Origin of the sequence: Bradyrhizobium sp., assembly GCF_036735945.1 — a bacterium.
Taxonomy (GTDB): Bacteria; Pseudomonadota; Alphaproteobacteria; order Rhizobiales; family Xanthobacteraceae; genus Bradyrhizobium.
On sequence record NZ_DAINNI010000032.1, the window covers coordinates 1 to 47,034 of the forward strand.

Annotated in this window: 48 protein-coding genes, 1 tRNA gene and 1 pseudogene; 34 read left to right on the forward strand and 16 right to left on the reverse strand. The window is 63.3% G+C overall.

What is annotated here, in order from left to right; genetic code table 11:
• Positions 1-996 (forward strand): acyl-CoA dehydrogenase family protein (locus V7E26_RS13550; protein WP_324416658.1); only part of this gene is annotated, 996 nt, incomplete at its 5' end.
• Between the two features lie 49 nt (positions 997-1,045).
• On the forward strand, positions 1,046-1,828 hold the full coding sequence (locus tag V7E26_RS13555) for a CPBP family intramembrane glutamic endopeptidase (RefSeq protein WP_324416660.1): 783 nt from the start codon (positions 1,046-1,048) through the stop codon (positions 1,826-1,828).
• 23 nt (positions 1,829-1,851) lie between these two features.
• Here V7E26_RS13555 and V7E26_RS13560 read toward each other — a convergent pair whose 3' ends face one another.
• Together V7E26_RS13560 and ruvX are read right to left on the reverse strand one after the other, a co-directional pair.
• Complete coding sequence (locus V7E26_RS13560) at positions 1,852-2,775, reverse strand: AEC family transporter (RefSeq protein ID WP_324416662.1); 924 nt, start codon at positions 2,773-2,775, stop codon at positions 1,852-1,854.
• A gap of 4 nt (positions 2,776-2,779) precedes the next feature.
• The gene (ruvX, locus tag V7E26_RS13565) at positions 2,780-3,262 is read right to left on the reverse strand and encodes a Holliday junction resolvase RuvX (protein WP_324416664.1); all 483 of its coding nucleotides are present in this window, start codon (positions 3,260-3,262) and stop codon (positions 2,780-2,782) included.
• A gap of 292 nt (positions 3,263-3,554) precedes the next feature.
• On the opposite strand from ruvX, the gene V7E26_RS13570 reads away from it, so the two are divergent.
• The 6 genes from V7E26_RS13570 to V7E26_RS13595 all read left to right on the forward strand — a co-directional run bounded on the left by V7E26_RS13570 (position 3,555) and on the right by V7E26_RS13595 (position 9,122).
• Entirely contained in the window at positions 3,555-4,418 is an 864-nt protein-coding gene (locus V7E26_RS13570; RefSeq protein WP_324416666.1) for an N-acyl homoserine lactonase family protein, read from the forward strand.
• Between the two features lie 121 nt (positions 4,419-4,539).
• On the forward strand, positions 4,540-5,295 hold the full coding sequence (locus V7E26_RS13575) for an ABC transporter ATP-binding protein (protein ID WP_324416668.1): 756 nt from the start codon (positions 4,540-4,542) through the stop codon (positions 5,293-5,295).
• Positions 5,292-5,993: an ABC transporter permease gene (locus tag V7E26_RS13580; protein ID WP_324416669.1), complete on the forward strand. Its 702-nt coding sequence runs from the start codon at positions 5,292-5,294 to the stop codon at positions 5,991-5,993. Before V7E26_RS13575 ends, V7E26_RS13580 begins: the two co-directional genes overlap by 4 nt.
• Positions 5,990-7,552, forward strand: coding sequence for a GldG family protein (locus V7E26_RS13585; protein WP_324416671.1), 1,563 nt, complete (start codon positions 5,990-5,992; stop codon positions 7,550-7,552). Before V7E26_RS13580 ends, V7E26_RS13585 begins: the two co-directional genes overlap by 4 nt.
• Positions 7,549-8,070 carry a hypothetical protein gene (locus tag V7E26_RS13590; RefSeq protein ID WP_324416673.1) on the forward strand — a complete coding sequence of 174 codons (522 nt, stop codon included), beginning with the start codon at positions 7,549-7,551 and terminating at the stop codon, positions 8,068-8,070. The genes V7E26_RS13585 and V7E26_RS13590 overlap by 4 nt, the downstream gene beginning before the upstream one ends.
• On the forward strand, positions 8,067-9,122 hold the full coding sequence (locus V7E26_RS13595) for a HupE/UreJ family protein (RefSeq protein ID WP_324416674.1): 1,056 nt from the start codon (positions 8,067-8,069) through the stop codon (positions 9,120-9,122). The genes V7E26_RS13590 and V7E26_RS13595 overlap by 4 nt, the downstream gene beginning before the upstream one ends.
• A gap of 202 nt (positions 9,123-9,324) precedes the next feature.
• On the opposite strand, the gene V7E26_RS13600 is transcribed toward V7E26_RS13595, so the two are convergent.
• The gene (locus V7E26_RS13600) at positions 9,325-10,206 is read right to left on the reverse strand and encodes a LysR family transcriptional regulator (protein WP_324416676.1); all 882 of its coding nucleotides are present in this window, start codon (positions 10,204-10,206) and stop codon (positions 9,325-9,327) included.
• 103 nt (positions 10,207-10,309) lie between these two features.
• Here V7E26_RS13600 and V7E26_RS13605 point away from each other — a divergent pair, with 103 nt between their 5' ends.
• Together V7E26_RS13605 and V7E26_RS13610 are read left to right on the forward strand one after the other, a co-directional pair.
• The gene (locus V7E26_RS13605; RefSeq protein WP_324416678.1) at positions 10,310-11,284 is read left to right on the forward strand and encodes an NAD(P)H-dependent flavin oxidoreductase; all 975 of its coding nucleotides are present in this window, start codon (positions 10,310-10,312) and stop codon (positions 11,282-11,284) included.
• A 36-nt stretch (positions 11,285-11,320) separates the two neighbouring features.
• Entirely contained in the window at positions 11,321-12,397 is a 1,077-nt protein-coding gene (locus V7E26_RS13610; RefSeq protein ID WP_324416680.1) for an NAD(P)H-dependent flavin oxidoreductase, read from the forward strand.
• 50 nt (positions 12,398-12,447) lie between these two features.
• Here V7E26_RS13610 and V7E26_RS13615 read toward each other — a convergent pair whose 3' ends face one another.
• The 7 genes from V7E26_RS13615 to V7E26_RS13645 all read right to left on the reverse strand — a co-directional run bounded on the left by V7E26_RS13615 (position 12,448) and on the right by V7E26_RS13645 (position 17,733).
• Positions 12,448-12,696 (reverse strand): DUF805 domain-containing protein, encoded by a 249-nt coding sequence (locus tag V7E26_RS13615; protein ID WP_324416682.1) that lies wholly within the window; start codon positions 12,694-12,696, stop codon positions 12,448-12,450.
• A gap of 76 nt (positions 12,697-12,772) precedes the next feature.
• Positions 12,773-13,138 (reverse strand): hypothetical protein, encoded by a 366-nt coding sequence (locus V7E26_RS13620; protein ID WP_324416684.1) that lies wholly within the window; start codon positions 13,136-13,138, stop codon positions 12,773-12,775.
• Positions 13,135-13,605: a hypothetical protein gene (locus V7E26_RS13625; protein WP_324416686.1), complete on the reverse strand. Its 471-nt coding sequence runs from the start codon at positions 13,603-13,605 to the stop codon at positions 13,135-13,137. The genes V7E26_RS13620 and V7E26_RS13625 overlap by 4 nt, the downstream gene beginning before the upstream one ends.
• A 20-nt stretch (positions 13,606-13,625) precedes the next feature.
• Positions 13,626-14,939 (reverse strand): metallophosphoesterase family protein, encoded by a 1,314-nt coding sequence (locus V7E26_RS13630; protein WP_324416688.1) that lies wholly within the window; start codon positions 14,937-14,939, stop codon positions 13,626-13,628.
• 105 nt (positions 14,940-15,044) lie between these two features.
• Positions 15,045-16,736 carry an arylsulfatase gene (locus V7E26_RS13635; RefSeq protein ID WP_324416690.1) on the reverse strand — a complete coding sequence of 564 codons (1,692 nt, stop codon included), beginning with the start codon at positions 16,734-16,736 and terminating at the stop codon, positions 15,045-15,047.
• A gap of 383 nt (positions 16,737-17,119) precedes the next feature.
• Positions 17,120-17,359, reverse strand: coding sequence for a hypothetical protein (locus V7E26_RS13640; RefSeq protein ID WP_324416692.1), 240 nt, complete (start codon positions 17,357-17,359; stop codon positions 17,120-17,122).
• Between the two features lie 209 nt (positions 17,360-17,568).
• Positions 17,569-17,733 carry a hypothetical protein gene (locus V7E26_RS13645; protein ID WP_324416694.1) on the reverse strand — a complete coding sequence of 55 codons (165 nt, stop codon included), beginning with the start codon at positions 17,731-17,733 and terminating at the stop codon, positions 17,569-17,571.
• A gap of 386 nt (positions 17,734-18,119) precedes the next feature.
• On the opposite strand from V7E26_RS13645, the gene gatC reads away from it, so the two are divergent.
• The 7 genes from gatC (at position 18,120) to V7E26_RS13680 (ending at position 24,437) form a co-directional block, all read left to right on the forward strand.
• Complete coding sequence (gene gatC / locus V7E26_RS13650; RefSeq protein ID WP_324416696.1) at positions 18,120-18,407, forward strand: Asp-tRNA(Asn)/Glu-tRNA(Gln) amidotransferase subunit GatC; 288 nt, start codon at positions 18,120-18,122, stop codon at positions 18,405-18,407.
• 29 nt (positions 18,408-18,436) lie between these two features.
• Positions 18,437-18,649: a hypothetical protein gene (locus V7E26_RS13655; protein ID WP_324416698.1), complete on the forward strand. Its 213-nt coding sequence runs from the start codon at positions 18,437-18,439 to the stop codon at positions 18,647-18,649.
• A complete protein-coding gene (gatA, locus tag V7E26_RS13660) occupies positions 18,646-20,121 on the forward strand; it encodes an Asp-tRNA(Asn)/Glu-tRNA(Gln) amidotransferase subunit GatA (RefSeq protein WP_324416700.1) in 1,476 nt (491 codons plus the stop codon). Before V7E26_RS13655 ends, gatA begins: the two co-directional genes overlap by 4 nt.
• A gap of 2 nt (positions 20,122-20,123) precedes the next feature.
• Complete coding sequence (locus V7E26_RS13665; protein WP_324416702.1) at positions 20,124-20,417, forward strand: hypothetical protein; 294 nt, start codon at positions 20,124-20,126, stop codon at positions 20,415-20,417.
• Entirely contained in the window at positions 20,414-21,898 is a 1,485-nt protein-coding gene (gene gatB, locus V7E26_RS13670; RefSeq protein WP_324416704.1) for an Asp-tRNA(Asn)/Glu-tRNA(Gln) amidotransferase subunit GatB, read from the forward strand. Before V7E26_RS13665 ends, gatB begins: the two co-directional genes overlap by 4 nt.
• A 1,322-nt stretch (positions 21,899-23,220) precedes the next feature.
• Positions 23,221-23,835 carry an HD domain-containing protein gene (locus tag V7E26_RS13675; protein ID WP_324416706.1) on the forward strand — a complete coding sequence of 205 codons (615 nt, stop codon included), beginning with the start codon at positions 23,221-23,223 and terminating at the stop codon, positions 23,833-23,835.
• Between the two features lie 335 nt (positions 23,836-24,170).
• Entirely contained in the window at positions 24,171-24,437 is a 267-nt protein-coding gene (locus V7E26_RS13680; protein ID WP_324416708.1) for a hypothetical protein, read from the forward strand.
• A 245-nt stretch (positions 24,438-24,682) separates the two neighbouring features.
• Here the strand turns inward: V7E26_RS13680 and V7E26_RS13685 are convergent.
• Positions 24,683-24,776: transfer RNA gene (locus V7E26_RS13685), tRNA-Ser, on the reverse strand.
• Positions 24,777-25,664: 888 nt separating this feature from the next.
• Here V7E26_RS13685 and V7E26_RS13690 point away from each other — a divergent pair.
• Positions 25,665-27,206, forward strand: coding sequence for a porin (locus tag V7E26_RS13690; RefSeq protein WP_324416710.1), 1,542 nt, complete (start codon positions 25,665-25,667; stop codon positions 27,204-27,206).
• A gap of 370 nt (positions 27,207-27,576) precedes the next feature.
• Here the strand turns inward: V7E26_RS13690 and V7E26_RS13695 are convergent, their stop codons facing one another.
• A complete protein-coding gene (locus V7E26_RS13695) occupies positions 27,577-27,888 on the reverse strand; it encodes a hypothetical protein (protein ID WP_324416712.1) in 312 nt (103 codons plus the stop codon).
• Between the two features lie 208 nt (positions 27,889-28,096).
• Complete coding sequence (locus tag V7E26_RS13700; protein ID WP_324416714.1) at positions 28,097-29,629, reverse strand: porin; 1,533 nt, start codon at positions 29,627-29,629, stop codon at positions 28,097-28,099.
• A gap of 325 nt (positions 29,630-29,954) precedes the next feature.
• Between V7E26_RS13700 and V7E26_RS13705 the strand changes: the two are divergent.
• A pseudogene (locus V7E26_RS13705) lies at positions 29,955-30,014 on the forward strand (hypothetical protein); the annotation flags it as partial.
• Positions 30,015-30,221: 207 nt separating this feature from the next.
• Positions 30,222-30,416 carry a DUF3551 domain-containing protein gene (locus V7E26_RS13710; RefSeq protein ID WP_324416767.1) on the forward strand — a complete coding sequence of 65 codons (195 nt, stop codon included), beginning with the start codon at positions 30,222-30,224 and terminating at the stop codon, positions 30,414-30,416.
• Positions 30,417-30,450: 34 nt separating this feature from the next.
• Here V7E26_RS13710 and V7E26_RS13715 read toward each other — a convergent pair whose 3' ends face one another.
• A complete protein-coding gene (locus V7E26_RS13715) occupies positions 30,451-32,676 on the reverse strand; it encodes a lytic transglycosylase domain-containing protein (RefSeq protein ID WP_324416770.1) in 2,226 nt (741 codons plus the stop codon).
• Positions 32,677-32,982: 306 nt separating this feature from the next.
• On the opposite strand from V7E26_RS13715, the gene dapA reads away from it, so the two are divergent.
• The 4 genes from dapA to V7E26_RS13735 all read left to right on the forward strand — a co-directional run bounded on the left by dapA (position 32,983) and on the right by V7E26_RS13735 (position 35,466).
• The gene (gene dapA, locus V7E26_RS13720; RefSeq protein ID WP_324416716.1) at positions 32,983-33,873 is read left to right on the forward strand and encodes a 4-hydroxy-tetrahydrodipicolinate synthase; all 891 of its coding nucleotides are present in this window, start codon (positions 32,983-32,985) and stop codon (positions 33,871-33,873) included.
• A gap of 42 nt (positions 33,874-33,915) precedes the next feature.
• Positions 33,916-34,332: a large conductance mechanosensitive channel protein MscL gene (mscL, locus tag V7E26_RS13725; RefSeq protein WP_324416718.1), complete on the forward strand. Its 417-nt coding sequence runs from the start codon at positions 33,916-33,918 to the stop codon at positions 34,330-34,332.
• Between the two features lies 1 nt (position 34,333).
• A complete protein-coding gene (gene smpB / locus V7E26_RS13730; protein WP_324416720.1) occupies positions 34,334-34,807 on the forward strand; it encodes an SsrA-binding protein SmpB in 474 nt (157 codons plus the stop codon).
• Between the two features lie 83 nt (positions 34,808-34,890).
• Positions 34,891-35,466, forward strand: a complete 576-nt coding sequence (locus V7E26_RS13735; protein ID WP_324416723.1) for a peroxiredoxin — start codon at positions 34,891-34,893, stop codon at positions 35,464-35,466.
• A gap of 40 nt (positions 35,467-35,506) precedes the next feature.
• On the opposite strand, the gene V7E26_RS13740 is transcribed toward V7E26_RS13735, so the two are convergent.
• Entirely contained in the window at positions 35,507-36,157 is a 651-nt protein-coding gene (locus V7E26_RS13740; RefSeq protein ID WP_324416725.1) for a uracil-DNA glycosylase, read from the reverse strand.
• 139 nt (positions 36,158-36,296) lie between these two features.
• A complete protein-coding gene (locus V7E26_RS13745; RefSeq protein WP_324416727.1) occupies positions 36,297-36,929 on the reverse strand; it encodes a LabA-like NYN domain-containing protein in 633 nt (210 codons plus the stop codon).
• A gap of 363 nt (positions 36,930-37,292) precedes the next feature.
• Between V7E26_RS13745 and rpoZ the strand changes: the two genes are divergently transcribed.
• The 10 genes from rpoZ to V7E26_RS13795 all read left to right on the forward strand — a co-directional run.
• Positions 37,293-37,685, forward strand: coding sequence for a DNA-directed RNA polymerase subunit omega (gene rpoZ, locus V7E26_RS13750; RefSeq protein ID WP_024512695.1), 393 nt, complete (start codon positions 37,293-37,295; stop codon positions 37,683-37,685).
• Between the two features lie 283 nt (positions 37,686-37,968).
• Positions 37,969-40,260, forward strand: a complete 2,292-nt coding sequence (locus V7E26_RS13755; protein ID WP_324416749.1) for a RelA/SpoT family protein — start codon at positions 37,969-37,971, stop codon at positions 40,258-40,260.
• Positions 40,261-40,419: 159 nt separating this feature from the next.
• Positions 40,420-41,184, forward strand: coding sequence for a pyridoxine 5'-phosphate synthase (locus V7E26_RS13760; RefSeq protein ID WP_324416751.1), 765 nt, complete (start codon positions 40,420-40,422; stop codon positions 41,182-41,184).
• Positions 41,181-41,600 carry a holo-ACP synthase gene (acpS, locus tag V7E26_RS13765; protein ID WP_324416753.1) on the forward strand — a complete coding sequence of 140 codons (420 nt, stop codon included), beginning with the start codon at positions 41,181-41,183 and terminating at the stop codon, positions 41,598-41,600. Before V7E26_RS13760 ends, acpS begins: the two co-directional genes overlap by 4 nt.
• A gap of 279 nt (positions 41,601-41,879) precedes the next feature.
• On the forward strand, positions 41,880-42,638 hold the full coding sequence (gene lepB / locus V7E26_RS13770) for a signal peptidase I (protein ID WP_324416755.1): 759 nt from the start codon (positions 41,880-41,882) through the stop codon (positions 42,636-42,638).
• Positions 42,635-43,453 (forward strand): ribonuclease III, encoded by an 819-nt coding sequence (gene rnc / locus V7E26_RS13775; protein ID WP_324416757.1) that lies wholly within the window; start codon positions 42,635-42,637, stop codon positions 43,451-43,453. The genes lepB and rnc overlap by 4 nt, the downstream gene beginning before the upstream one ends.
• Positions 43,446-44,372, forward strand: a complete 927-nt coding sequence (era, locus tag V7E26_RS13780) for a GTPase Era (RefSeq protein WP_324416759.1) — start codon at positions 43,446-43,448, stop codon at positions 44,370-44,372. The genes rnc and era overlap by 8 nt, the downstream gene beginning before the upstream one ends.
• A gap of 34 nt (positions 44,373-44,406) precedes the next feature.
• A complete protein-coding gene (locus V7E26_RS13785) occupies positions 44,407-44,787 on the forward strand; it encodes a hypothetical protein (RefSeq protein WP_324416761.1) in 381 nt (126 codons plus the stop codon).
• 190 nt (positions 44,788-44,977) lie between these two features.
• On the forward strand, positions 44,978-45,730 hold the full coding sequence (gene recO / locus V7E26_RS13790; protein ID WP_324416763.1) for a DNA repair protein RecO: 753 nt from the start codon (positions 44,978-44,980) through the stop codon (positions 45,728-45,730).
• Between the two features lie 180 nt (positions 45,731-45,910).
• Positions 45,911-47,034: DNA gyrase subunit A (locus tag V7E26_RS13795; RefSeq protein WP_324416765.1), on the forward strand; the 1,124-nt coding region annotated here is incomplete at its 3' end.

A 47,034-nucleotide genomic window follows, 5' to 3' on the forward strand; every position in this document is an offset into this window, starting at 1 on the left:
CACAAATGGTTCATGTCGGCGCCGATGTGCGATGCCTTCCTGGTGCTGGCGCAGGCCGAGGAAGGGCTGAGCTGCTTCTTGATGCCGCGCTTCACGCCCGACGGTGCAGTCAACGCGATACATTTTCAGCGCCTGAAGGAGAAGCTCGGCAACCGCTCCAATGCGTCGTCCGAGGTCGAATTTCATGGCGCCTATGCCGAGCGCATCGGGGAGGAAGGCAAGGGCATCCGCACCATCATCCAGATGGTCCAGCTTACGCGGCAGGACTGCGCGATCGCGTCCGCCGGTCTGATGCGTTCGGGTCTTGCGCATGCGCTGCATCACGCGCGGCATCGCAGCGTATTCCAGAAGCATCTCGCCGATCAGCCGCTGATGCAGGCGGTATTGTCTGACATGGCGCTGCACGTCGAGGCGGCGGTTGCGCTGGTGATGCGGCTGTGCCGCTCATTCGATCGTGCGCCTGACGACGCCAGGGAAGCCGCCTACATGCGGCTGTTGACGCCTGCCATCAAATACTGGGTCTGCAAGAGTGCGCCCGCGTTCCTCTATGAAGCGATGGAGTGCCTCGGCGGCAACGGCTACGTGGAGGAAGGCATTCTGGCGCGGCATTATCGGGAATCGCCCGTCAACGCGATCTGGGAGGGCTCGGGCAACGTGATGTGCCTCGACGTGCTCCGTGCGCTGTCGCGCGAGCCGGAAGCGGCCGCCGGCATCGTGCACGAATTGACCGGCGAAACACTCGGCCTGCCGGGTGCGGTCGAGGCCACGACTTTCATCGGCAAGACGTTCCGCCGGCCGGATAACGAGCGCGTCGCGCGCCTGGCGGTCGAGAAGCTGTCGCTGCTGGCCGCATGCGCCGCGCTCAACCCGGTGTCGCCGCGCCATGCGGAGCTGTTTGCGGCGACGCGCCTTGCCGGCAATCACGCCGGCATGTATGGCGCGGTCGACCTGGCTCCTGAAGATACCAGCGGCCTGCTGGAGCGTGCGCTGCCTTGACCGCAACATCAGCCGACAAGGCCGGGCATGACAAACCGAGAAAGTGATGATGGACTCCGTTACTCCCGCAAGTGCCGTTGCAGCCCCGCCTGATATTCCCGATCAGCGGCCGCCGCGTGTCTGGAAATTCTGGGGCACCACGCTGTGGGGCCTGTTCATCTTCGTGGCGATGTTCCTCGGGCAACTCGCCGTCATCATCTACTTCGTGCTTCGGCAGGGCGGCTCATTCGACGTCGCCCAGGCGATTCGGGTCGTCGGCGGCGGCCTGACCATTTCGCTGTCGGTGATCCTGGGATTGCCCGCCGTCCTGCTGGCGACATGGATTGCGATCCGTCCGACGCGTCTGTCCCTGACCGATTACCTGGCGCTGCGCTGGACCTCGTGGCGCAATTTCTTCACCGGCCTTGCGGCGCTCGCCATCCTGGTCGGCTGCTGGGATCTGCTGTCCCGGGCGGTCGGGCGCGAGGTGACGTCGGGCTTCATGGGTGATGTCCTCAAGTCCGCGCAGGCCGACGGCGCGGTATGGCTGCTCGTGATCGCGTTCTGCGTCGCGGCGCCGATGTGGGAAGAGATCTTCGCGCGCGGCTTTCTCTATCGGGGCTGGTCGGAGTCAAAGCTCGGCGTTGGCGGCGCCATCGTGCTGTCGTCGCTGGCGTGGACCGCGCTGCATCTGCAATACGACTGGTTCTTCTTCGGCGAGGTGTTCACGATCGGCCTCCTGCTCGGCTACCTCCGCTACCGCACCAATTCGCTCTGGCTGACCATAGTCCTGCACGGCATCAACAACCTGGCCGCGACGATCCAAACCTTTTGGCTATCGGGGCACGGATAGAGTTCGCCCGACGCAACGACGGCTCAGGACGCCAGCGCGATTGCAATCGGCATTGTCACCGCGGCCAGAATGGTCTGTAGCGTGATGATCTGGGCGAGTAGCGGCGCATCGCCGCCCATTTGCCGCGCCAGCACATAGGCACTCGATGCCGTCGGCACCGCCGAACAGATCGTCACGACGGCGAGGCTGGAGCCGGTTATCCCAAACTGCAGCGCCAGCGTGACGGCGATCGCCGGCATCAGCACCAGCTTGAGCACCACCGCGACGCCAGCGGCAAGGCTCGGCTTGAACAGGCCTTTGAGCTGCAGGCCGGCGCCGGTCACCAAAAGGCCGATGGCGAGGGAGGAACGGCCGAGCGCGTCCGCCACCTCGTGCCAGAGCCTCGGCAGCGGAATGTGGGTGACGTTGATCGCGAGCCCGATCAGGCAGGCCCAGATCAGGGGATTGCTCACGACAGTCACGGCAATTGAACCTGCCGAGCGCTTTTCCGGCGAGGCGTATTGGGCAAGCACGGTAACGCAGAGTACGTTGACCGTCGGGACGATGGCTATCATCGCGACGGATGCCAGCGCCAGCCCGAGAGTGCCGAACAGGCTGCCGGAGACGGCGAGCGCAACATAGGTCTGCCAGCGTGTTGCGCCCTGGAAGATCGAGGTAAAGGCAGGACCGTCAACGCCGGCGCGCGCGAGCAGGGGACGCAGCGCAAGACAGACCAGGGACACCGCGAGCGCCGACAGCAGCAGCGCGCCTCCGACGCCGCCTACCGGCACCGTGCTCAAATCGGCCTTGACCAGCGTCTGGATCAGAAACACCGGGAGCAGCACATAATAGGTCAGCCGTTCCAGCCCATGCCACTGCGTATCGAGTCGTAGCAGCGTCCGCTTCAGGATGAAGCCGAGCACGATCAGCAGGAATACCGGCAGCAGCGCCGCGATGACGACCGCCATTCGCTTAAGCCCCTTCGCGCAGTTTCTTGAGCCGGTCGAGCGCACCCTGCAGGATGAAGATCGCCGCGTGCTCGTCGATCATCTCGGCGCGGCGGGCGCGGGAGACGTCCATGCCGATCAGTTCGCGCTCGACGGCCGCGGTCGAGAGCCGCTCGTCCCAAAGGCCGATCGCGAGGTCGGTGAGCTTGGCGAGGTTGCGGGCAAAGGCGCGGGTCGATTGCGCCCGCGGGCCCTCGCTGCCGTCCATGTTGATGGGAAGTCCCAGCACGAAGCCGACCACATGGCGCTCGCCCGAGATCGCCAGCAGCCGCGCGGCGTCGGCCTTGAAGGCCTTGCGCTGGATGGTCTCGACGCCGGTCGCGAGCCGTCGGTCGGGATCGGATACGGCGACGCCGATGGTCTTGGTGCCGAGATCGAGGCCGATCAGGGCGCCGCGCTCGGGCCAGTGCGCGACGGCGTCGACCAGGGGGAGGATCGGGGCGGGCATGACCCCGCTTAACACGCGTTAAGCCTGTCAGGCAAAGCACTTACTTCACCTCTCTCGATCGAAATCGGATTTATCCGACTTCGACCAAGGCTCTTTTTGCCTCCTCGAAGGCCAACAAAAGGCCGGCAAAAAAGTGGCGTTGACCGAGAGTGGCCTATTCTCAAATGGCATTCCCAACTTGCATTTGGTGGGGTCCAATCTATTCTCGGGCGGCTGACCTTGACCGCGTCGGGGCGACGCTTTGTGGCTGCATAGAAAGCCCGTAAAAAATGAAGGCGAAGGAGGACACGCTATGACGATGAAGCATGTTGTCTTGAGTCTAGCTATCGCGCTCGGCCTTGCGGCAGTTGCCGCGCCGGCGCCCGCACAGGATGGCCCAAAACTTTACGTCTTCACATCCGGCTCGTTGGGTGGCTTCCCGAAGGCGGCTCTGCAGATGGGTGGCCAAGGTAATATTGATTGGGCGCCGGTGAGTTTCTACGTGCTCAAGCATCCCAAGGGCAACGTCATTTTCGATACCGGAAACAACGACAAGACGATAACCGATCCCGAGGGATGGTGGGGACCGCTCGCCAAGGGCTTCGGCCTCAAGATGACGAAGGATGACGCAATTCCGGCGCAGCTTGCCAAGATTGGTCTCAAGACCGACGACATCAAATACGTGGTGGCCGGTCACTTGCATCTCGATCACGGCGGCAATGTCGGCCAGTTTCCGAATGCCACGCTTGTCGTCCAGGACGACGAACTGAAGGCTGCCTGGTGGCCGGATGTCGGCTTCTCCGTCTATTACATTCCGGGCGACTTCGCCGACACCAAGAAGATGAACGTCATCCGTCTCAACGGCGATTTGGACCTGTTCGACGACGGCTCGCTGCGCGTCATGCGTGCGCCCGGCCATACCCCTGGCAGCCAGTTCGCGATCGTGAAGCTGCCCAAGACCGGCTCGGTGATCCTCACCAGCGACGTCGTCTATCTCAAGGAAAATCTCGACAAGAACCTGATCCCGCCGATCCCGGGCACACAAAGTCCGGGCGACGCCTATCGCAGCTATCAGCGCATTCGGCTGATGCGTGACGCCAATAACGCGCAGATTTTCTATGGACACGATCCGGAGATCTTCAAGGCGACGAAGAAGGCGCCCGAATTCTACGATTGAGAGCTGAACCGGCGCGGGCTCTCCCAGGCGAAACGCCCGCACCAGACTTCCAGGCGAGCCCGCCGAGGCGACGCGGCAGCAAACTTGTCCGCTGGGCGGGCGCACTCTTTCGGGACGCTGCATGACCATCTCGTCAATCGACGTGCTGCCGCGGGCTGATGCGCCAACCCGAACGAGGGATATTCCCGCCATCTCGGCTGTCGGCGTGAGCAAGCGCTACGGCAGGGTCACGGCGCTCGACCGCCTGACGCTCGACGTCCGCCGCGGCGAGGTGTTCGGCCTGCTCGGGCCGAACGGTTCCGGCAAGACCACTTTCATGCGGTTGCTTGCCGGCTATCTGCTGCCTTCGTCAGGACAGCTCACGGTGGCAGGGCTGGACGCTGTGCGCGATTCGCTCGCGGTGCGAAGGCGTATTGGCTATGTGCCGGAATCGGCCCCGCTCTATCGGCAGATGCAAGTCGGCGAATTCCTTGCATTCATGGCGCGGCTTCGCGGGCTGCCGGAACGGGCGGTCGCCTCAGCCGTGGAGCGGGTCGTCGGCCGGCTCGCGTTGGGCGACGTCGTGCACAAGCCGGCGCGGGCCCTGTCGCGCGGCTATCGCCAGCGGACTGCACTCGCTCAAGCGCTGATCCACGATCCCGACATCCTCATCCTCGACGAGCCGACCAACGGACTTGATCCCCGCCAGATTATCGAAATGAGAGAGTTGATCCGTTCGCTTGCCGGGCGCCATACGGTGCTTATCAGTTCGCATATCCTTAGCGAGGTGGAGAAGACCTCCGACCGGGTAGCGGTGCTGCTCAACGGCCGGTTGCTCGGCGTGCGGGCGATAGCCGACACGCCGGATCTCGAGAGCTGGTTTTTGTCGCTGACATGAGAACGCTGCACATCCTATTCGCCAAGGAGCTGAATGCGACGCTGACGTCGCCGATAGGCTACACGGTCGCTGCCGTGTTCCTGCTCGTGCTCGGCTATACGTTCAGCCTGACACTGTTCGTCACCAAGGTTGCGAACCTGCAATATATTTTTCACCAAATGTACGTGCTGTCGATCCTGCTGGTGCCCGTTCTGACCATGCGCACCTTCGCCGAGGAGCGCCGATCGGAAACGCTGGAGTTGCTGCTCACGGCGCCCGTCCGCGAGCTCTCGGTCGTGCTGGCAAAGTATGCCGCCACGCTGGCGCTGGTGCTCGGAATTTTTACGCTGACGCTTATCTACGCCATCATCCTCAACCTCTACGGCGAGCCGGATTGGGGACCCATCTATGCTGGCTATCTGGCGCTGGCGCTGCACGCTTCGCTGCTGGTCGCGGTCGGCCTGTTGATGTCGAGCATCACCGAAAGCCAGGTCGTCGCCGCGGCGTTGTCGATCGGCGCGTTCCTGATGCTCTGGTTCGCCGATTCAGTATCCTATCTGTTGCCGCCGCCTTTCGACAGCTTTGCGATCAACCTCTCCTTGATCGGTCATTTCAAGCCGATGGTCAGCGGCTCGGTGTTCCTGTCCGACATTGGCTATTTCGTCACCGCGAGCATGCTTGCGCTGTTCCTTACCGCCTGGGGGCTCGCGCAGCGATGAGCGACCAGCAAGGTTCGAACGACCTGCCGGCCGAGGAGACGAGCCTTCTTCACCACCTCCTTGAGCCGCTGCAATCGCTCGACTGGATCAATCTGGGCTGGTTTGCCGGAGTGGTGTTCGCGCTGGCTGTGCTGTTCGCAGCCGGGCTGAAGGTGCCTGCGCGGCTTGCTTTCGCCAGCCGCATCGCCTCTGCCACGCTTGTCGTCGCCGCCGCCGTGGCGGTCACGATCCTCGCCAATGTGGCGTTGTTTCGACACGACGCCCATCTCGACCTTACCCGCGAAAAAGCCTTCACGCCGTCGGCGGAAGCGCGCGAGGTCGTGCGCAGGCTCAGCGAACCCATCGAGGTGGTCTATTTCTATCAGAAGCAGAACCAGGGGGCGCGCGCACTAGGCGCGATGTTGCGGCAGCTCGAGCGGCAGAACGGAAATTTTCGCGTGCAGCTGATCGACGCCGACCAGAACCCGGCGCTGGCCAGCAGCCAGGGCGTGCGAACCTACAATTCGGCCCTGCTGCGGCTTGGCGAACGCCGCGTCGAAGTCATCACGACCGACGATCGGGAGATCGCGCTTGGCGTGTTGCGGCTGCTGCGCACACGCGAGGTCGTGATCTGCTTCGCGTCGGGTCACGGTGAATACGACGTCGACAATTTCGAGTTCCACACCCATTTCGAAGGCGCCCACAACCATAGCCATGATGCCTCCGGCACCAGTCTGGTTCTGATGGAACAGCACGGTCTCGGCCGCCTCAGGCGCGCCATCGAAAAGCTGGGCCTCGTCGCTCGCAAAATCTCTTTCGCCACGGGGCAGCCGATCGCGGACGATTGCGCGGTAATTGTCGAAGCCAATCCGCGGACGCGTTACAGCCCCGGCGAAACCGATTTGCTGCGCCGCTATCTGGAGCGCGGCGGGTCAGCGATGTTCCTGATCGAGCCGGACTACGCCCTCGATGAGAGCATCGCGGCGTTGCTTGCCAGTGCCGGCATCGCGGTGCGCGATGGCGTGATCGTCGATCCGACCGCGCATTATTTCACCGACGAGCAGATGCTCGCCGTATCCCGCTACGGCTCCCACCCTGCCACGCGGGGCCTGGTACTGTCGTTCTATCCCGGCGCGCGGCCGCTGGAGGTCTTGCCGGCACCGGGCGTGAGAGTGACGCCACTGGCCGCCAGCAGCGCCGACAGCTATGTCATCGCAAATCGTCTGGGGGACCAGACGAAGGCCAAGTCCGGCCCGCGTGCATCGCAAATCATCGCGCTCGCGGCCGAGGGACGGTTGAATGGGACGGCGGCAGCGACCTTCCGCTTGATTGTCGCGGGCGACGCCGATTTCGCTTCGAATTCCTTCTTTCCCTATCTGGCCAACTCCGACGCCGTGCTGGCCGGAATCTCGTGGCTGACGCGTGAGGAACGGGCGCCCGCGATGAAACCGCCGGTCGAGGTGCTGCCCACGGTCTCGCTCACGGGCGAACAGATGCGCGGCATCTTCCTGGTCACGGTTTTGTTGATCCCCGGGCTGATATCGTTTGCCGGCAGCGCGATGTGGTGGTGGCGGCGATGAGCAGGCTGGCGTGGGCGGCAGCCGCACTGGGCGCGACAGCTTTCCTCGCGGTACTGGCATTTACCGGCGGTCGCGGCGGTCCTGGGCTTGAGCCGTTCAGGCCGAAGGGATTGATGACGATCCCAGTCGAGGGCGTGCGCGAGGTCGATATGGTCGCGCCGCTCGGCCATTGGCACTTTGTGCGCACCCAGGACGGGTGGCGCGCGACGGCGGGGACAGCCACCGCAGGTTTAGACGCGCGCCTCGACAGCGCGCTTCGGCTCCTGCGCAATTCCGGGCCGGACCGCGTCTTGACCAAGGCGGAAGTGACGCGGGCCGGCGCGGCGCAGTTCGGTCTCGCGCCCCCCCGGCTGCGCGTCATCGTCAGCGGGCCGGACGCTTCGGTGTTCGCTATATCGTTCGGCGGCACCAATCCGATGGGCCTGTCGCACTATGCGCAGCTCGACGGGAGTTCGGAGATCGCGCTGCTGCCGACCTTCGTGGCCGAAGAATGGGAGCGCACCGGAGGAACGCCGTGACGACGAGGCTCGTCCGATGGGCAATGCTCTGGCTGGCGTTTATTGGCGTCGGCGAGGTTCTTGCTCATGTGACCACGACGGGACTATTGCGCATCGAATTCGCCGCTGGCCGGGTGCTCTACGCGCTCTCCGTCGCCTTGCCGGAGCTGCCGGCGGCGTCGGCGGCTACGCTCGCCGCCGCAACTGGCGGCGACCGTGCAGCGGCCGAAACGGTGGCCGAAGCGGCGCGCGGGAGCGTTACCATCGACATCGACGGCAGTCGCTGCCCCGCCGGACGAGTCCGCATCGGAGGTGCCGGCGCCAACGAGGCGCGCGCGACGGTCGAGATCGACTTCACCTGCGACGCCTCGCATGGTCGCCTCGTCATCACCGAAGACTGGCGCGCCTTTCTGGGCGAGCACTATCAGACCCTCGGCAATCTTCGCACGCCGAGCGGCGAGCGCCAGGTGATCTTCGGAGAGGAATCAAGGTCCGTCACTGTGGATATCGACCGCACCGTGGCGACGGGCTTGTTCGACTTCGTCAAGCTCGGCATCGAGCACATTCTCACCGGCTATGACCATTTGCTGTTCCTGGTCGCGCTGCTGGCCACCGCGCGAGGTGCGTGGTCGGTAGTGCGCATCGTCACGGCCTTCACATTGGCGCACAGCGTGACGCTGTCGGTCGCGGCGCTGGGCATTGTGACGATACCCGACCGCATTATCGAGCCGCTGATCGCGGCCACGATCGTCTGGGTCGCGCTGGAGAATCTTTTCGCGGCCGAGCCAGACAGGAGGCGGTGGATATGGAGTTTTGGCTTCGGCCTTGTGCACGGCTTCGGGTTTGCCTCTGTACTTGGCGAGCTCGGCCTGAAGGGGGCGACACTGGTGCGTGGGCTGGTGGGTTTCAATGTGGGGGTCGAAATCGGGCAGCTCATTTTCGTTGCCGTCTTCCTGCCGGCGCTAATGTGGCTGTCGCGCGGTCGCGGCGCGCGGCTGACCCCGCGTATCGCCTCGCTGGCTGTGGCGGCGATCGGCACCTACTGGCTGGTCGAACGTATCTTTGTTGGTTGAGTGCCGTTGTGGCGCTGTGGCGTAGCAGTTCTGGGCGGGTAGCGGCCGTCCCGACTGAGCGACGGCAGCCAGCAATTCCCCGTGGCGAAATGAACGCGAGATGAGACGATGACGATGGATGCGCTTAGCCTGTTTGACCTATTCGCAGGTAACCGCTCGGGCTCGTCGAGGCGTTCTGGGCCCGCGCCGCGGCGTCGGCGTGTCAGGCGGCGATGACCTCGCCATGGCCGCTCAGGCAGGATGCAAAGCCCTGCAGCGCGCTGTATTGATGGGCGCTGCGGCGGGTGATGAAGAGCGTCTCGACGCGCGCCTGTGCCGGGCTCAGCGTGTGGACGCTGACGCTGTCGTTGCGCCCGACCACGGCGCGCGGCAGCAGCGTCACGCCCATGTCGGCGGCGACACAGCCGACCATGCCGTCCAGCGTGCCGAGTTCGAACCGCGCGGCCGACGGCCAGCCGAATTCCGAAAACACCTGTTCGAGCCGCTGGCGGTAGGTGCACCCGGTACGGAACACCAGCGCGGTCGGGCCCGAGCCCGGCGTGCCCGCGCGTAAAGCCTTGAGGCTCTGCCAGCGCCGCGCCGTGACCAGAACCAGTTCTTCGCGGAAGGCGACCGTCGCCTCGAGTTCGGCATGCTCGATCGGCCCGGCGACGAATGCGCCGTCGAACGTGCCGTTGAGGACGCCGGCCACGAGTTCAGCCGTTGTCGATGTGCGCAGGCTCAATTGCACCGCTGGGAAGCGGCGATGGAATTCGGCGAGCAAGGCGGGCAGGCGGACGGCCGCCGTCGTCTCCATCGAGCCGATGGCGAGCGGTCCCTTCGGCTCGCCGTCGTCGCGCGCGGCCAGCAGCGCCTCGCGCGTCAGCGCCGCCATCCGCTCCGCATAGGGCAGCAGGCGGCGGCCCGCGCCGGTCAGCGTCATGCCGCGGCTGTGACGCTCGAACAGCGCGGTGCCGATCTCGGCTTCAAGCGCCTTTACGCGCTGGGTGACGTTGGACTGCACGGTATTGAGTTCGTCGGCAGCGCGCGTGATGCCGCCGAGCCGCGCGACGGCTGCAAACGTCTGAAGGTCGCTCAATTCCACGGAATTACCCCGTTCCTTATATTAGATGGCAGGGTTCTTTAGTATTCATTATTATAGAATGTTAGTTCGGCTTATGCTGCCTGTCCAGACGAGGGAGCAACGCATGCCGATCAGTACTGATTTGACGGCGCTTTTGGGCATCCGACATCCGATTCTGCTCGCGCCGATGGACACGATCGCGGGCAGCCGGCTGACGCGGGCCGTGAGTGAAGCAGGCGGCTTCGGTATCCTTGGCGGCGGCTACGGAGATCGCGCCCGGCTCGAAGCGGAGACCGCGAAGCTGAAAGATTTCGCTGAGCCGTTCGGCATCGGCTTCATCACCTGGAGCCTCGCGAAGAAACCCGAACTTCTCGACATCGCACTCGGCGCCAATCCGCGCGCCATCATGCTGTCGTTCGGCGATCCCGCGCCGTTTGCGCCGAAGATCAAGGCGGCGGGTGCCTTGCTGATCTGCCAGGTGCAGAGCGAGGAGATGGCGCGGCAGGCGCTCGATGCCGGTGCCGTCGTTTTGATTGCGCAGGGAACCGAAGCGGGCGGACACGGCGCCTCGCGGACGACGCTCGATATCGTGCCCGCGATCGTCGATCTTGCGGCGGGACGCGTCCCGGTTGTCGCTGCCGGCGGCCTTGCCGACGGGCGCGGGTTGGCGGCGATGCTGATGCTTGGTGCATCCGGCGTGCTGATGGGTACGCGCTTCTATGCCAGCATCGAGGCTGATGGCGCCGAGCGAGCGAAGCAGTTGATACGGGCGGCCAACAGCGGCGAAACGGTACGCGGCGTGGTGTTCGACTGGTCGCGAAACCTGTTATGGCCGGCACCATTTACCGCGCGCACGCTGATCAACGATCATGTGCGGACCTGGGCGGGCCGCGAGATCGAACTGATGCAGCGTGCGGACCAGGTCGCGGCGGACTATGCCGCGGCGAAAGCGGCCGGCAATTTCGACGTCGCCGCCGTCTTTGCCGGTGAGTCCGCAGGGCTGATCCACGACATCCCGCCGGCGGGCGAAATCGTTGACAGGATCGTCACCGAGGCCGACCAGATATTGAGCGGACGACGCAACTCCGTCGCCGCCTGAGCACTCACGTCCCAGTTTATTCAAGCGAGCAAAACCATGTGGCCAGACCGCCGGATCATCGACCTCTTCAAGACTGAATTTCCGATCGTGCTGGCGCCGATGGCCGGCATCATGGATGCCGAGCTGGTGATCGCGGCGGCGCAAGGTGGCGCGCTGGGCTCGCTGCCCTGCGCGATGATCACGGCCGAGAAGGCGCGCGAGCAGGTCAACATCATCCGCCAGCGCGTGTCTGCGCCGGTCAACATGAACTTCTTCTGCCACACGCCTGTCGATGCCGATCCGGCGCGCGAGGCCGGCTGGAAGGCGCGGCTTGGCGCCTATTACAGGGAGTTGGGCATCGATCCGGTCGCGCCGATCAGCGCCGCCAACCGCGCGCCGTTCGACGAGGCGATGTGCGCGGTGGTGGAGGAGTTGAAGCCGGAAGTCGTCAGCTTCCATTTCGGCCTGCCGGCGCCCGCGCTGGTCAAGCGGGTCAAGGCAGCGGGCGCGATCGTGATGGCGTCGGCAACGATCGTGAAGGAAGCGGTCTGGCTGGAAGCGAACGGCGCCGACGTCATCATCGCGCAGGGCGCGGAAGCCGGCGGCCATCGCGGCATGTTCCTGACCGAAAATATTGCCGAGCAGCCCGGCACCTTTGCGCTGGTGCCGCAGGTGGTCGATGCGGTGAAGGTGCCGGTCATCGCAGCCGGCGGCATTGCCGACGGGCGCGGCATCGCAGCCGCCTTCGCGCTCGGCGCCTCCGGCGTGCAGATCGGCAGCGCCTATCTGCGCTGCCCGGAATCGAAGGTGACGGCGGCTGCGCGCGCCGCGCTGGCTGCCGCGCGTGACGATACCACCGTGATCACCAATGTGATGACCGGCCGTCCCGCGCGCGGCGTCGCCAACCGCGTCATGCGCGAGGTCGGCCCGATCTCGCCGGATGCCCCGGCGTTCCCGCACGCCGCCACCGCGCTCGGGCCGCTGAAGGCAGCGGCCGAGAAACTCGGCAAGGTCGACTTCACCAATCTCTGGGCCGGGCAGGCGATCCGGCTGGGCCGGGAGGTGCCGGCGGCGGAACTGACCCGCTCGCTGGCGGACGCCGCGCTGGCGCGCTTGAGCGCGCTGGGCGGATGAGGCGGTGCATATGAGACCCGCTTTGCCACTGAGAGCGGCGATGGCAGACCTCAACAGGGATTTGAGTTGGGCCAACGAGCGACATTAGCCTTGGGGCTCGGCAGCAACGCGCGGCAGGCTAGACAGCCATATGAATTCGAGGTCAAGGCAACGATCAGGACGGCCCACTCTTCGCTTTCGAGGAGAAAGGGGACGAAGGTCAAGACCTGGACCGCGACGATCAGGGCGAGGACCGTTAGCCAATAGGTGCGGCGGCCAATCCGGCCGTCGAAGCTGAAAAGGATCTTCTGCAGTTTCATCGCATCTTCGCCAGGGGCGTCCTCTCGGGTGCCTTGATTGGTCGGTACTGCGGCGGATATGGTTCGCTATTCGTCACTAAAGTCGAAACCAGGGTAGCGTGAGGTAAACGCACCCAATCATGGCGACCACGGGAATCACCCACAACCATCCCGACCACAACGGTCGCGACCAACGCTCGGGCAGGAATGCGGCGCCAAGGCCGAATACAAGCGCTCCCAGAGCGGCGGTCGCAGTCCAGCCGTACCAATACGTCGCTGGCATAAAGCTTCCCATCGACGGCCCCACGCTGTCTCTCGAATGATGAGTGCCGAGAAGCACGACGCGAATCGATGGATAGACGGTGAACAGCGCGAGGTCGAGCTTGACCGCGACCACGTAGAGCGCCGCAAAGGCTACTCCGAATGCAAATGCGAAGCTGCGAAACCGTGAGGGTGGCGTCATCGCTCGAAACCCATGATATTGTTCAGGACGTGCCCGATCAGAAAGCTCCACCAGACGATGAAGGCAAGGATCAAGGTCAGGGCGGCGGGCGTTCGAGAGGGGTCGTCGGTTCGCTGCTGTCGCCAACAAACCCAATAGGCAGGCAGCATTGCCAACCCGATGGAGACGAAATGCTCCTTCAGATCAAAAACACCAAGCGCAGGCCAATGACCGGCGCGCTCCAGGTCGGGCCGGATCTGGACCCGGAATGACAGGTACAAAACCGCGCCCAACAGCGCGGAGACCGAATAGAGAAGGACGATGGCATTGGCAAATGACCCGGGCGTCACGGCGCGAAAGCGGCCGACGAATGAACCACGTCGGCCGCGCGATGGCATCCATGCCGCGATTGCCTGATGTGTGATCGCACCGAGCAGGGCGACCGCCACCAGCCCGTGAACAATCAGCAGAGCCGTATTCAGGTACATCCTCCGCTCTCTTCACGTCCCTACTTGAACAGCTCCACAGTTGCGAATGGCTCGGCCGACCACGGTCGGAAGCGATTGAGGGTGAATTTCGTCTTCTGGTTAGGTTCAACATCCACCAGGACGTAGTTGTATTCCTCCTTGGGCGGCTCACCCTTCCAGTAAAGGTCCGGTGGATAGTCCGCCGGCAACTTGATGCTCGTTCGCCCTGGGAGGATCGGGTCCTGTTCGGCGCCGCCGCCGCCCAACATCAGGTATTTCACGCCGTCAACGTCGAACAGCTCGGTGGTATGGACGTGTCCGTTGAACACGATCACTTCCATGTCTTTCGCGTAAGCTGCGATCACCTTGTGCGGATTATCAGGCGCAGGAATGGCGCCGAGGCCGGACCGGGCGAACGTCGGGTAGTGGAAGGTGATGAAAATCTTGCGGATGCCGGCGGCCTTGGCTTCGTCCATCCATTGCTGCAACTGCTTCATCTGCTCCGCGTATTTCGGCCGATCAGCGTCCCATAGCGACGGCGACCGGTAGTCGTACTTGCCGCTCCACAGATAGATGAAGCGGACGCCATGGAGATCGAATTTGTAGATCAGGTTCTCCGGTGTGACTCCGAACTTCTTCAGGTACGGGACAGCGTCCAGCACACCCTCGATCTTGGGATCGCCCCACACCTCGTGATTACCCACCCCCATGAACCATCGCCCCTCCAGCCCGGCGGCGCGCATCTCGCCATCCGCGGGTGGGAGTTGCTTCAACATGGTCTCGTTCACCCGCTTCCAGTACGGGCTGTCGGCAACGGTGCGGCCCTGGTTTCCCCACCAGATGACATCGCCGCTGTTGACCACAAATTTGGCCCGCCCGGATTTGACGTCTTTCACGATTTCGCGGGCTACCCATTCGCCGCCCTGAAGCCGAAACATCGTACGTTGCACACCGGGAAGCAGTTTTACGTCCTCGACCGACGCCTCGGTGACCCATCCCTTGTCTAGCGTCAGAGTCATGACTTCTGACTTGGACTCGAACGGCATCACGACCTTGATAAGGTCCTTGGTGACGGGATCGAAGATCATCTTAACATCCCTTTTCACCACCGCTTCAGCAATTTTTTCGGGCATGACCAGTCCGAACATTTCAACGAACAACTGATTTAGTTCCGGCTGCCCCTCCTTGTACGGGAGATACATCATCGGTCGCGAGTCGCCGTAGGCGGCAAATGAAAAGGCAGCCGACGGAGCTTGTTGGGCCATCGTAGCCGGCGGAAGAAAGGCAGGAAGCAATGCCAAAGTCGAGAGCAGAACACGGCGGCTGATTCCGAAGCGAGAAGAGATCGATTTCATGAATCTTTCCTCCGAGTTAGGCAATGGAGCGTACGTGTCACATGCGCTCCATTGTTGTTATGCCCTTTGCACGTTCTCTCGGGTCGCCTCTACTTTCTGTGCGATCTACTGACCCGGGCGATTCTTGATCGACTCCTCGATCTTCTTCTTCACTGATTCGAGGTTGAAGGAAGCCGGGTCCTGCATCGGCGGAAATTCGATTGCCGTCTGGGCCAGCTTCCCGACATACTCCTGAACCAGAACGAAACGCCAGAACTCGCGGGCGAAGAAGTCGTTGCCGTAGCCGAATGCACCCGTGTTCGACGATTCGCCGCGAATGAACGGCGTGCGCTCGAACGGATCCTGGCGAATGTTGACCATCGAAGGCATGTCCGTGGTGGTTTTCTCGCCCGGCCAGCCCCACGGCTGCACATAGAACTGGAACTTGAAATTGCCGATGCGCACCGCACCCAGCTGTGCTCCACCGAAGTAGAAGATCTCTTCTCGCTTGGATGGGCCTTTCCCGGTGAGCAAGTCCATCTGATTGTAGCCATCCAGGTGATTCTTGTAGGTCCGGTCGCCGAGCTTCACGCCCTTCAGCAGTTGCTCGGTGATATTGGGATTGCCCACCGCCGCCATCAGGGTGGGGAACCAATCGAGACCTGAGAAGATTCCGTTTTCGACGCTCCCTGGCTTGACCCGGCCCGGCCAGCGGATGATGGCCGGTGCGCGGAAGCCACCTTCGCCGACGGTGCCCTTAGTATTCTTGAATGGCGTCATGCCGCCATCCGGCCAAGTGAATACCTCGGCACCGTTATCCGTGGTGAAGATCACGATGGTATTGTTGGCCTCGCCAATGTCATCGAGCTTCTTCATCAGGGCACCGACGCTGTCATCGAGCTGAGCCATGCCGGCTTCCTCGAGACCGAAATTGGTCTCGCTGTTCTGCATGGCGCTGTATTTCTTCGAGAGGAAGGTCCAGACGTGCATGCGAGTGGTGTTGTGCCAGATGAAGAACGGTTTGCCTTCCCGCTTGGTCTTGTCCATGAAGTCGCCAGTAGCTTTGACCAGCACCTCGTCGAAGGTCGTCATGTCGTACTTTGCTTTCAGGAACGGCAAGTCGTGCATGTTCGGAACGTTCGACATGTCGGGGAACGGCGGCAGTGGGCCTTCGTCGATGATCCTCTGCTTGCCGATCTTGCCCCAACGCGGCATCTCGGTCGTATCGTCGGTATCGGTCGCGAAGCTGCGGATCAGGCTGCGCGGGCCGTTCTTGTTGTAATAGTCCTGGTTGACGGGAAATGAGTACCAGTACGGATCGGACATCGCATCGAGGTGATATAGATATCCGAAGAACTCGTCGAAGCCGTGCAGGGTCGGGAGGTATTTGTTCAGATCGCCGAGATGGTTCTTGCCAAACTGACCGGTGGCATAACCCTGCGCCTTCAGAGCGGTGGCGAGCGTGACCGCCTGTGCCGGCATGCCGACATCCGCTCCAGCCTGGCCGACGGTGGTCAGCCCGGTGCGAATAGGCAGTTCGCCGGTGATGAAGTTCGCCCGGCCCGCCGTGCAGCTTGCCTCGGCGTAGTAGTCCGTAAAAATCATGCCTTCTGACGCCAGCTTGTCCAGATTCGGCGTCTTCCCCGACATGATGCCGCGATGGTACGCGCCGATGTTGAACCAACCGACATCGTCGCCCATGATGACAAGTATATTTGGTGGCCGCTGTTGTTGCTGCGCGGTCGCTGGCAAGGTTGCCGGCGTCAAATTGGTGGACAGCGCGACTGCGCTCGTCCAGATGAGGTTACGGATACTCATGGTACGTTTCTCCAAATGATTTCGGATCGTTCGCGCATCGAACGATTCCATCTGTTGGTCCGGACCAATTCCTGATTTTGGGCTATCGACGTGTTATGTGGGGTCGAATACGGAATTTAGAGTCGGCTTGCAGCAATAGGTTGTTGCGAGGCATGGAAAGAGCCTTGACGAGACTTTGCTCGTGGGCTGGCAGTTCACTAACGCTTAAGTTGATGGACGTTTGATTGATCGGCTGTTGATCTAGATCAATGCAATTCCGGTTCGATCCGAGACGGAAAATCGACTTTCTTGCTGACAGACAGGTCGGTAGCCAGTGCACTGCGAAAGCAGCGGGCGGTTCTGCAGGCACACGCCCTTGGCCGTGCTATCGTGGCAGTGTGTTCCTAAAACGCGTGAACCCAGGCTTCGGGATAGAGTGCGTAGGCATTGCCTCGCCGCGCCAGCCGCGAGAAGGCCGGGAAATGCAGATGCATCCCGGCGATCAGGACGCCGTCGGCGGCGACGCGGTCGAACATGCGCTTGCGCGAGGCAGCAGCGGCGGCGAGATCGGTGTCGAAGGCCATGCCGGCTTCCGGAAATGCGGTCTGCACTTCCGGCACATGCACGGTGTCGCCCCAGATCATCAACTGTTCGTTGCGGTCAACTCGCAGCGCAGGGCAGCGCCATTGGCTTCGATGAAATCCATGCTGCGCTCCCCGGCGGCTTTTGATCTTGTTCTTGTCACCCGGCGAGCGACTGCCCGTTGACCTCGACTATGGAGGTCCACGATAGCGAAGGAGGCGCGAATCTCAAATCATGAAGGGCGGGGCGCCACTGTCGGCCCCTTGCGGGCTCAATGCGCCGGTTCGTCGCGCCTGGTTTCCAGATGTTCGACAGCCAGCGCCCGGTAGTGCGCGGCCATTTCCTTGTAATGCTGGCGTGAGATCGGGTCGGTCGCGCTTTCAGCGCGGCGTTCGAACATTTCCGCCTTTTTCTGCAGGATCTTAGCCTGAGACATGGCTCTCCTCCCGTTCCCTCCCGTTCGGTCAGGTCAAGCAGGCGAGGTAGACGATCGCGATGCCGAGGGCGGTCCCGATGGACCAGAGGGCGGGATCCCAGCTTTCCGAACCGGCACGGTCATTTTCGATGGTCGACATGAGACGGCCTCCCGACGTTCTGGCCGTGACTCCATTCCCCGTCTGTTTCAGGACGACTACGCCGGGGGACGAAAATGGTTTCATCGGAGCGTTTTTGCCCAGGAAATCCGCGCTTCGTACATGAAAGCTTGTCCGCCCGGGGCGGGAAACGCCCAAAGGCCCGCCGGTGCCCGTTCCCGCAGGTTGCGGCGCAAAAGCGGCCTCTGCTATACGGCGGATGCCAATTCCCCGTTTGAGGCCTATATTAATGTCCGTTGATGCCGCCACCGTTCGCCGCATCGCGCATCTGGCGCGAATTGCGGTCACCGAGGCCGAGGTTCCCCACCTGCAGGGCGAGCTGAACGCCATGCTGGCGTTCGTGGAGCAGCTTTCGGAGGTGAACATCGACGGCGTCGAACCGATGACGTCGGTCACCCCGATGGAAATGAAGAAGCGCAGCGACGTGGTCAATGACGGCGAAATTCCCGACGACATCGTCGGGAATGCGCCGGAAACACAGAACCATTTCTTCCTGGTGCCGAAGGTGGTGGAATAAACTCTGTTCTTGCTTGGATCGGAAGTCCGATGTGTCTGCTCTGCGACGACGAAAAGGCCTATCAGGCCTATATGAACTACCTCGACGCGATGGAGCGGCAGGGCAAGGCCGCCGATCCCGACAAGGCGATGGATGCTGTCCTCGACGCGCTCGAGGCCAATGAGCGGACGCGGCCCAAGCCGGACGATCCCGCCAACGACAAGACGCTTTCTCCGTTCTTCTGCAGCCCGATCAATAAATGACCGACCTGACATCCCTGACGATCGCCGAGGCCCGCGAGGGCCTCGCGAACAAGTCTTTCACTTCGCTTGAACTGACGGACGCGCATCTTTCCGCGATCGAGGCGGCGCGCTCGCTCAACGCCTTCGTGCTGGAAACGCCTGACAAGGCCCGCGACATGGCGCGCGTGGTCGATGCGAAGATCGCCAAAGGCGAGGGCGGCCCGCTTGCGGGCATTCCGCTCGGGATCAAGGACCTGTTCGCGACGAGGGACGTGCGCACCACCGCGTGCTCAAAAATCCTCGGCAATTTCGTGCCGCCCTACGAATCCACCGTGACCTCGCAGCTCTGGCGCGACGGCGCTGTCATGCTCGGCAAGCTCAACAATGACGAGTTCGCGATGGGCTCGTCGAACGAGACCTCGTGCTTCGGCCCGGTGGTCAACCCGTGGCGGCGCGAAGGCTCCAACACCACGCTGGTGCCGGGCGGCTCGTCGGGCGGATCGGCCTCCGCCGTGGCGGCGCTGCTCTGCATGGGCGCGACCGCGACCGATACCGGCGGCTCGATCCGGCAGCCTGCCGCCTTCACCGCGACCGTTGGCGTCAAGCCGACCTATGGCCGCTGCTCGCGATGGGGCATCGTGGCGTTCGCGTCCTCGCTCGACCAGGCCGGGCCGATCGCGCGCACGGTGCGCGATTCCGCGATCCTGATGCGCTCGATGGCCGGCCACGACCCGAAGGACACGACGTCAGTCGACATCGGCGTGCCCGATTACGAAGCTGCGATCGGCAAGTCCGTGAAGGGGATGAAGATCGGCATACCGAAGGAGTATCGCCTCGACGGCATGCCGGCGGAGATCGAAAAGCTCTGGACCGAGGGCGCGGCGTGGCTGAAGGCGGCCGGCGCCGAGTTGGTCGATGTGTCGCTGCCGCACACCAAATACGCGCTGCCGGCCTATTACATCGTGGCGCCGGCGGAAGCCTCGTCCAACCTCGCGCGCTACGACGGCGTGCGTTACGGCCTGCGCGAGCCCGGCCGCTCGATCGGCGAGTTGTACGAGAGCACCCGCGCCGCGGGCTTTGGTGATGAAGTGCGCCGCCGCGTCATGATCGGCACCTACGTGCTCTCCGCCGGCTATTACGACGCCTATTATCTGCGCGCGCAAAAAGTCCGCACGCTGATCAAGAAGGATTTTGAGGATTGCTTCGCCAGGGGCGTCAACGCGATCCTGACGCCTGCGACGCCGTCGGCGGCGTTCGGTGTCGGCGAGAAGGGCGGCGCCGATCCTGTCGAGATGTATCTCAACGACATCTTCACGGTGACGGTGAACATGGCGGGACTTCCCGGCATCGCCGTGCCGGCCGGCAAGGACGCGCAGGGCCTGCCGCTCGGCCTGCAACTGATCGGCCGTCCGTTCGACGAGGAGACGCTGTTCTCGCTCGGCGAAATCGTGGAGCAGGCGGCCGGCCGCTTCACGCCGCCGCGCTGGTGGTAGCGATGGTGGATTTCCGCGCCAGCCTCACGGCTACAGCGCCTGCGCCGAGCCTAGAACCGCCGCTGGCAGCATTGTGGTGGGCGGCAAAGGGCGACTGGGACCGGGCGCACAGGATCGTGCAGGATGAAGCCAGCACTGATGCCGCCTGGGTGCATGCCTATCTGCATCGCGTCGAAGGCGATCTCGGCAATGCCGGCTATTGGTACCGGCAGGCCGGCCAGCCAGCGGCGAAGGATTCTCTTGAAACCGAATGGGAGCGGATCGTCTCCGCGCTGCTCGGGAGTGGAAAAGCATGAACGTGTCAGTCAATCCGGGAAAACTGATCAAGGGCCAGACCGGCGACTGGGAAGTCGTGATCGGGATGGAAGTGCACGCCCAGGTCACCTCGAAGTCAAAGCTGTTCTCGGGCGCCTCGACCGAGTTCGGCGGCGAGCCCAACAGCCATGTCTCGCTGGTCGATGCCGCGATGCCGGGCATGCTGCCCGTCATCAATCAGGAATGCGTCAGGCAGGCGGTCCGTACCGGCCTCGGTCTCAACGCGCAGATCAACCTGCGCTCGGTGTTCGACCGCAAGAACTATTTCTACCCGGACTCGCCGCAGGGCTACCAGATCAGCCAGTACAAGTCGCCGATCGTCGGCGAGGGCGAGGTCGAGGTCGAACTCGAGGGTGGCAAGACGGCCGTGATCGGGATCGAGCGGCTGCATCTGGAACAGGATGCCGGCAAGTTGCTGCACGATCAGTCACCGACCATGACCTATGTTGACCTTAATCGCTGCGGCGTGGCGCTGATGGAGATCGTGTCGAAACCCGACATCCGCGACGCCGAGCAGGCAAAGGCCTATGTCACCAAGCTGCGCTCGATCCTGCGTTACCTCGGAACTTGCGACGGCGACATGGAGAAGGGCTCGCTGCGTGCCGATGTGAACGTTTCCGTGCGCAAGCCGGGCGGGCCGCTCGGCACTCGCTGCGAAATCAAGAACATGAACTCGATTAACTTTATCGGCCAGGCGATCGAGTACGAAGCACGGCGCCAGATCGAGATCATCGAGGATGGCGGCGCGATCGATCAGGAGACGCGGCTGTTCGATCCCAACAAGGGCGAGACGCGCTCGATGCGCTCCAAGGAAGAGGCGCACGACTATCGTTACTTCCCGGACCCCGACCTGCTGCCGCTCGAGTTCACGCAAAGCTATGTCGACGGGTTGAAAGCGGACCTGCCGGAACTGCCGGACCAGAAGAAGGCGCGCTTCATCGAGAGCCTCGGCCTGTCGCCCTATGACGCCGGCGTGCTGGTGGCCGAGCGCGAGAGCGCGGGGTTCTACGAGACTGTGCTCGCCAGCCTTGCCGACAAGGCGCGCGACGGCAAGCTCGCGGCCAATTGGGTGATCAACGAACTGTTCGGCCGTCTCAACAAGGAAGGCCATGGCATCGGGGATTCGCCGGTGTCGGCGGCGCAACTCGCTGCGATCGTCAGCCTGATCGGCGAGGGCACGATCTCCGGCAAGATCGCCAAGGACCTGTTCGAGATCGTCTGGACCGAAGGCGGCGATCCGCGCGAGCTGGTTGAAACGCGCGGCATGAAGCAGGTCACCGATCTCGGCGCGATCGAGAAGGTCGTCGACGACATCATCGCCGCCAATCCGGACAAGGTCGCGCAGGCGAAGGCAAAGCCGCAACTTGCCGGCTGGTTCGTCGGCCAGGTGATGAAGCAATCCGGCGGCAAGGCCAACCCGCAGGCCGTGAACGACTTGTTGAAGACGAAGCTCGGCATCTGAATCGTCCCGTAACGGGACACGCTGGCAGCATCTGCGAGGTTGAGATCGATGCACGCACGCATGCATCGATCGTCGATTGTGATCCGGCGCGCTGATGCCGCGACTGCAAGAGGCGTCCGAATCGAGGATCGCGATTCGTCCGGAAAGTTCGATTTGGCGTGCGTCGGCGAGACTCCAGCGCCGGGACAGTGAAAATTTATTTGTTGCCAAACCTTGCGACTCAGAGTCCGTGCACGCGTCAATTTGACGGAGTCGCCGAGTCGTCACGACATTGATCGTGCATCGATCATCGTTGTGGTGAACTCAGAAAAGCGCTGCAGTAAAGGCGATTCATGCAATATCGGAGAACGCGGACGTGCATCGTCGCGGCATTTTTTTAGTCAGGACGCGAGCGCGATTTGGAGTCGCCGACGTTGTCGCTCTGCGCGCTTCGACTTTGCTGCGTCAACACTTCTTTAAGCGGGAAGCTGTTTTTTTGAGTGCGTTGGTGTATTCGGGATGTAGTGCATCTCGATTCCCGGGTGCACGCAACTGACTAAAGCCATCTCACTTACATTAGGAGGGCAACATGGCCAAGAAAGCTAAGAAGGCAAAGAAGGCGAAGAGCGCAGTGAAGAAGACTGCGAAGAAGACCCGCAAGGTCGCCAAGAAGAAGAAGTAAGCTCGCTTCTTTGAAAGTTGCCGGCGGCTTGATGCCGGCACGTCACACGAGCCCCGGATGAATGTCTGAAGGCTCTGTCGACGAAAGAGGGTGTCGGCGAGACATCAGGTCAACGGTCGGATCGCTTCTTGGAAGGCTTCTTTCAAAACCGGTCCGGCAGAAGAAAACAGGTTTTCTTCGTTCGGTGCGGATATCCTTAACTATCCGCAATTTCATCGGGCCAACGCCCGCCGTGAAATCTGGTCCTGACGTGTTCGCCGACGCCCTCGTTCCCGGGACGCCTTCGTCCCGATGACTTGGGCCTTCTCCGATCCGGCCCGTCGATTTTTCCAAACTCCCGAATGCCCGATTTGATTGACGGCCAGCACCGTTGGTCTCGCCAGATTCCATGCGAGGGCCAGCAGCAGTGCGCGGGTCGAAGCGGCGGTTCATTGAATACGACGCGGCGCCGAGCATATACTCGGCTGCATGGTCGATGTCCGTCGGGAAGACCCGTGCTCGCTGGCGTTAACCCTGAGGCTCGCCGGCACGCCTTGTCAGCAACCCGGCGCACTGCGTCCCGATCTAGATTGGCGCGCGCATATCTTATGCGTGGCGGCGGCGGGCGGGCTCCATCAGTTTGACCGCATGACACAGCAGCCTCGCATCAGATCCCCTCGAATTGTTGGTTTTCCGACTGGCCGAGCCGCTTGCTTCGCAGCTTCGCTTCCTCCTCGAAGCCGACCGCCTCAAATCGGTTGTCCGCGGTAACCGCCTTGCCGACGGCTCGCGGCGCGAGAATACGGCGGAGCATAGTTGGCATATCGCGCTGTTCTCCCTGGTGCTGGCGTCCCACGCGGCCGAGCGGATCGATCCGCTGCGCGTCGTATCGATGCTCCTGATTCACGATCTGGTGGAGATCGACTGCGGCGACACGCCGTTGTTCGACGAGGTGGGAACTGCCACCCAGGCTGCGCGCGAGACGGTCGCAGCCCATCGTTTGTTCGGGTTGCTTCCGACCGGGCAGGCGGCCGAATTTCTTGCGCTGTGGACCGAGTTCGAGGCCGCCGCGACGGCGGATGCGCGGTTTGCCAAGGCGGTCGACCGCCTGCAACCGATTCTGCTGAACCACGCGGTCGGCGGTGGCACCTGGACCGACTATGATGTGGACGAGGCGCGCGAGCGAACCTTGACCTGCCGCATTGCCGATGGCTCACCGGCGCTTTGGGACGCGGCCGAGGCGGCAATCAATGACGCGGTATGCCGGGGATGGCTCAAGCCAGCACGGCCATCCTGAGCAGCCGCGCGCCCGCGAGGTTCGTTTCCATCGAGGCCGCGCAAGGCGATGCCGCAATGGTTATCGATCCGCCAAGCGGCAGGGTAAACCGAACTTCACGATTGCCGATTTCTGCCTGCGCTGCAGGTACTTCTGCGATCTTGTCGACGGCCGCGCGATGCCTGCATTTACACCCCGTTCATCGCGAACCTTAAACTGCCCTTCAAATTTGATCGGCCATGATCGCCTCAACAACAGACCGGCAAACGGCGTTGGGGAAGACAGACAGGCGTTTCAACAAATGGACGGGGGCCGCGCTCGGGGGAGGGCGGCAACGATAAAAAGGGGGACCAGCGATGTTTCAGGGACAGATCGATCTCGATGCGGCCATTGCGGTGGAAGCGACCGCGATTCCGGACGTGCTGTTCGAGCGCGGGCTTTACTGGGCGAGCGGCCGCTCCGGTGTCGTGAACCTGGTCGCGGCCCACAAATGGTTCAATCTCGCCGCGCTGAAGGGCCGCGCCGATGCGATCGCGATGCGCCGCGAGGTTGCCGCGATGATGTCGGATGCCGAGATCGCGGCCGCGCAGCGCGAAGCCCGTGCGTGGATGACCGCGCACTGAGGCCTGCGGCGGGTGACGTCATCACATCGGTGGCTCGCCATTGGCAAGACAACATTTCTTCGACAGCGTGATGGTCGCCTTCGATTGCAGATACCGTGATTGGAATCGTGCAACGCTGAAGACGACCCGATATCGCTTCAATGGCTTGGTGGCTGTGGCGAAGCAGGTCGTTGCTGCTCCAGCGAGCGACCTGGCGTCCTTGCATCGGGGCTGGAGAGAGAATCGGGGCCGCCAAAGCCGGCAAATGGCGGAGCCGGAGGGATTCGAACCCTCGATAGGCCTTTACAAGCCTATAACGGTTTAGCAAACCGCCGCCTTCAGCCACTCGGCCACAGCTCCGTAAGCGCGGATATGCCTGAGGCGAGGGCGAGCCGCAAGCGGCAGATTGCGATTGCAGCAAGACCATTTGGAGGCGAAGCGTTCGCCGGCGACGGCTCTCACCCGACGCCGCGCGCTGGCGGCGCGTCGAGAGGTGCTCGTGGCTCTCAGTCGCGCGAAATTGATTCGATTCCGGGTGTGCGACTCGCGGCAGCGCCGGGCGGGGCTCGGATCGCGACAGGAGGCCGGGTCGGCATCCCGCGAGCGGGCTCTCGATCCCGGCAGGAGCCGGGTTCCACCATTTTCATCGGTTTCTGCCCGGATTGGGCCTTGTTCCATCGGGCAGGGGATCTGGAGCTCGACTGGAGGCGGACCCCGGGAAGGGAGCCGGCGCATTTGCACGGCCTCGCGGCGTCGGATCAGCCTCCACGGCTCACTCTATAATGTGTGCGTAATCGTCCATTGCGGATTCGGAATCGCGCGCTCGATTCGATACGGGATCCTGTGCTTGCGGGCGTGAACCGCTTGCTGCGGTGCGTGCACCTCCAACCGGGGTGCCGGTTGGGTTATTCATAATTCTTTAATAAAAACAATGTCTTGCAGAAAATCTTCGATCACAAACCCGTGTTATTTGTGCAACACAATTCGGAAAAGGGGGCGAGTCGAGGTGCCGGAAGCGGTTCCTTTGTTGCTTGTGCAGAAGTCCTCGGTAATTGTGATCGGGCGACGGAGGGGGGCATCCCGAGGTCGTCCCGTTTTAGGTGGTTCGCTTAAGTCCCTCGCGTTCATGCGGGAGTGTCCGAAGGCGCGAAGCGACTAAGCGGGTTTCAGGGGACAAGGGAACCAACCTTAGGGTGTTTCACCCAGCGGATCCGGAACCTTCCCTACAGAGCAACTTGGAGGTTTAATATGAAGATGGTTAAGAGCCTTATCCTCGGCTCAGCGGCGGGTCTGATCGCCATGAGCGGAGCACAGGCGGCCGATCTTCCCGTCAAGGCCAAAGCGGTCGAGTACGTGAGGATCTGCTCCCTGTACGGCGCGGGTTTCTTCTATATCCCGGGCACCGACACCTGCATCAAGCTGGGTGGTTATCTGCGCGTTGAAACGGCGTTCAACGGCTCGGTCTACAACGGTGCGTATTCTTCGGTGAACGGCGCACAAAACCGTCTGTCGAACTACTACACCGCTCGTTCCCGTCAGGATCTGACGGTCGATACGCGCACCGCGACCGAATACGGCGTGGTCCGCACGTTCTTCGACGCGACGTTCTCCTGGACCACGGGCAACTACGCCGGCGCCGGCACCGGTGGTACCACGTACAGCGCAGGTGTTGGCCAGGTCGGCAACCCCTCTGACGGCGGCATCGCTGGCGGTTCGGTCGGCGTCTACCACGCGTTCATCCAGTTCGCTGGGTTCACGATGGGTAAGACGACCTCCTCGTTCGATACCCCCTGGGTCAACTATCCGGGCAACAACTTCGACGGTCTCGTCGGCGGCAGCGGCGACGTCACCGCGGTCAACCAGCTGACGTACACCGCGCAGTTCGGCAACGGCGTGTCGGGTTCGATTGCGTTGGAAGATCCTACGGCGTACCACCAGAGCAATCTGTATAACCTGGGTGCGAATGGCGTTCTTCTCAACGGTCCCGCATTCCAGGGTGGTGCCTACGGCCTCAGCGCCTTGGGTGGCACGAGGGCTCCCGACATCGTGGGTGTCTTGAAGGTCGATCAGGCCTGGGGTGTGTTCCAGTTGTCGGCTGCGGCCCACAACAACCACGCCGCCTACTACGGTGCGACCGAGGCCACGGGTCATCCTGACGACAAGTGGGGCTGGGCTGTGCAGGCCGGCTTGCAGATCAAGAACATCCCGACTGGCGCGGGTGACACGATCAACCTGCAGGCGGTCTACACCGACGGCAATTCTCGTCGTAACTTCCAGAGCTTGGTTGGCCAGAACTTCGTGATGTTCGGCGGCACCAACGTGCCGGGCGCCTATCAGAGCGTTGGTCTTGCTGGCGTCGCGGACGGTGTGTACGCAACCGGCACCGGCATTGCAACGGCCCAGACCTGGGGTATGCGCGGTGCGTTCAACCACAACTTCGACCCCTACTGGAGCGGCGCGATCTACGGTGCGTACGCCCAGTTGAAGTACGGCAATGGCGGTGCGGCTCTCATCTGCGGCGCCATCGCGGGAATCGGCGCGCAGACTGCTGGTATCACCAACTGCGACCCGAACTTCAACATCGGCCAGGTCGGTGGCATCATCCGCTGGACTCCGGTGAAGAACCTGACGTTCTCTGCGGACGTTACCTACACCATGCTGGACCAGAAGTTTGCCGGCACGATCACGCCGACAGCCGGTGTCAACGCCCCGGCAAAGCCGGCGGCTACGTATCAGCTCAAGGATCAGGACACTGTCAGCCTGCTTCTCCGCGCTCAGCGTAACTTCTGATCTCGGAAGATCTTGACAACGAGGAAGACCCCGGCAGGCGACTGCCGGGGTTTTTCGTTATGAGGGTGGGATTTCGTGGCCGGAAAGTTTCGTCGCTCGGTGCCGCATGCGCAGCCCACGGATCTTGCGGCTGTAGATATCCATGACGGCCGCCCGTTCGCAGGACAGCGTGGATGCGGGGCACTGCCATGGCGCTGGCCGCTGTCGCGACGGGCCTGCCGGATCTCGGCAGCAACGCGGACCCGGCGGTTGCACGGGCGCTCAACCGGACGCTCGCGCCAAGCATAACAGCCGGCCGGCGAGACCTCGAGCATGGCGTACATCGCCCGTACCGGATAGCTGTCGCGTTGGTCTTCGATGAAGCGAAAGCTCATGTCTGGGGTCCGGCAGAGATCGCGATCGACATTTCTTGAATGTCGCGCTCCATGCGCAGCCGATCGTTCTCCTGGCGCAGCCGGGTGATCTCCGAACCATGGTCCGCCGACATCGGCGTCGCCTGTGATGGGGCGCCGCGCCGCCGGCTCCTCCGGACCCTGTCCAACCGGCGTCGCAGCACCGGGTCGCGCAGACCGGGCTCCTTCGCCCCCGACGTGAGCGAGCGACGGCTCGGCATCACCAGCTCAACTGCCTGGCGATCGCACTTTTCAGCAAATTCAGTAAATGGCCGACGTAGACGTTCCATTCGACTCCTGCGGGCTCAATGAGCCTCCTGCAGGGTTCATCCGGAGGAGCTTCAGTATTGCGGGCCTTGGCCCGTCTTCCGCCGAGCAGGTCAGCCCGCCGCTCGCTTCACTGGAGGGAGCCAAGATCGCGATCGTTGATCAATGGCTGGTAACGAAAAGCCCCCCGGCAGCTGCCTGCCGAGGGGCTCTTTGCTCGGATAGTCCGGATCAGAAGTTGCGCTGGGCCCGGAGCAGGAAGTTAAAGCTGTCCTGGTCCTTCAACTCGTACACGGCTGCCGGCTTGGCGACCGATGCGAGAGTCGGAGCGACAACCGTCCCCGAGTACTTCTGGTCGATGCGGGTCCAGGTGAAGTCACCCGAGAACGTCAGGTTCTTCACAGGAGTCCAGCGAGTGATGATACCCGCCTGGGCGATGTTGAAGTCGGGGTTGCAGGTACCAACCAGGGCCAGCAACGTAACCGCGTTCGTGCAGATGGCAACCTTGCCGTTGTTGCCGTACCGGATGGAAGCGTAGGCACCGTAGACGCCAGTGTTCCAGTAGGGATCCCAGTTGTGGGTGTAACCACCGCGGAAGCCCCAGGTGGTCACATTCTCGAGCCCGGTGCCGTTTGCGGCCGAAGTGCCCGTGTAGACAGCATCCGGAGCGCTGGCAAAGCCGATGCTCTGGTAGGCACCAGCCGTGCTGGCGCTACCGAACATCGAGTAGCTGACCGCGGCCAGGCTCTGCAGGTTGTAACGGGTTGCACCATCGGTGTAGACGGCCTGCATGTTGATCACGTCGCCCGCGCCGGTCGGGAGGTTCTTGATCTGCAAGGCGCCCTGCACGGCCCAGCCCCACTTGTCGTCGGGATGACCCGTGGTCTCGGTCGCGCCGTAATAGGCTGCGTGGTTGTTATGAGCAACAGCCGACAGCTGGAACACACCCCAGGCCTGGTCGACCTTGAGTACGCCGATCAGATCCGGAGCGCGCGTGCCACCGAGGTTGTTGAGACCATTCGAGCCGCCCAGCATGCCTGCCGCCGTAGCACCCGTCAGGTTCATTACGCCCGACTGCACGAACGCGGTCGGGTCCTGAGCCGACAGGCTGCCAGATATGCCATTGCCGAACTGCGCAGTGTAGGTGAACTGGTTCACGCCGTTGGTTGAGCCGCTGCCGCCGACCAGGCCGTCGAAATTGTTGGACGGATAGTTGACCCAGGGCGCATCGAACGCGGAAACCGTCCGGCCCATCGTGAACCCGGCAAACTGGATGAACGCATAGTTGATGCCAACGCCACCACCGGCGATACCGCCGTCAGAGGGGTTACCAACCTGGCCGACACTCGCGCTGTACACGGTACCACCCGTTCCGGCGCCGGCGTAGCTCCCGGTCGACCAGGTGAAGTTCGCATCGAAGAACGTGCGGACCACGCCATATTCGGTGGCCGTGCGCGTATCGACGGTCAGATTTTGGCGCGAGCGGCTGGAGTAATAGTTCGACAGGCGATTGTGAGCGCCCAAGGCCCCGGAGTAGGCGCCATTGTAGTGCGTGCTGTTGATCGCCGTTTCAACGCGCAGATAGCCACCCAGCTTGATGCAGGTGTCGGTGCCGGGGATATAGAAGAAGCCTGCACCATACAGGGAGCAGATTTTCACATACTCGACCGCCTTGGCCTTGACAGGCAGGTCCGCGGCCTGAGCCCCGCCGATGGCGGCCAAGCCTGCCACCGAACCGAGAATAACGCGCTTCATCGTCTTCATATCAATCCCCAAGTTTGCTCTGTAGCGTAAGGTCCGGCCCCTCGGCCACTCCCAGGTCCGGTTCCGCAGTCTCTCTGAATCCCGCTTAGCCGATTCGTGGCATCGCAACACTTCATTCGAGGTTGTTTGCGTCTATCGCACTATCTTGGAAATCAGATGACAGCGGTGTCAGACCCAAATACCGACGTCAGCACGCCTTAGACTAGTCGATGTTCTACATTCAAGTTCGTCCGCGAGGGGCATCTTTTTCGAGCAAGATGAATTGACTTGTACGGGTGATGCAGGTCTGCCACACAGCCCTTGTGCCGATTTCGAGGAACTTGCCATGCGCGCTCTGGCTCTGACGATTGTGACGATGGGAATAGCCTTGGCAGCCGGGCAAGCCAGGGCTCAGACGTACGACCCGGCGTTTCCCGTTTGCATGCACGTCATTCCCTGGGGGGGCGGCGCATATTACGATTGCACCTACTACACGATAGGCCAATGCAAGGCTTCGGCCTCCGGCCGCGCAGCGCAGTGCGACTTCAACCCGTTCTACGCGGGTGCGACGGCGTCATCGCCGCGCGGTCGGCGTTATCGTCAATCCCGATCGATCTCGTCGATTCCTGCCGAGACCGTGCAGGATAGCTTCTGCTTGCAAGGGCGCGTATGGGGCTATCCCGGCAACTGCCAGTTCTCCAGCTATGCCCAATGCATGGCTACTGCCAGCGGCACGGACGCCTATTGTGGGATAAATCCCCAATACGCGTTCGCGCGTCCGCAGCAGGGGGCCTATCGGCACCGATAAATGTGCGGCGGGGAAGCAGGCCTGCCGAAACTCGTTATTGGACGCTGGCGCCACGGTGCAGGTCGGCTTCGATCTGAAGCTTGGTGCCGCCGCCGAAGCGCGCGCGGTAAACCTGCAAATTCTCCATGATCCGCTGCACGTAGTTGCGCGTCTCAGAGAACGGGATCAGCTCGACCCAGTCGACGGCATCGACCTTGGGGTCGCGCGGATCGCCGTAACGTTCGATCCATTTCTTCACGCTGCCGCGGCCGGCGTTGTAGCCGGCAAAGGTCAGGATGTAGGAGCCGCGATAGTCCTCGATCAGCCCGCCGAGTTCGGCGGCGCCCAGCATGGCGTTATAGACCGAATCGGTCTTCATCCGCTGCAGGTCGAAGCTGACGCCGGCGCGCTTGCAGACATAGCGCCCGGCATCCGGCGTCACCTGCATCAGGCCATAGGCCTGCGCCGGCGACACCACCGCCGGATTGAAGGCGCTTTCCTGCCGCGCGATCGAGTAGATGATGCTTGGCTCGACCTCGGGGCCGAGCTGCTTGAACGACGGAATGCCGGTGACGGGGTAGGCGTAGTGATCGAACGGCAGGCCGCGGTTGAGCGCGGCCTTGCCGAGCAGCAACATGCCGCGCGCATCATGGTGGCGCGCCGTGAGCTCGCCGAGGCCGGCCACGGCATCGGGATCGCCGTTCTCGCCGATGTCGTGGAACATCGGGAGCGCCAGCTCGCGCTCGTCGAGTTCATAGAGCAATTGTACGGCGCGCACGATCTCCAGCCGTTCGGCGCTGCGGCCCCGCGGCACACCGTTCAGCTCGAGCTGCGGCAGGCCGAGCTTGGCGCGCGCGAGCTGGCCGTAATAGCTGGTCGATTGCTCGGCGGCCCGGCCGTAGGCCGCGCGGGCCTCCTGGCTGCGGCCCGCGGCTTCCGCCGCGCGGCCCTGCCAATAGCCGGCGCGCGCCAGCGCAGTCGGATTGGCGCTGCCGACGCCGATGCGGGAGAAGTGCTGGGCGGCCAGCGCCGGGTCCTTCAGGAAGCGCAGCGCAATCCAGCCCGCGGTGAATTCCGCCTCGGTCTTGTAGATGTCGCGCGTCGGCAGCGCCGCATCCCGCGCAATCAGGTAGGCGTTGCGATGCTCGCCGACGTCGATCATCTTGCGCGCCAGCAGCCGCCGCTCGATCCACCATTCGTTGAGATTGTGCAGGCGATTCGGATCTTTCGGCGCGCTCAGCATAAGCTGCGCGGCCTCGGCGAACTTCTCCTCGCGGCGAAGCAGTTGGATCCTCGCGAAGATATAGCCGGTCTCGCCGTGCAATTCGCGTGGTACCGCCTCGAGCAGGGCGCGGAGGTTGGAGGCCTTCTTGTTGGCCGCAATCCGCGCTTTTGCGAGCGCGACATGGCCGGAGCCGAGCCGCTTCGCCGCGCGCATGCCGCCGGCCTCCTGCTCGGTGCTGTACAACAGCGATTCCATCCGCGCCTTGTGGTCGCCCGCCGTCAGCAGGGCGCCGAACATGTCGAGCACGGTGCTCTCGGTGTCTTCCGACATGCCGTCATGGCGCCAGGCCTCGCGGACCAGCCGCTCGGCATTGGCGCGATCGCCGCGCGCGAGCATCGCCTTGGCCAGCGCGAACTTGCCTTTTGCCGAGATCGGCGAATCGTTTTCGAACCACGACCACACCGCTGAGTCGTCGCGGCGATCGTCCCACAGCGCGGCCTCGATGCGCCGACGCAGGAAGATCTGCGACGGCCAGCTCGGATTGGCTGAAATGAACGCGCGGTAGCGCTCGACCGAGGCATTGTTGTTGTCGCTGCGCAGGATCAGCCACTCCGCCAGCTTGCGGGCGACCGGGTCCGAGATCGTCGATTGCACTTGCGTCGCATCGCCCGCCTTCTGCTTGCGCACGAGCTCGATGACATTTTCCAGCGCGTCCTTGTCGGCCTGCGATGTCGACGTCGTCGCAGCGACTGCTGCCGTCGCTACCGGCTTGCGCGGCGGCGGCAAGGCGGCATGCTGGCGCGCGGCGGGCGCCAGCACCGGCGGCGCGGGTGCGGGGGCCGGGGCAGCGGCGGTCGCAGCCGCACTGTGAGCGGCTGGCGCGTTGGCAGGGGCAGCGGATTTGGGAACGACGTTGCGGGCGATCGGCCGCGGCTTCGGCAGTGGAACTTTCGACTTGCCCCAGGCTTCCTGAGGATGAGCCGCCAGCCCGAGCGCCAATACCAGGCTGGTAGCCAGTGCGGTCGATCGCAATGCGGCGGCGCGGGCGGAAGGGATCACGGCGTTCCTCTGCGGCGGCGAATCATTCAATCGCTCCAGCCATAGGTCTATTTGACCGAATATGTGGACAAAACGGTAAAAACGTCGCGGTCGACCTGTTTGCGCCATCACCGCGGCAAAATCGCGGCTATCGACGCGCATGCGCGGGAAAGCGGCTTGGCCCAGAGCCGGGAAGGGCCAAGAAAGGGCGTCGGAACAAAGCGCTAGGGCAATACGGTACAGCCCTTTCGCAGGCCCGTCAGACCCGATATGAATTGCAATCCAGTTCGGCGGGGCCGTTTCTTAAGCGTTTGGAGGAAGTCCATGGCAGCCAAGACAAAATTCAAGGGATCGTTCACCGCCTTGGTCACGCCATTCAAGAACGGCTCGCTCGACGAGGCCGCCTTCCGCTCGCTGGTGAGCTGGCAGATCGCCGAAGGCACCCATGGCCTCGTCCCGGTCGGCACCACCGGCGAGAGCCCGACGCTGAGCCATGATGAGCACAAGCGCGTGGTCGAATGGTGCATCGAGGAAGCGAAGGGCCGCGTGCCCGTGATTGCCGGCGCAGGCTCGAACTCGACCAGGGAAGCGATCGAGCTGGCGCAACACGCCGAGAAGGCGGGCGCCGACGCCGTGCTGGTCGTTACACCCTATTACAACAAGCCCACGCAAGAGGGCATGTATCAGCACTTCAAGGCGATCAACGACGCCATCAACATCCCGATCATCATCTACAACATTCCGCCGCGCTCGGTGATCGACATGTCGGTCGACACCATGAAGCGTCTCTGGGAATTGAAGAACATCGCCGGCGTCAAGGATGCTACCGCCAGCATGGTGCGGGTGTCGCAGCAGCGCGCCGCGATGGGCGAGGAGTTCAACCAGCTCTCCGGCGAGGACGCCACCATCATCGGCTACATGGCCCATGGCGGCCATGGCTGCATCTCGGTCACGTCAAACGTCGCACCGAGGCTGTGCTCGGAATTCCACACCGCCTGGCAGAAGGGCGACGTCGCCACTGCCTTGAAGGTGCACGACAAGCTGATGCCGCTGCACATGAACCTGTTCATGGAAACCAGTCCGTCCCCGGTGAAATACGCGCTCTCGCTGCTCGGCAAGGTCGATGAGAAGCTGCGGCTGCCGATGGTTCCGGTACAGGAATCGACCCGGGTCGCCGTGCGCGACGCCATGGTACATGCAGGCCTGATCAACTAGCGCCGAAACTGTCTCGCCGAGGGGCGAAGAGGGGAAGTCAATATGCTGAAGGAATTCCGTGAATTTGCGATGAAGGGCAATGTCGTCGATCTCGCGGTTGGCGTCATCATCGGTGCGGCCTTCGGCGCCATCGTGACCTCGCTGGTCGGCGACGTGATCATGCCGATCATCGGCGCGATCACCGGCGGTCTCGATTTCTCCAACTATTTCACGCCGCTGGCCAAGTCGGTGACGGCCGGCAATCTGGCGGACGCCAAGAAGCAAGGCGCGGTGCTGGCCTGGGGCAATTTTCTCACGCTGACGCTGAATTTCCTCATCGTCGCTTTCGTGTTGTTCATGGTGATCCGCGCCATGAATCAGTTCAAACGCAAGGAGGAGGCGGCTCCCGCGGCGCCGCCGAAGCCGACCAGGCAGGAAGAACTGCTGACCGAAATCCGCGATCTCCTCAAGAAGGGCTGACGTGGCCGAGAAGAACGAGCGCCCGATCAAGGTCGTCGCCGAAAACCGCAAGGCCCGGTTCAACTACGCAATCGATGACACCATCGAGGCCGGCATTGCACTGACCGGCACCGAGGTGAAGTCGATCCGCAACGGCAAGACCACCATCGCGGAGTCCTACGCGGATTCCAAGAACGGCGAGATCTGGCTGATCAACGCCAACATTCCGGAATATCTGCAGGCCAACCGCTTCAACCACGAGCCGAAGCGGCCGCGCAAGCTGCTCCTGCACCGCAAGCAGATCAACAGGCTGATGGGCGCGGTCGATCGCGAAGGCATGACGCTGATTCCGCTGAAGCTCTATTTCAACGAACGCGGCCGCGCCAAGCTGCTGCTGGCGATCGCCAAGGGCAAGAAGCTGCACGACAAGCGCGAGAGCGAAAAGAAGCGCGACTGGGGCCGCGAAAAGGGCCGCCTGCTGCGGGCCCGAGGGTAAGATGGCGAATGGCCAATAGTGAGTAGCGAATAGCAAGACGGCATCTATTCGCTACTCGCTATTCGCATTCCGAAGGAGCAATCATGGCACAACCAAATCTGCTCGACGTCGATTGGAGCAAGATCCCCGCCCCGGTGGACGACGGCGGCGCGGCGCATCTGGTCGGCATGGCGATGCCGCCGGTCACGCTGCTGGCTACCGACGACAATTCGGTGACGCTATCCGGGCTGCCCGGCCGCACCGTGGTGTTCGCCTATCCCCGCACCGGGGAGCCCGGCAAGATCTCCATCGTCGACGATTGGGACATGATCCCGGGCGCCCGCGGCTGCACGCCGCAGACCTGCTCGTTCCGCGACCTGTTTGCCGAGTTGAAAGCCGCCGGCGCCAGGCAGGTGTTCGGCCTCTCGACGCAGGACAATGTCTATCAGACCGAGATGGCCTCGCGGCTGCATCTGCCTTTCCCGGTGCTGTCGGATGAGAAGCTCAAGCTGACGGCTGCGCTGAAACTGCCGACCATGAAGGTCGCAGGATTGACGCTGATCAAGCGGCTCGCGCTGATCATCGACGACGGCCGCATCCGCCATGTCTTCTATCCGGTGTTTCCGCCCGACCGCAACGCCGCCGATGTGTTGGCGTGGCTGAAGGAAAATCCGGCGTAACCGTCATTGCGAGCGAAACGACGCCTCGCAATGACGTCGGTCAAGCCAGTTCCCTGCGCACCTTCGCGAACACATCGCGGAACATCTTTGGCGTCAGCACGCCGGTGTTCGTGTTGTAGCGGGAGCAGTGATAGCTGTCGTACAGCTTGAAACTGCCTGCGTCATATACGGCGCCGTGCGCAAAGGGCGCGGCGGCACCGCGCAGGCCGAGCGCCTTCAGCGTCGAATCATGCGCGATACGGCCGAGCAGGACGACCGCGCGCAGCTTCGGCATGGTCGCGATTGTCGTCGCCAGGAATTGCCGGCAGGTGTTGATCTCGGCCGGCAGCGGCTTGTTCTGTGGCGGCACGCAGCGCACCGCGTTGCTGATCCGGCAATCGACCAGCTTCAGCCCGTCATCCGGCCGCGCCTGGTAGACGCCCTTCGCAAAGCCGTATTCGAGCAGGGTCGCGTACAGCAGGTCGCCGGCATAGTCGCCGGTGAACGGGCGCCCGGTCCGGTTGGCGCCCTGCATGCCCGGCGCCAGCCCGACGATCAGGAGGCGCGCAGCAGCACTGCCGAACGAAGCGACCGGCGCGTTGTGCCAGTCCGGCTCCTTCGCGCGCGCCTCGGCGCGAAATTCGGCGAGCCTTGGACAGAGCGGGCAGTTGCGGTCAGGCTCGGCGACGGCGACAGCGGGCTGGGAGGTCATATGTTCAAAGCGCTTTCCGGAAACAGCCCGCCGCGGATCAGGGCGAGAACCGGTTTGCATCAACGATGCACGCCCATACAAAAAGCCCCGGTTCTGGTTTCAATCAGAACCGAGGCTCTAGCAGCGTATGGGCTCATTCTCAATCGTCGAAATCTTCGTCGCCACCGCCGCGCGGCGCCACGGTGGTGGCGCGCTGCAGGAATTGCGGGGAGTGATGGCGCGGCTCGCGCGGGGCGGGGCGTTCGGAAGGATCGCGGCCGAGCTTGGACTGCAACTCGACGAGATCGGTGAAGACGTCGGCCTGCCGGCGCAGTTCGTCGGCGATCATCGGCGGTTGGCTCGAAATGGTCGAAACGACCGTGACGCGGACGCCGCGGCGCTGTACTGCCTCAACCAGCGAGCGGAAATCGCCGTCGCCGGAAAACAGCACGATCTGGTCGACATGCTCGGCGAGTTCCATGGCATCGACGGCGAGTTCGATATCCATGTTGCCCTTCACCTTGCGGCGGCCGGAGGCGTCGATGAACTCCTTCGTGGCCTTGGTGACGACGGTGTAGCCGTTGTAGTCGAGCCAGTCGATCAGCGGACGGATCGACGAGTATTCCTGATCTTCGATGATCGCCGTGTAGTAGAACGCACGCAACAATGTCCCACGGCTCTGAAATTCCTTGAGAAGGCGCTTGTAATCGATGTCGAAGCCGAGCGTCTTGGCCGTTGCGTATAGGTTTGCGCCATCGATGAAAAGCGCAATCTTGTTGGAAGTAGGTGACATCAATCGGTTCTCACGTTGTGGTTAGTTCTTCTAGCGCAGCGGCTAACGACCGCGCGCAGATTCCAAGTCTGTTGCCTAAAGTTCGGTGAATCGTGCCCCGCTACAGTCACCACTGCAATTATGGTGGGGCGAGGGCGAAAAACCTAGACTTTTGACTGTGCAATGAAGAGATTTACTTGTCCTGCACGGCAACCTCGCCGCGTCTGGACGCTCCGACTCCGGCCCTTCCAGGCCCCCCACGAGTGGGGTAGCAGAGCCCATTAGGAAGGCAAATCACAAATTTAGTCTTGCGAAACCGGCCCCGCCGCTATAACTAGCGGCCATATCAGACATATTTGGCCCCAACTAACGGAGCGACAGTCTATGGCGCGCGTCACCGTGGAAGATTGCATCGATAAGGTCGACAACCGGTTTGACCTGGTGCTGCTGGCAGCACATCGCGCTCGTATGATTTCGTCGGGTTCGCAACTCACGGTTGATCGGGACAACGACAAGAACCCGGTCGTTTCGCTGCGGGAAATCGCCGATTCCACTATTTCCCCGGAAGACCTCCGCGAGGAGCTGGTCCATTCCCTGCAGAAATTCGTCGAGGTCGACGAGCCCGAGCCCGATACCGTGCCGCTGATCGGCTCAGCCGGCGCCAGCGTCGATGCCGACGACACCGAAGTCGCGGTCGAGCGCATGACCGAGGAAGAGCTCCTCAAGGGCCTGGAAGGCCTGGCACCGCCGGAAGAGCAGCCCGAAGAGGACGAATAATCCGGAATTTCCGGATTTTCCTGAACCCTTGATTTGCCAAAGGCCCGGACATCCGTCCGGGCCTTTGCTTTTGTTGACATTTTGGTTGTTAAGATGCGTCCTTGTGCGGCGCGGTCGAAATCGGCTGCCTCACCCGATCTGGCGGGGCGTCGACTGGCCGGGCCCCAAGCGAAATTGAACTGTTTCGCGGCCAGAGCGGCGTGCATCGCCGTTCAAAAACGCATTAGATACGCCTACGGCGGGACCTGCCTTTTCGGGTCTGGTGGAAGAAGGCATTGACGTAATGGCGTACTGGCGCCGCAGCTCCCGGCAGATGCAGGCCGCAACCGGCGGGATTGCGGTCGCGCCGGCGTCGCCCACGGCGGAGAAGCCGAAATCGCCGCGTTCGCGCATGATGCGCCAATACGACCTGGTCGAACGAGTCCGCTCCTATAACCCGGATACAAACGAGGACCTGCTCAACCGCGCCTATGTCTACGCCATGAAGGCGCACGGCACCCAGACGCGTGCCTCCGGCGATCCCTATTTCTCGCATCCGCTCGAGGTCGCGGCGATCCTGACCAACCTCAAGCTGGACGACGCCACCATCGTCGCTGCGCTGCTGCACGACACGATCGAGGATACCGAGGCGACGCGCGCCGAGATCGACAACATCTTCGGCCACGAGATTGGCGCGCTGGTGGAGGGGCTCACCAAGCTGAAGCGGCTGGAGCTGGTGTCGCGCGAGGCCAAGCAGGCCGAGAACCTGCGCAAGCTGCTGCTCGCGATCGCCGACGATGTCCGCGTGCTCCTGATCAAGCTCGCCGACCGCCTGCACAACATGCGCACGCTCGAATTCGTGCCGCACGCCTCGCGCCGCCGCATCGCGGAAGAGACCCTCGACATCTATGCGCCGCTCGCCGGCCGCATGGGCATGCATGAGATGCGCGAGGAACTGGAAGACCTGTCCTTCCACGTGCTCGATCCCGAGGCCTATGCGGTGGTGAAGCAGCGGCTCGACGCGCTGGCCGACCGCAACCGCAACCTGATCGGCGAGATCGAAAGCCAGCTTTCCAAGAACCTGCAGAACAACGGCATCAACGCCCGCGTGTACGGCCGTCGCAAGCAGCCGTTTTCGATCTGGACCAAGATGGAGCGCAAGTCGGTCGGCTTCGAGCAATTATCCGACATCTACGGCTTCCGCATCATCCTGACCGATGTCGAGGCCTGCTACCGTGCGCTCGGCGTCGTGCACACCACCTGGCCGGTGGTGCCCGGGCGCTTCAAGGACTACGTCTCGACGCCGAAGCAGAACGATTACCGCTCGCTGCACACCACCGTGATCGGCCCCGGCAACCAGCGCGTCGAACTGCAGATCCGCACCGAGGAGATGAACCAGATCGCGGAATTCGGCATCGCCGCGCATGCCTTCTACAAGGAGGGCGTGGGCTCGCCGACCGAGCGGCTCGAGCACGAATCCAACGCCTTCGCCTGGCTGCGCCACACCGTCGGCATCCTCTCCGAAAGCGCCAATCCGGAGGAGTTCCTCGAGCACACCAAGCTCGAGCTGTTCCACGACCAGGTGTTCTGCTTCACCCCGAAGGGCAAGCTGATCGCGCTGCCGCGCCATGCCAATGTGATCGACTTCGCCTATGCCGTGCATACCGACGTCGGTAATTCGGCGGTCGGCTGCAAGATCAACGGCAAGTTCGCGCCGCTGTCGTCCGAATTGCAGAACGGCGACGAGGTCGAGGTCCTGACCTCGAAGGCGCAGTCGGCGCCGCCCTCGGCCTGGGAATCGCTTGCCGTCACCGGCAAGGCCCGCGCCGCGATCCGGCGCGCGACCCGAACCGCGGTGCGCGATCAATATGCCGGCCTCGGCCGCCGCATCATCGACCGCCTGTTTGCCCGCGCCAAGATCGAATATGCCGACGACAAGCTGAAGGGCGCGCTGCCGCGGCTGGCGCGCGCGTCGATCGAGGACGTGATGGCCTCCGTCGGGCGCGGCGAGCTGAAGGCTTCCGACGTCGCCCGCGCCATGTACCCGGACTACAAGGAAGAGCGGCTGGTGAAGTACGGGGCCAAGAAGAGCCTCGCCGTGAAATTGAAGCTGAAGTCGGAGCCGCAGCCGGTGCGCTCGACCTCCGTCATTCCGGTGCGCGGCATCAATTCCGATCTGCCGGTGAAGTTCGCGCCGAACGGCGGCGCCGTGCCGGGCGACCGCATCGTCGGCATCGTCACGCCGGGCGAGGGGATCACGATCTATCCGATCCAGTCGCCGGCCCTGAGGGACTTCGAGGAGGAGCCGGAGCGCTGGCTCGACGTGCGCTGGGATATCGACGAAACCATGCCGCAGCGCTTTCCCGCGCGCATCCTGGTCCACAATGTCAACGAGCCCGGCAGCCTGGCGCAGGTCGCCACCGTGATCGCCGAGCACGACGGCAATATCGACAATATCAGCATGTCGCGCCGCTCGCCCGATTTCACCGAGCTGACCATCGACCTCGAGGTCTATGACCTCAAGCATCTCAGTGCAATTATCGCCCAGTTGCGCGCCAAGGCCGTCGTCGCCAAGGTCGAGCGCGTCAATGGCTAGCCGATCCGATGCCCCTCATGGTGAGGAGGCGCGGAGCGCCGTCTCGAACCATGAGGCCCGGCTGGTGGCTCTCATCCTTCGAGATGCGCTTCGCGCTCCCCAGGATGAGGAACTCGCACTATAGTGCGAGAACCGTTGTTGATATCTGCGAGTCCAAAAATGCCCGTTCCTCCGTTGCGCCTCGGCGTCAATGTCGACCACGTCGCCACCTTGCGCAATGCGCGGGGCGGCGAGCGGCCGGATCCGGTACGTGCTGCGCTCGCCGCGATCGCGGCGGGCGCTGATGGCATCACCGCGCATCTGCGCGAGGATCGCCGCCACATCCGCGATGCCGACATGGCCCGCCTCAAGGCCGAGATATCGAAGCCGCTGAATTTCGAGATGGCTGCAACCGAGGACATGCTGCGGATATCGCTGGCGACCAGGCCCCACGCGGTGTGCCTGGTGCCGGAGCGCCGCGAAGAACTCACGACCGAGGGCGGTCTCGATGTCGTCGGCCAGCACAATGCGCTGGCGCCGTTCATCGCGCGGCTCAACGATGCCGGCATCAGGGTGTCGCTGTTCATCGCCGCCGACCCCCGCCAGATCGAGATGGCGGCCAAGCTGCGCGCGCCCGTGATCGAGATCCACACCGGCGGCTGGTGCGACGCCGTGGTGGACGGCCACGCGGCGAAGGCCGAGGCGGAATGGCAGCGGATCGTGGAGGGTGCCAGATTGGCGCGGAATGCCGGCCTGGAAGTCCATGCCGGTCACGGCCTCGACTACAAGACCGCGGAGACGATCGCGGCGCTGCCGGAGATCGCCGAGCTCAACATCGGCTACTTCATGATGGGCGAGGCGCTGTTCATCGGCCTGCCCGAGACCGTGCGGCAGATGCGCGCGGCGATGGACCGCGGCCGCCGGAAGATCGTGGGCCGGCCATGATCATCGGCATCGGCTCCGACCTGATCGACATCACGCGGGTCGCCAAGGTCATCGAACGCCATGGCGACCGCTTCCTCGACCGCATCTTCACCGACGCTGAGCGCGCCCGGGCCGCACGCCGCGCCAACAGCGAGAAGATGGTGGTCGCGACCTATGCCAAGCGATTCGCCGCCAAGGAGGCCTGTTCCAAGGCGCTCGGCACCGGTATCCGGCGCGGCGTCTGGTGGCGCGACATGGGCGTGGTGAACCTGCCGGGTGGCCGTCCGACCATGAAACTGACCGGCGGCGCACTGGCCCGGCTGGAAGCCTTGACGCCGGTGGGGTTCGAGGCGCGGATCGATCTGTCGATCACGGACGATTGGCCGCTGGCGCAGGCTTTCGTCATAATTTCGGCGGTCGCTCCCGGCACATCATGAGCCGCACAGCGTTCGCGCCGGGAATCGGCAAAAACTAAAAATCATTGATATTTCAATGCATTACAAAGTTTTTACGAGGCGCTTGATTGCGCGCCCACCAACAACCGTCTAAAACGCCGCGAGCGATGTGTTCGAGCCGGGGCCGATTCTGGTTAGCGCCGGATTTGGCCCTCAAATCAGTGACTAAGACCATTTTCCTGACGCGAACGTTCCAGGCGATTCGCGTGCGGAAAACGTTCTGCCACCGTGCGGGCGGGGCCCGCGGGAATTGGGAAAGCGATGAGCGTGACATCCGGCACAAAATCTGAAAGCGGCTTGGGTGAAACCATCCGCGTCGTCATCCACGCTCTCCTGATCGCGCTCGTGATCCGCACTTTCCTGTTTCAGCCGTTCAACATCCCCTCGGGATCGATGAAGGCGACGCTGCTGGTCGGCGATTACCTCTTCGTCTCGAAATATTCCTACGGCTACAGCCATTATTCGATTCCGCTGTCGCCGCCGCTGTTTTCGGGCCGCATCTTCGGCTCGGAGCCGAACCGCGGTGACATCGTGGTGTTCCGCCTGCCGAAGGACGATTCCACCGATTACATCAAGCGCGTGATCGGCCTGCCGGGCGACCGTATCCAGATGCGCGAAGGGCTGCTCCACATCAACGACAAGCCGGTCAAGCGCGAGCGGCTGTCCGACTTCATCGGAGAGGACCCCTGCGGCTCCGACGCCACCGCGCGCGTCAAGCGCTGGAAGGAAACGCTGCCGAACGGCGTCAGCTATGAAACGCTCGACTGCGTCGACAACGGGTTCTACGACAACACCAACACCTATACCGTGCCGCCCGGCCACTTCTTCATGATGGGCGACAATCGCGACAACTCGACCGACAGCCGCGTGTTGTCGGCGGTGGGCTACGTGCCGTTTGAGAACATCGTCGGCCGGGCGCAGATGATCTTCTTCTCCATTGCCGAGGGCGAACACGCCTGGATGTTCTGGCGCTGGCCGACCGCGGTGCGCTGGAATCGCCTATTCTCCATCGTGCGATGAACGACGAGACCGCGATCATTCCTGACACGGCCACCCCAGGCGAGGCGGGCCAGCAGAGCGATGCCGCGGGCGCGCCTGCGCCGAAGAGGAAGAAGCGCGGCAAGGCGGCGGCCAAGGAGGCTATCGCTGCAATCGAGGGCCGCATCAGCTACAGCTTTTCCGATCCCGTGCTGCTGACCACCGCCTTCACCCATGTCTCGGCATTGAAGCCCGCGACCCGCCATCGCGCCGACAGCTATCAGCGGTTGGAATTTCTCGGCGACCACGTGCTCGGGCTGATCATCTCCGACATGCTGTACCGCGCCTATCCGAGGGCTGATGAGGGCGAATTGTCGAAGCGGCTGGCCGATCTCGTGCGCAAGGAGAGCTGCGCCGACGTTGCCAAGTCGCTGGGGCTGCTCGACGACATCAAGCTCGGCGCGGTCGGCGCAGGCGCGAGCGCGCGCCTGCGCAAATCCGTGCTCGGCGACATCTGCGAGGCGGTGATCGGGGCGATCTATCTCGACGGCGGCTACGCGGCGGCGTCCCAGTTCGTCGAGCGCAACTGGCTGGAGCGGATGCGCAAGCCGCGCCGGCCGCTGCGCGATCCCAAGACGGTGCTGCAGGAATGGGCCCAGAGCAAGGGCTTGCCGACGCCGGTCTATCGCGAGATCGAGCGCACCGGGCCGCATCACGATCCGCAGTTCCGTGTCGCCGTCGATCTGCCGGGCCTGGCGCCCGCCGAAGGCGTCGGCGGCTCCAAGCGCGCGGCCGAGAAGGTCGCGGCCTCAGTGATGATCGAGCGCGAAGGCGTGGCCGGCGGCAGCAATGAGTGAATCGTCACCCGCTGCCGCGCCCGCCGAGACCCGCTGCGGCTTCGTCGCGCTGATCGGCGCCCCCAATGTCGGCAAGTCGACCCTGGTCAACGCGCTGGTCGGCTCCAAGGTCACCATCGTATCGCGCAAGGTGCAGACGACGCGGGCGTTGATCCGCGGCATCGTCATCGAGGATAACGCCCAGATCATCCTGGTCGATACGCCCGGCATCTTCTCGCCCAAGCGCAGGCTCGACCGCGCCATGGTCTCTACCGCCTGGAGCGGGGCCCATGACGCTGATCTCGTCTGCGTGCTGCTCGATGCGAAGGCCGGCATCGACGAGGAGGCCGAGGCGATCCTCGCCAGGCTTGCGACGGTCGCGCACCCGAAAATCCTGGTGCTGAACAAGATCGACCTGATCCCGCGCGAAAAGCTGCTGGCGCTGGCGCAGGCCGCCAATGAGCGCATGAAGTTCGAGCACACCTTCATGATCTCGGCGCTGTCGGGTGACGGCGTCGATGACCTCAGGAAGACGCTGGCAAGGAGCGTGCCGGCGGGGCCGTTTCATTATCCCGAGGACCAGATGTCGGATGCGCCGCTGCGGCATCTGGCGGCGGAAATCACCCGGGAGAAGATCTACCGTCAGCTCCATCAGGAGCTGCCGTATCAATCGACCGTCGAGACCGATACATGGACCGAGCGCAAGGACAAGTCGGTGCGCATCGAGCAGACGATCTTCGTCGAGCGCGAAAGCCAGCGCAAGATCGTGCTCGGCAAGGGTGGCGCCACCATCAAGTCGATCGGCGCGGACTCGCGCAAAGAGATCGCGGAGATCCTGGGCGTGCCGGTGCACCTGTTCCTGTTCGTCAAGGTGCGCGAAAACTGGGGCGACGACCCCGATCGCTACAGGGAAATGGGACTGGAATTTCCCAGGGAATGATCCGGCCGATCCGGCAACAAGAAGAACGCGCCCGATGAATATACCTCGCAATGTGCTGTGGTTTGAGGTCCTGCTGTATCTGTCGCTGACACTGGATGCGGTGTCGGTGGCGTTTCAGGACCGTACGCCTACCGCAAGGATGACGGAGCAGATGATCAACACCGGCACGCTGATGGCGGCCGGCCTGATCCTGCTGCTGGTGTATTTCGTCCGCCTCGCCGCCGTGGGCCGCAAGAACTGGCCGCGCTGGGTGCTGGCCGCAGCGCTCGTGCTGTCGGTGATCTCGCTGGTGCAGATCGTCGGCGAGAAGGGTCTGGAATTGGACAGCGGCATTGAGGTGATCTCCTGCGCGCTGACGGCGATGGGGCTGTACTACTCGTTCACCGGCGACGCGGTGGGGTGGTTCAACGCGTGAAGCGCTCTCGTGTCCCGGACACGGTGCATCGCGAAGCGGTGCGCCGCAGAGCCGGGACCCCCTCGGGGCTCGGGCACCGCTGCTGCGACGTAGGCCCCGGCTCAGCGAAGCAGCACTTCGTGCTGCATCGCGTCCGGGGAACGCGCGGGCAGAAGCTGCGATTCCTGATAAGATCCTGTAGACTTTCATCATGGAATGGACCGACGAAGGCATCGTGCTGGGCGTGCGGCGGCATGGCGAATCCTCCGCCATCGTCGAGTTGCTGACGCGCGAGCATGGTCGTCATCTCGGCCTGGTGCGGGGCGGCGCCTCGTCGCGGATGCGGCCCCTGCTGCAGCCCGGCAACAGCGTTGCCGCGGTGTGGCGGGCGCGGCTCGATGAGCATCTCGGAACCTACGCCCTCGAAGGGACGCGGCTGCGCGCGGCGACGCTGCTCGCATCCTCGCACGCGGTCTACGGCGTCACCCATCTGGCCTCGCTGGCGCGGCTCTTGCCGGAGCGTGACCCGCACGAGGACATCTACGAGATGCTCGACCGCACGCTCGACGACTTCGACGATGCGGGCGGCGCGGCCGCCCACATGATCCGGTTCGAGCTCGCGATGCTGGCCGAGCTTGGTTTCGGCCTCGACCTGGAAAACTGCGCTGCCACCGGCGAGACCACGGACCTGATCTACGTCTCGCCGAAATCCGGCGGCGCGGTGTCGCGGCAGGCCGGCGAGCCCTACCGCGACCGGCTGCTGCGGCTGCCGCCATTCCTGCGCGAAGGCGAGGGCGGGGCGAACGACTGGTCGGACCAGGACCTGCAGGACGGCTTTCGGCTGACCGGCCTGTTCCTGCTCCGCCACGTGCTGGAACCGCGCGGGCAGGGCCATTCCGACGCGCGCGGCGGCTTTATCAATGCTGTAACGCGCCAGCGGGCGCGAATCAGCTCTGCCGGCTGAGCCCGTCGTCCCTGCGAACGCAGGGACCCATACGCCGCGGTGGTCGCGGAGGCGGCGGCCTCGTCCATTTTTCCAACAAACACCTGTGGTTATGGGTCCCTGCGTTCGCAGGGACGATGGCGGAAAATTCCACCGAGCATGCGTCTTGCCGGATTTGCCGGCAGCGTTTAACCCCTCCCCATGGGAAAACGACAGCTACCGCCGGAAGAGCCGGCCGAAGTCCACGAGGTGATGCTGCGCGATGCGCTGGAAGAGCGCTATCTCGCCTATGCGCTCTCGACCATCATGCACCGCGCTCTGCCGGACGCCCGCGACGGGTTGAAGCCGGTGCACCGGCGCATCCTCTACGGCATGCGCCTGCTCAGGCTCGACCCCGGCACGCCGTTCAAGAAGTCGGCCAAGATCGTCGGCGACGTGATGGGCTCGTTCCATCCGCATGGCGACCAGGCGATCTACGACGCCATGGTGCGTCTCGCCCAGGATTTCTCCTCGCGCTACCCGCTGGTCGACGGCCAGGGCAATTTCGGCAATATCGACGGCGATAATCCCGCCGCCTACCGCTACACCGAAGCCCGCATGACCGAGGTCGCGCGGCTGCTGCTGGAAGGCATCGACGAGGACGGCGTCGAGTTCCGCGCCAATTACGACGGCCAGAGCAAGGAGCCGGTGGTCCTGCCCGGCGGCTTCCCGAACCTGCTCGCCAATGGCGCGCAGGGCATCGCGGTCGGCATGGCGACCTCGATCCCGCCGCACAACGCCGCCGAACTCTGCGACGCCGCGCTGCACCTGATCGAGAAGCCCGAGGCGAAATCCAAGTCGCTGCTGAAATGGGTCAAGGGTCCGGACTTCCCGACCGGCGGCATCATCGTCGATTCCAAGGAAAGCATCGCCGAAGCCTACATGACCGGGCGCGGCTCGTTCCGCACCCGCGCCAAGTGGACCCAGGAAGAAGGTGCCCGCGGCACCTGGGTCGTCGTCATCACCGAGATCCCGTGGCTGGTGCAGAAGTCGCGGCTGGTCGAGAAGATCGCCGAGCTGCTCAACGAGAAGAAGCTGCCGCTGGTCGGCGACGTCAGGGATGAATCCGCCGAAGACGTTCGCCTCATCATCGAGCCGAAATCCCGCGCCGTCGATCCGGCGCTGATGATGGAATCGCTGTTCCGGCTCACCGAGCTCGAGAGCAAGATCTCGCTGAACCTCAACGTGCTGATCAAGGGCAAGATCCCCAAGGTGGTGGGGCTCGCCGAGTGCCTGCGCGAATGGCTCGACCATCTGCGCGACGTGCTGGTGCGCCGCTCCAACTA

What these genes read in the sequence shown, in the direction of transcription:
- V7E26_RS13555 (WP_324416660.1), top strand. Translation starts at nt 1,046, where the DNA reads ATGGACTCCGTTACTCCCGCAAGTGCCGTTGCAGCCCCGCCTGATATT.
- V7E26_RS13560 (WP_324416662.1), bottom strand. Translation starts at nt 2,775, where the DNA reads ATGGCGGTCGTCATCGCGGCGCTGCTGCCGGTATTCCTGCTGATCGTG.
- ruvX (WP_324416664.1), bottom strand. Translation starts at nt 3,262, where the DNA reads ATGCCCGCCCCGATCCTCCCCCTGGTCGACGCCGTCGCGCACTGGCCC.
- V7E26_RS13570 (WP_324416666.1), top strand. Translation starts at nt 3,555, where the DNA reads ATGACGATGAAGCATGTTGTCTTGAGTCTAGCTATCGCGCTCGGCCTT.
- V7E26_RS13575 (WP_324416668.1), top strand. Translation starts at nt 4,540, where the DNA reads ATGACCATCTCGTCAATCGACGTGCTGCCGCGGGCTGATGCGCCAACC.
- V7E26_RS13580 (WP_324416669.1), top strand. Translation starts at nt 5,292, where the DNA reads ATGAGAACGCTGCACATCCTATTCGCCAAGGAGCTGAATGCGACGCTG.
- V7E26_RS13585 (WP_324416671.1), top strand. Translation starts at nt 5,990, where the DNA reads ATGAGCGACCAGCAAGGTTCGAACGACCTGCCGGCCGAGGAGACGAGC.
- V7E26_RS13590 (WP_324416673.1), top strand. Translation starts at nt 7,549, where the DNA reads ATGAGCAGGCTGGCGTGGGCGGCAGCCGCACTGGGCGCGACAGCTTTC.
- V7E26_RS13605 (WP_324416678.1), top strand. Translation starts at nt 10,310, where the DNA reads ATGCCGATCAGTACTGATTTGACGGCGCTTTTGGGCATCCGACATCCG.
- V7E26_RS13610 (WP_324416680.1), top strand. Translation starts at nt 11,321, where the DNA reads ATGTGGCCAGACCGCCGGATCATCGACCTCTTCAAGACTGAATTTCCG.
- V7E26_RS13615 (WP_324416682.1), bottom strand. Translation starts at nt 12,696, where the DNA reads ATGAAACTGCAGAAGATCCTTTTCAGCTTCGACGGCCGGATTGGCCGC.
- V7E26_RS13620 (WP_324416684.1), bottom strand. Translation starts at nt 13,138, where the DNA reads ATGACGCCACCCTCACGGTTTCGCAGCTTCGCATTTGCATTCGGAGTA.
- V7E26_RS13625 (WP_324416686.1), bottom strand. Translation starts at nt 13,605, where the DNA reads ATGTACCTGAATACGGCTCTGCTGATTGTTCACGGGCTGGTGGCGGTC.
- V7E26_RS13630 (WP_324416688.1), bottom strand. Translation starts at nt 14,939, where the DNA reads ATGAAATCGATCTCTTCTCGCTTCGGAATCAGCCGCCGTGTTCTGCTC.
- V7E26_RS13635 (WP_324416690.1), bottom strand. Translation starts at nt 16,736, where the DNA reads ATGAGTATCCGTAACCTCATCTGGACGAGCGCAGTCGCGCTGTCCACC.
- V7E26_RS13640 (WP_324416692.1), bottom strand. Translation starts at nt 17,359, where the DNA reads ATGATCTGGGGCGACACCGTGCATGTGCCGGAAGTGCAGACCGCATTT.
- V7E26_RS13645 (WP_324416694.1), bottom strand. Translation starts at nt 17,733, where the DNA reads ATGTCTCAGGCTAAGATCCTGCAGAAAAAGGCGGAAATGTTCGAACGC.
- gatC (WP_324416696.1), top strand. Translation starts at nt 18,120, where the DNA reads ATGTCCGTTGATGCCGCCACCGTTCGCCGCATCGCGCATCTGGCGCGA.
- V7E26_RS13655 (WP_324416698.1), top strand. Translation starts at nt 18,437, where the DNA reads ATGTGTCTGCTCTGCGACGACGAAAAGGCCTATCAGGCCTATATGAAC.
- gatA (WP_324416700.1), top strand. Translation starts at nt 18,646, where the DNA reads ATGACCGACCTGACATCCCTGACGATCGCCGAGGCCCGCGAGGGCCTC.
- V7E26_RS13665 (WP_324416702.1), top strand. Translation starts at nt 20,124, where the DNA reads ATGGTGGATTTCCGCGCCAGCCTCACGGCTACAGCGCCTGCGCCGAGC.
- gatB (WP_324416704.1), top strand. Translation starts at nt 20,414, where the DNA reads ATGAACGTGTCAGTCAATCCGGGAAAACTGATCAAGGGCCAGACCGGC.
- V7E26_RS13680 (WP_324416708.1), top strand. Translation starts at nt 24,171, where the DNA reads ATGTTTCAGGGACAGATCGATCTCGATGCGGCCATTGCGGTGGAAGCG.
- V7E26_RS13690 (WP_324416710.1), top strand. Translation starts at nt 25,665, where the DNA reads ATGAAGATGGTTAAGAGCCTTATCCTCGGCTCAGCGGCGGGTCTGATC.
- V7E26_RS13695 (WP_324416712.1), bottom strand. Translation starts at nt 27,888, where the DNA reads ATGGAACGTCTACGTCGGCCATTTACTGAATTTGCTGAAAAGTGCGAT.
- V7E26_RS13700 (WP_324416714.1), bottom strand. Translation starts at nt 29,629, where the DNA reads ATGAAGACGATGAAGCGCGTTATTCTCGGTTCGGTGGCAGGCTTGGCC.
- dapA (WP_324416716.1), top strand. Translation starts at nt 32,983, where the DNA reads ATGGCAGCCAAGACAAAATTCAAGGGATCGTTCACCGCCTTGGTCACG.
- mscL (WP_324416718.1), top strand. Translation starts at nt 33,916, where the DNA reads ATGCTGAAGGAATTCCGTGAATTTGCGATGAAGGGCAATGTCGTCGAT.
- V7E26_RS13735 (WP_324416723.1), top strand. Translation starts at nt 34,891, where the DNA reads ATGGCACAACCAAATCTGCTCGACGTCGATTGGAGCAAGATCCCCGCC.
- V7E26_RS13740 (WP_324416725.1), bottom strand. Translation starts at nt 36,157, where the DNA reads ATGACCTCCCAGCCCGCTGTCGCCGTCGCCGAGCCTGACCGCAACTGC.
- V7E26_RS13745 (WP_324416727.1), bottom strand. Translation starts at nt 36,929, where the DNA reads ATGTCACCTACTTCCAACAAGATTGCGCTTTTCATCGATGGCGCAAAC.
- rpoZ (WP_024512695.1), top strand. Translation starts at nt 37,293, where the DNA reads ATGGCGCGCGTCACCGTGGAAGATTGCATCGATAAGGTCGACAACCGG.
- V7E26_RS13755 (WP_324416749.1), top strand. Translation starts at nt 37,969, where the DNA reads ATGGCGTACTGGCGCCGCAGCTCCCGGCAGATGCAGGCCGCAACCGGC.
- V7E26_RS13760 (WP_324416751.1), top strand. Translation starts at nt 40,420, where the DNA reads ATGCCCGTTCCTCCGTTGCGCCTCGGCGTCAATGTCGACCACGTCGCC.
- acpS (WP_324416753.1), top strand. Translation starts at nt 41,181, where the DNA reads ATGATCATCGGCATCGGCTCCGACCTGATCGACATCACGCGGGTCGCC.
- lepB (WP_324416755.1), top strand. Translation starts at nt 41,880, where the DNA reads ATGAGCGTGACATCCGGCACAAAATCTGAAAGCGGCTTGGGTGAAACC.
- rnc (WP_324416757.1), top strand. Translation starts at nt 42,635, where the DNA reads ATGAACGACGAGACCGCGATCATTCCTGACACGGCCACCCCAGGCGAG.
- era (WP_324416759.1), top strand. Translation starts at nt 43,446, where the DNA reads ATGAGTGAATCGTCACCCGCTGCCGCGCCCGCCGAGACCCGCTGCGGC.
- V7E26_RS13785 (WP_324416761.1), top strand. Translation starts at nt 44,407, where the DNA reads ATGAATATACCTCGCAATGTGCTGTGGTTTGAGGTCCTGCTGTATCTG.
- recO (WP_324416763.1), top strand. Translation starts at nt 44,978, where the DNA reads ATGGAATGGACCGACGAAGGCATCGTGCTGGGCGTGCGGCGGCATGGC.